Genomic DNA, 57,671 nt, shown 5'->3' with positions numbered 1-57,671 from the left:
CAAGACCATCCTTGTGATAGTAAAGTGGCTTCCCATTAAACGTTCGGTCATTGGTGATGGTGAGGTATTTAGACGTGTGAGCTCTTTGAAGAGCCATCTTGAGTTGATTTGGCATGATGAGTTCCTATGGTTTGTTATTAATCCCACAGGAACTGTAACTACCGTAATTTTTAAGCTATTTACGGCTATGGTCGAAGTTGTTCATACGTTTGCCAAAGTGCTTCGTTCTTCTCTTCGCTAGGTAGCTTAGTCGATAAAAGACAGATTGAAACACCGCCTCAAATTCCTCAGAGTTACGTAGCAAGTGATACTGCCCTTGTTTGGGGAAATGGATAGCGGATTTCTCTTTGCCTGAATAGATAGCATCCACAGAGCGCTTCCAAGCATTACGGATACGGTTAGCCAAACTTTGCTGATATTCACCAAAATCCCCTAGAGAACGAAAGACGTTCCGGTCAAAGATAAGTGCAACGTGGTAATGACTGCTCGTTGAGGTATCACACTCTTTAGCCCACACATAACGAATGGTGGTTTCACGATAGGGTTTGCCATTTAACCGAGTACTACGTCTTCGATATGCCGCTATCTGAGATTTCAGAGATCGGAAGAAACGAGTCATCACTGCTGAATCATCCCCTCTAAAGTCTGTTGGTAAGTTAAGGTCTACTCGAACGATAAAAAGTCTCGCGTATTGCTCTAGAGCTTTCTCAAGGACTGATTCTATCCCTTCTAGGTATTCAACGACTAAACCCTCCTTGTCGATGTATATCTTGTTTCCGTTGAAAGTGGATTCGTGTGTGATGGTTAGGTTTTTAGACATGATGGTGACCTATGTTTTGTTAATGACATAGGTACTGAGAGTGACGTTATTTTCTAAGTCTCTCTTTGGGTAGGGGAACCCATCCCCTACCAAGATATCGAGTGATGAGGTAGTTGGTTGAGGTGTGGGATTAGGTGAGTAGATGGGTAGGTATATATATTATTAATTACCGTTCCTCCTCGATTTACTCTCCCTCTGTTTTTAGGTGATTACTGAGTCTTCACATCAGCTAAATCTATCCAGGTAACCTTAATTTTTTATCAAAAATCATGGTTCAAGCATTTTTTCTTCTGGAGTTTACTCACATAAAAAGTGATGATGCCATATACCTACATCCCGCCAAAAGCGTCGGATTACGGATAAAATTACATACAACCAGGGTAAATGAATGACACTAACTGACAAAGACGAAGCCAATCGTTCAGAAGTACCGACCATACTGGAAACGCCAGCTATCAATCCTGACGCTGAGGTGAATATCATCAATTTGATTAACGATTTCGATACCAGAAGCAAATACTATTTCTACAACGAAAAGGAGAAAAAACTCATAGCAATGCCTCTACCATTTGGTGCCCAAAAGAGAACCAATTTCAATGAAGAGTTGCGTCGAGTTAAGACCATGGGACAATTTCGTGAGACCTATCTATGCAAGAAACACCCATCTCTAGCACGTCAAAAGTGGATTATTCTGCTACCGTACGCTCCCATTTCAAGAAGCCATATGCCGACAGAAACCTATTCCGAAAGAAACATTAATCAAACCAAAATTATCAACACATTTTGGAAAAGCGAGCTAAGCCTTCGCTATGAAGCTGCGGAAGCATCGATTCTGGTTTGCTCATTTTTAGCCAAGAATGTTGACCGCAATACCCTTGGATTAGGGATAAGCAAAACCAAGATGGCGGTCGTTTTAGGGATGAGTGTTCGCCGTGTATCCGATACTTTAAAACGCCTCAAAGAACTCGGTTATGTTAAGTTGTACACAGAGGAAACTAAAAGGGGGAATCTCAGTCTTGGCACTTTTATACAGGTAACAGAGACTTTTTCGTCACAATTTTTTGTCGCCAAAAAGCCCGAGGGAGAGTCAGAGAAAGAGCAACAAAAAAGTTCTGAACCTCAATCGCAAGACACCCCTGAAAAGCGTTATTTTCAATTTTTGGAAATATTGAGTGATCTACGGCTTGATCTAAAGAATTTCATCGTGAAAAGCAAGGACCCGATACCACCAGCCGTTTTGCAGCAAATTTTTAAGGTTTTGGAATAAACATTTGCGGGAGGAACGCCGACTTTAATGGGGCTGAACACCTTCGCTTAGCTGTATAAAGGCATTTACCATACACGTGATAGGACAGTCTTGATGACGTACCGATCTAGAACTAGATATATCAACAAGAAGTGGGGATGGTGATCAAAATTCACGTTTCTCGAATACAGCTTAAGTCCACTGATGAAGCAGCATTTAAAAAAGACACGTTTTTCATGGTAGCAATTGTATTGGTAATGATTATCATTACCACAAAAATCAAAGCAGACTCATGTTGCAAGTTTTGGTCTGAACCATAAACAAATAAGCAAAGATGAGCCACGAGGAAATCCAATAGTCATGAAATGATTTTGACAAATGCACAGAAGACTAGACAAACACGCAATTACAATGATCAATTCAGACAATAGGACGTCGGAATTAAAAAGGCCAAAAATCACATAAGTTACCCTGACACAATCCGAAGCCCTTTAAATCCAACTTCTAATTTTTCCCCTTGAGCAGCACGCTCAATTCTTTCACTCCACCAGTTCATCATCGGACGGCGTGGCTCAAAATAGTCAGTTCTATTGTACGCCCTTCTTATCTTATTTTCTTCTTCATGAGCGAGTGCGGCCTCAATAAGATCGCTATTAAAACCTTCCACATTTAAAGTAGTACTGGCAAGAGAGCGCAAGCCATGTGCAGTTGTTCTTCCTTCAAATCCCATACGCTTGAGAGCCATATTGGCTGTCTGAGGGTTACTATGATCCTTTGGCTTTCTATCTGCAGGAAAAATAAATTCTCTGTGTCCCGAGATAGGCCTAACTTCTTCGAGGATTTCGATCATTTGATCAGTCAGGGGAACAAGGTGCTCTTTCTTCATCTTCATCGTATCAGAGGGAATAACCCATACCCTATTTTCCAGATCGACTTCCGACCATCGAGCCCTAGCAGCTTCACCTGGGCGAACCATTGTATGCAGTTGCCACATAATTAAACAACGAGTTACTATCTTAGTACTACTACTCTGGATCGCTTTCACGAGTTCAGGTAGCTCTTCAGGGGTTAGTGCTGGGTTATGAACAACCTTTTTATTAGGGTAAAGTTTTGTAATATCTGAGATGGGGTTAAACTCGATTGCACCGGAAGCAACACCTAGTCGCATTATTTCATTCAGAATTATACATAAACGCTTTACTGTTTCGATTTTCCCTTCCCGAGCAATCGGATCGAGAATACCTTTCACTAGCATGGGCTTAATATCGGTTAAAGGTAGAGGATCGAGTTTATTGGACAGATACTTGGTAAGCATCTGCTTACGCTTAAAATATGTGCTTTCTAAAGTGTTTTTCTTCTTCAGTTCAAGCCAACGTTCAGATTGTTTAGCGAAAGTATTTTCAATCGCTTCAAGCTCTTGTGTTTCCGTTGTCAGTTTATAAACTTTAGGATCAATTCCATCAGCAACAAGTGCTCTGGCTTCATCTCGCTTTTTTCTTGCTTGAGCTAGGCTTACTTCAGGGTAACTACCAAAACTGATCTTAAAACGCTTTTTAGTAACCGGTACAAGATAAGTGAAAAACCATGATTTACTGCCACTTGGCCGGACTCGCAGTGATAGACCATCGCCATCATTGAGCGAATACTCTTTTTCTTTCGGCTTAGTTTGCTTTACTTGCGTATTGGTTAGTGGGATTACTTTCCTAGCCATAGTTCAGTTCCGCTCTGCACTCAGGGTTACTTGGGGTTACATAGAGGGTTACATAAAAGGCTGGATTTCACAAGATGAAGGGAGACACCTACGGACGTCACAATCGCTGAAGCCCTTGGTATGCATAACAAAAAAGGACGTCCTAGGACGTCCTTCTTCTTAAATATGGTACCGGTGGGCGGACTTGAACCGCCACGCCCGAAGGCAACGGATTTTGAATCCGTCGTGTATACCAATTTCACCACACCGGCATCTTTGGGCTCTTGCCCTTTGATGTCTGGCATTATACGTAAGCAAAGTATTCGTGCAAGTGCAAAAGACTGAATTGATTGCCGTTTGCTGATAAAATCGCCACAAATTATTAAGCTGTGCGCAAAGTCTCTTTTCAGACTCACAGTGAAGCTATATTCTGACGCCTTCTAAAATTTGGGTAAGTTATTATTATGTCGACAACAGATACCCTGCCACCAGCAGGATTGATGCGCCGCCTCGGTGCGTTATTTTATGATGCTCTGATCGTGATTGCGATTGAAATGATGGCTGCAGGCATCGTGATTGCAGTTTTGCATGCGCTGGTTGCCATGGGTGGATTTAATGCTGCTCCGTATGCAGATGTCAGCGACTTTCTCACCAATCACCCGATATGGGGACCAGTTTATACTTTGTATCTCGCCGCCGTTTGGATCTACTTCTTTGTATTCTTCTGGACTCGCGCAGGGCAAACGCTGGGCATGAGAGCATGGAAAATACAGGTTCGCGATGCTGATGGTAGCGCAATTTCTGTGACTCAGGCATTAATCCGCATCGCGACATCAGGCTTTGGGCTGGCCAACCTTACTGTCCCCATTGACCCGAAAAAACGTGGCTTCCATGATATTTGGGCCAAGACACAAGTTGTTGTCTTACCTAAAGCTCAATAAAGAAGAGGAAGGCACTGCCTTCCTCTTGTTCTATCTATATCTGATTTAATCGACTTTCAGCTCTTTAAGCATTGACTCAGGTAAAGCTAACTCGTCATTGAGGTTAACTTTGATGCCTGCGTCAATTATAGCTTGAGCAATCTGTTTAGCTTCCTCAAGAGAGTGCATCGCAGCAGTGCCACATTGATATTCGTTTAATTCAGGGATCTTGTTTTGGCTTTCAACTTTTAGCACATCTTGCATCGATGACAACCAAGACTGAGCTACCTGCTCTTCTGTTGGTGTGCCAATCAGGCTCATGTAAAAGCCAGTACGGCAGCCCATTGGCGAAATATCGATAATTTCTACGCTATCACCGTTTAAGTGACTGCGCATGAAACCTGCGTATAAGTGTTCCAGTGTGTGAATGCCTTTCTCAGAAAGAATGTCTTTGTTTGGTGCAGTAAAACGCAGGTCAAACACAGTAATGGTATCACCTTTCGGCGTGGTCATTGTCTTAGCCACTCTCACCGCTGGCGCATTCATACGAGTGTGATCCACAGTAAAGCTATCTAATAATGGCATTGTCCTTTTCTCCTTCATTCCGGGCTAGAACAGCCAGCTCCGGTTGCTTTCCAGTTCTTGTTGGCACTGTTTGAGTTGCCAACCATAATCCTTTGCCTGCTGCTCAACTTTACGAGCAACTTTGATCAATGAAGGTTTGGATTGATAAGATTTACGCTTATAACCACCACGTCCTTCATGATAGGCCAAATATTGATTGTAAGGATCCCATTTGGAGATCCCTAATTGCTTCTGGGTTTCACTGGTGTACCAACCAATAAACATCAATGAATCATCAAAGTTGGTTCTCGAACCACCATGGCCTGTCGCTTTTTGAAAATCTTCCCATGCTGGGTCTTGCGCCTGAGCGTATCCGTAAGCGCTACTGACCCTACCCCAAGGAATGATTCCCAACAAGTAATCTTTCGATGGGCGAGCGTCATGGCGAAAGCTACTTTCTTGCTTTACAAACGCCATCGCAACCTGAATAGGCGTACCCCACTCTTCCTGCATATCTGCCGCATCATCATACCAATCTTGATGCTCACGGAAGATCTCACACAAATTACTTTGATTCTTAGGTGGCGCCGTCGAACAGCCACCTATAACCATGATACTGATTAGCAGCAAAGTCCTTTTCAATATTTTTTCCTATGACTTTAAATAAGCAAAATAGTCATCTAGGAATTCATCAAAACTGAGCGTATCAGCTTGCTCTGTGTCTACTTGTGCAGCACGGGAACGTTCAACTTCTTGCTCCATCACTTGCGCACTGTACACTTGGAACGCATGGTTCAAATGTTTTTCGCGGTACTGTAAGCCGAATTCACAGCCAACTTTGCCCAGTCCACCCAAGCGCTTAGTATCTTCCAAAAGCTGGCCAGAAATTGTCAGCTCTGGGTTATTTATCCAAGTCATCAGCTTATGGCAAACCGACTGATAGGCTTCACCGCCAACTGCGACATCCATCTTCTCTGCAATCAGAGTAATCTCATCGAATACACGTTGTGCCCAATCTTGCAGAGACAAGATTTCGCCTTTACAACCAATCTGCAGCTCTAGCCCCGGCTTACGCCCCGACTCGATCACTTTATTCCAGTTTTCACGCCAACATGCTTGCTCACAGAAGTCCATCGGCTCTGATTCAGTGATCGCCGCCCAAGTCAGAAATAGGTCTAGGAAGCGAATCTGGTCTTCATCAATACCGATCGGACTATATGGGTTAACATCTAATGCTCGCACTTCGATATATTCAACACCACCACGCGATAAAGCTTCCGATGGTTTCTCACCACCTTTCGCAACGCGTTTAGGGCGAATTGGCGCATACAGTTCATTTTCAATCTGCAAGACGTTGCTGTTTAGCTGACGATATTCACCATCTACCTTAACCCCAATTTCAGCAAACTCAGCAGACGGGGTACGAATTGCTGCATTAAGGCCATCCAAGTACTCTTCCAAACTGTTGAAGCCAATTTTCAACACACTCTGAGCACTATTGGTGTAGCCCAAGTCACTCATACGTAATGAAGTCGCATGAGGAAGGTATAAGGTCTCACCGATATTTTCGAAAGGCAGCTTAGTATCTCTTCCTTGGATAAAGGAAGAACATAAAGCTGGCGAAGCACCAAAGAAATAAGGGATCAGCCAGCCAAAGCGGTAGTAGTTACGGATAAGGCCAAAGTATGCTTCAGACTTAGTCGTCTGACGCTCTTGTTCAGATTGCTGGCCGTAAAGCGCATCCCAAAATGACTCTGGAAAAGAGAAATTGAAGTGCACACCAGAGATGATTTGCATCAGGCTACCATAGCGACGCTTCAAGCCTTCTCGATACAAGGTTTTCATCTTGCCAGAGTTAGAGCTTCCATATTGCGCAAGATTGATGTCATCTTCTTGGCTGACATAACACGGCATGGAAAGCGGCCACATTTTCTCTTCACCCAATTTAGTTTGAGTAAAGTGATGAATGTCCTCTAACTGCGCAGTCAGAGTTTTGATGTCACTGGATACAGGCGTGATGAACTCCAGCAACGATTCAGAAAAGTCTGTCGTAATCCAATCATTCGCGTAAGCAGAGCCCAGCTCTTTTGGGTGAGGAGTCGTAGCCAGCCTGCCATCCTTTTTATAACGCAGAGTTTCTCTCTCTACACCACGACCAAAGGATTGAAAAACATCAGGGGTTTGTGCAACTCGCTCCAGTCGCGCAGCAAAATCAGTCAAAATGATGGTTCGCTTATAGTCCTGGCCCAACTACTTCTGGACCGTTTGAATTATCAGAGGGCAGGAACTTCCCAAAACCCTCTCTCATGCTCTAATTTATGTGTACTCTAGCGGACGATTTCAAGCTCTTCTACTGGGATTTGCAAACTTTCTAGCTGAGGCTTTAGCGATTTTGCATCTCCTACCACAATGATCTGATATGCATCAGGTCTAAACCACTTGGCTGCCATCTGATTCAAGGTATCTTTACTCACCGTATCGACAATTTCATTGCGCTGCTTGAGGTAGTCTTCGTCCAGACTGTAAGCCAGAATACTACTTAACAGCTGTGCTTTCTGTGAAGGCGTTTCATACTTCAGAGCATCTTGTTGACCGACTGCTAAGCGTAAAAATTTCATTTCCTCATCTGTCATGCCTTTTTCACTGTACTGACTCAACTCTTTTTCTATCTCTTTGATAGAAGCAATCGTTGAGTCGGCACGAACTTGAGCAGAGAAAACAATGGCGCCAACTTCTCGGTTCGCCGCGAAGTAGCCACTAGCACCGTAGGTATAGCCTTTATCTTCGCGCAAATTCTGATTTATTCGACTATTAAAGTTGCCTGCCAAATTAAAGTTCGCCAATTGCGTTAAATACACTTCGCCCGTCGCATCAAAAGGCAAGCCCTGACGTACAAAACGAACAATGCTTTGTGGTGAGCTTGGCTTGTCAATCAAGTAAATTTTCTGCGGGCCCTTTTCATTCACGAGCTGAGGTCGTAGTAGAGGCGCCTCCTGCCCTTGCCAGTTTTCCAAAAAGGCCAATTCATTCTTCACTTGGCGTTTGGTTATATCGCCGACCACGACAATCTGAGCGCCATAGGGAGTGTAATGTTGGCGATAAAACGCTTTGACGTCATCCAGAGTCAATGCTGAAACAGACTCTTTCGTTCCATCATTTGGGCGTTGGTAGATGGAACCAGAAAACAAAACTTGTCTTGTAGCTTGAGACGCCAACCAGCTTGGTTTCTGATGCTGGTAAACAATACCTTCTAGCATCTGCTGTTTATTACGTTCAAAGTCGGATTCATTAAACGCAGGTTTAAATAACACCTCTTCAACAATAGCCAAGGTTTGAGGTAAATTTTTCTCAAGACTAGAAACGGAAATGCTGGTCGTGTAGTTCGCGGCACTGATAGATACAGTACTACCCAGTTTATCGAGTCTAGCCTGCAGCTGTTCGACCGTTGAATCTAACGTCCCTTCTTCCATCATCGCTGCCGTTAGATTCGCCAGCCCTTCTTTGCCTTGCTGAACATAACGCTCACCGGCTGGGAAGCGAATTTCCAGTTGAACCGTAGGCGTTTCACTACTTTGAGTACCCAATAGCTCAGCGCCATTATCGAAGTATAGTTTGTACAGCTTAGGCATTTGCGCTTTCACGGCTTCAGCCACTTCAGGCATCACTGAACGATCAAAGTTATCGACTGGACGACGATAGGCGAGATCTTGATCTTTGATCTTCTTATGCTCAGGTAGCGTTCTTTCAGGTGTGACGAAAGTCGCGGGTTTAACGACGTAATCGAGCTTACCTTTAGGTACCACACTCAACGTCACTTTGTGATGGCCGTTAACGAAGTCTTCATAAGCTTTCATGACAGATTCTGGCGAAACCGCACGTATTTGCTCTAACTGAGTTTGCAGTCGATCAGGCTGTCCAAAGAAAGTCTGATTAGCAGCGAGCTGAGACACTTTACCTCTCACGCTTTGCAGCGCAAATACGGCACTAGCTTCCGCCATGCCAGTAATTTGATCTAGGCGAGCCTGATCTACCCCTTGGTCTTCAAACTTCTGCAACGTCTGCATCAGCTCTTCATAAAGCGGTTTCAGTTTGCCTTTCTCTCCTGATGGGGCCATCGCATACACATAGAAGTTACATGACAGCTCAGAACATTCCTGGAAAGCACCTGCATCGACGGCTTTTTGAGTTTTGACCAACTCTTGATAAAGCAGGCTATTGGCACCTTTTCCTAGCACGTTGGCTAATGCGTTCAGAGACGCTTCTGTTTTCTCACCGCGGTAAGTTGTTGGCCACCCCAGCAAAACCATAGGTTGCTGAATACGGTCTTCCAAGGTGATGTATTTATCTTCCTTCAGCACCGCTGGCTGTTTTGGTGCCTGCTTAACCTCTGGGCCTTTCGGAATGGAACCAAAGTATTTGTTCACCCACTGCAGCGTTTGTTCGACATCGATATCACCACCAATCGTCAGTACGGCATTGTTTGGCCCATACCAGCGTAAGAAGAACGCTTTGAGGTCGTTGACATCAACACGATCTAAATCTTCCACATAACCAATTGTCTGCCAAGAGTACGGGTGACCTTCTGGGTAGAGCGCTTCACCCATCCTTTCCCACATCAGGCCATATGGTCGGTTATCAAAGTTTTGTGCACGTTCGTTTTTCACCGTATCACGCTGGATCTCAAACTTACGTTGTGAAACGGCATCAAGCAGGAAGCCCATTCGATCCGACTCCAGCCACAGCATTTTTTCCAGCTGATTTGAAGGCACGGTTTCAAAATAGTTGGTTCTGTCGCGGTTCGTAGTCCCGTTAAGGGTTCCCCCAGCTTCAGTAATGATCTTGAAATGCTCCTGATCACCAACGTGTTCGCTGCCTTGGAACATCATATGCTCAAAGAAGTGGGCAAAGCCTGACTTACCAATTTCTTCACGTGCTGAACCCACATGGTAGGTCACATCCACGTGAACCAAAGGATCAGAATCATCGGGAGAAAGAATGACCGTCAGGCCATTATCAAGCTGATACTTAGAGTAAGGGATCATCGCCTTACCCGGTTCAGCTTTCACTTCCTCAATCAAAGAGACACCTTGAGGAAGCGAAGATAAATGAGAATCAGAAGAGAGTGGATTGTTTGCACAACCATAAAGAGCAACGAGAGAAAATGCACCTAGCCAGATTTTTCTCATGACATCTCCTAGAAAAAACCATAATAAAGGGCTGCTAACAGGCTGTATCGCAATGCTTTACCAATCATGATCAGCCACAAACAGGGCCAGAAGCGCATGCGTAACCAACCTGCAGCCAAACAAAGCGTGTCACCAATTACCGGCAACCAACTGAATAAAAGGGACCAATAGCCGTATTTGCTCAACCACTGTAGTGCTTTATGACCATGTTTTTCATTTTGAGTTCGATTTGGCAGCCATAAACCCAGCCAGTAGTTAGTTAAACCACCAAGGGTATTACCCACAGTAGCCACAGCGATGATAGAAAGGGTAGAAAATTGATTGAGGCTCAGAGTAGCGATCAGTCCAGCTTCTGAGCCCCCGGGTAGTAGCGTTGCACTCAGGAAACCAGAAAGAAATAAAACCCAGAGTGCAGAATCAGAAAACCACAGAGCGATACTTTCAAACGCGGCGTTAAACGCCTCTAGCATTGCATATCAAGCAAGATCTTGCCTCGCGTATGCCCTGTTTCAATTTGTTTATGCGCGTCCATCACCTGATCCATTGGGTAGATATGCTGGATCTCTGTCTTAAGCAGCCCAACACTGACCATATAAATCAACGCATCTAACTGCTCAGGGTTCGGATCAACTAGCATGCCGGTCGCTTCAAAACCAAGCAATTTGGCTTTTTCACAGATCAGCTCTGCTGTAATAGTCGGTACAGTAACCACTTTAGCACCATCTTTAAGACACTTGAGCGCATCCAGTGCAGCATCACCACCTACTAAATCAATCAGTACGTCTGCTTCCTCAACACGTTCGGAAACAGGAGAGAATTGGTAGTTCACGGCGTGAGCACCTAACGTCGCCATGTAATCAAGGTTTGCTTCACTACAAGTCGTGAAGACTTCTGCTTTAGCTGCCACCGCGACCTGAATGGCAATATGACCAACACCGCCGGCACCAGCGAGAATTAGCACTCTTTGTCCTTCCTGAACACTGGCTTTGTCCAAAGCCTGAACCGCAGTCTGCCCAGATAAAGGTAGCACTGCCGCGGCTTCTAGAGTGATCGACTCAGGCACTAAGCTAAGTTCGGCTTCCGGCACACATACGTACTGACTGTAACCGCCGCCTTGGAGTGGAAAGCCAATAAAGCCAGCCACTTTGTCACCCGCAACAAATCGCTTTGCTTGCTCTCCACATGTCACCACTTCACCAGAAATATCGTACCCCGGCACCCAAGGTAGATTATCTTTGTTCTGTGAAGCCGCCCAGCCGAGGCCCGCGCGCGTTTTAACATCGATAGGGTTAACGCCTGCAAAGGCCACTTTCACTAACACCTCACCTTGTTGAGGTTCTGGTACCGCATTAGTTTGAACGGCTAAAACGTCAGGATCACCAAATTGAGTTATCGCGATTTGTTTATTTTCCATTTCATCATTTCCCTATCGATACGAAAAAGGGATGCGAAAGCATCCCTTTGAATATATACCATTTATTGCCAGCAAGTTAACTGCCTATTCTCAAATTGACTAATAACTTACGTTAATTCACCAATGCTAAGAGAATACCCGCTGCGACGGCAGAGCCTAAAACGCCAGCAACGTTAGGCCCCATTGCATGCATTAAGAGGAAGTTTTGCGGATTCGCATCCAAGCCAACTTTGTTCACCACACGCGCCGCCATAGGTACCGCAGATACTCCAGCTGCACCGATCAGTGGGTTAATATCTTCTTTGGAGAACTTATTGAGCAGCTTAGCCATTAAGACACCGCCCGCAGTTCCAATACTGAAAGCAACTGCACCTAAGGCAAGAATGCCCAAGGTCTCAACATTGAGGAATTCTTCTGCCTGAAGCTTGGAGCCAACGCCTAAACCAAGGAAGATGGTGACAATATTGATTAACTCGTTCTGCGCTGTTTTCGATAACCTATCCACCACGCCAGCTTCACGCATCAAGTTACCAAGACAAAACATACCAACCAGCGGGGTCGCGGAAGGTAGGAACAAGATCGTCATCAACAGTACAGCAAGTGGGAAGAGAATTTTTTCAGCTTTGCCGACATGGCGCAGCTGAGCCATCTTCACCTTACGTTCCTCAGGTGTTGTCAGCGCTTTCATGATTGGTGGCTGAATGATAGGCACCAGTGCCATATAGCTGTATGCTGCTACCGCAATCGCACCGAGAAGATCCGGTGACAACTTGCTTGCTAAGAAAATAGCGGTTGGGCCATCAGCACCACCAATGATGGCAATCGAAGCCGCATCAGGCATGCTGAATTCCATACCCGGCACGTAGTTGAGCAGAATCGCGCCAAACAACGTCGCGAAGATACCAAATTGCGCAGCGGCTCCTAACCACAAGGTTTTCGGGTTAGCAATCAAAGCGCCAAAGTCGGTCATTGCTCCTACGCCCATGAAAATCAGTAACGGGAAGATCCCCGACTCAATCCCCACATAGTAGACGTAGTAAAGCAAGCCACCCTCATCAGTAAAGCCCGCATTAGGTATATTAGCCAAGATGGCACCAAAGCCAATTGGCAATAAAAGTAAGGGCTCAAAGCCTTTACGAATGGCCAAAAACAACAGGATACAACCAACCAGAATCATACATATCTGGCCAAACTCGAAATTAGCAATCCCTGTTTCTGACCATAAGGTCATTAATCCGTCCATGATACTCCCTTACGCTAGACTCAATAGCGGTGCGCCGACCGTCACTGAATCACCTTCCTTAACGTGAAGGTCTTGAACGATACCGCCACGGGCTGCGCGAACTTCAGTTTCCATCTTCATCGCTTCGAGGATCAGAAGTACTTCACCCTCTTCCACTTGAGCTCCACTTTGAACATTCACTTTGAAAATGTTCCCCGCCAACGGCGCAGGTACCATCTCTGAATTACCCGATTGAGCAGCAGGGGCTGGCGAAGCCTGTTGAGGCGTTGAGTTAGCCGGAGCAACCGATGTCAATTGACCTTGCGGGCCCACTTCTACGTCGTAAACCTGCCCGTCAACTTTAACACTGTAAGTCTCAATCCCACCCTGAGCAGCTTGAGGAGCAGGTGCTGCCACTGGCTCTTCTTTACCTGGAGCGGGCTCGAAAGCATCAGGGTTATGGCGATTCTTAAGGAACTTCAGACCAACCTGAGGGAATAGTGCGTAGGTTAAGACATCATCGACCGTATCTTCAGCCAATGAAATACCATCTTGTTTCGCTTTAGCAAGCAAATCTTCAGTGAGGGTATCCAACTCAGCTTCCAGCAGATCCGCTGGGCGACAAGTAATGGCTTCAGCACCATCCAGTACTTTTGCTTGCAGCTCTGCATTTACCTCTGCCGGAGCTGCGCCGTATTCGCCTTTTAGGACACCCGCCGTCTCTTTGGTGATGCTCTTATAACGCTCACCCGTTAGCACGTTAATCACAGCTTGCGTGCCGACAATCTGCGACGTTGGTGTCACGAGAGGAATGAAGCCCAAATCTTCGCGCACGCGCGGGATCTCGTCCAATACCTCATCAATACGATCTGCCGCACCTTGTTCTTTAAGCTGGCTTTCCATATTAGTCAGCATGCCGCCTGGCACCTGGGCGATAAGAATGCGCGAATCTACCCCTTTCAGCTGACCTTCAAATTTCGCATATTTTTTACGAACTTCGCGGAAGTAAGCAGCTATTGGTTCGATCTGGTCCAACTTAAGGTTGGTATCACGCTCTGTACCTTGGAGCATCGCAACCACAGTTTCCGTCGGAGTGTGGCCGTATGTACAGCTCATTGAGGAGATCGCAGTGTCAAGAATATCGACCCCAGCTTCGACTGCTTTGACTGCTGTTGCAGTAGAAAGGCCAGTCGTTGCGTGACAATGAAGTGCTAAAGGAATATCGGTCGATGATTTGATACGAGAGATCAGCTCTTCCGCTTCATACGGCTTAAGCAAACCTGACATATCTTTAATGCATAAAGAGTGGCAACCAAGATCTTCAAGGCGCTTCGCCAGATCAACCCAAGTGTCGGTATTGTGAACTGGGCTAGTAGTATAAGAAAGCGTACCTTGTGCGTGAGCACCAACATCGACTGCTGCCTTGACCGCTTTCTGGAAATTGCGCACATCGTTCATTGCATCAAAGATGCGGAACACATCCATGCCATTGGCGTGCGCACGTTCGACAAATTTTTCAACCACATCATCTGCGTAGTGGCGGTAACCTAGCAGGTTTTGGCCACGAAGTAGCATTTGCATGGGTGTATTGGGCATCGCTTTTTTAAGCGCGCGTAGACGTTCCCAAGGGTCTTCTCCTAGAAAACGGATACACGCATCAAAGGTGGCACCGCCCCAGGTTTCTAAAGACCAGTACCCCACTTTATCGAGCTCCGCTGCGATAGGTAACATATCTTCAAGACGCATACGAGTAGCAAACAGCGACTGATGGGCGTCACGAAGCACCACGTCGGTTAAAGCTAGTGGTTTAGACATGCTCATTAACTCCTTTTAATCCATTTAAATGCTACTTAGCAGTAGAAGTGCGATGTTGATGCACCGCAGCAGAAATCGCTGCAACTACCTTGGGGCTAATAGCAGAAGAGGTTGGTTGAATTTTATTATTTTGATTCGGTGTAGCGATCGGCTCTGGCACTTCTTCTGGCACCAGCTTAGACATTAGCCGAACGAGATAGACGAGAATAGTTAGGAATATAAATACTACGGCCATCCCTGTAAGCATCAGGGTTGCAGCATCTACTAGCAGGCTTCCAATATTTTCCATTTTAAGCATCCTTTCTTTGTCATCCTGACAAGATATTGGCCATTCAATTATTGGGACTTCGTGTCTTAAATGACCTTTTTGGCGTCAGTTCTGTGCTGACGTTTTCTTTCAGGAAAAGTAGTCAAATATCCTGATAAGAGGTCTAGGATTATCTCGATTGGTTAAACTTTGTCAATTTTGTTTAAAGCAGTCTTGATGATATTGCACATTTCTAGGGATGATTGCGTCATACAAATCACATAAATCTGCAATATGAGACGATATAAGGATAAATAACTGCCGATTTTATGACGTTATTAGATAAATCGGATGATTACTGCGATAGGGATAATGTTTCCCAAAAAAAGTTCTTAGAAAACATTAACTTGTGAAAGTAAAGTTAATAGAATGATAATAAAATGTTAACAAAAAAGCCCTGCTATTTCTAGCAGGGCTTCTATATGATGGCGCGCTCGGAAGGATTCGAACCTTCGACCGCCTGGTTCGTAGCCAGGTACTCTATCCAGCTGAGCTACGAGCGCGCAATGTTTGATATCAATATAATCAATATCAGGTCAGTGACCTTAATGAGTGGCGCGTCCTGGAGGATTCGAACCTCCGACCGCCTGGTTCGTAGCCAGGTACTCTATCCAGCTGAGCTAAGGACGCACGGGGTGTTCAACAAGTTTAAACTTACTAAACGAAGTAGTGGCGCGCTCGGAAGGATTCGAACCTTCGACCGCCTGGTTCGTAGCCAGGTACTCTATCCAGCTGAGCTACGAGCGCGCAATATTTGATATCAATATAAACAATATCAGGTCATTGACCTTAATTAGTGGCGCGTCCTGGAGGATTCGAACCTCCGACCGCCTGGTTCGTAGCCAGGTACTCTATCCAGCTGAGCTAAGGACGCACGGGGTGTTCAACAAGCTTTAAACTTACTAAACGAAATAGTGGCGCGCTCGGAAGGATTCGAACCTTCGACCGCCTGGTTCGTAGCCAGGTACTCTATCCAGCTGAGCTACGAGCGCGCAATGTTCTCTCAAAAGAGAGTTGTGAAGTATATCACACTAATTTTTCTTTAAAACAAAAAAATTGACCATAGGCCAATTAATGGCGGTGAGGGAGGGATTCGAACCCTCGATGCGGCTACAAACCGCATACTCCCTTAGCAGGGGAGCGCCTTCAGCCTCTCGGCCACCTCACCGTTTTATTCCCTGGTAAGGAAATATGGCGCGCTCGGAAGGATTCGAACCTTCGACCGCCTGGTTCGTAGCCAGGTACTCTATCCAGCTGAGCTACGAGCGCGCAATGCTTGTTTTAAAGCAACTCCGAAGAGCAATGCAAGAATGGCGGTGAGGGAGGGATTCGAACCCTCGATGCGGCTACAAACCGCATACTCCCTTAGCAGGGGAGCGCCTTCAGCCTCTCGGCCACCTCACCGTCTTGCGGAGGCACATATTACGATTTACCGAAAATATGTCAAACATTTTCTTGGCAAAATCAGCAAAAAGTTGGCCAACCGTTGGCTATTTAATCAAAGCGATGCTAATTCGCTCTTTTTGCTATAAATATGCCTATCAACAATACAAAAAAGGCTGACATAATGTCAGCCTTCTCGTGTAATTAGTAGTTGCCTGATGCAGTGTTACCATTACCTTTTTCTGCCTGAATGCGCATGTAGATTTCTTCACGGTGAACAGACACTTCTTTCGGTGCATTAACACCGATACGTACTTGGTTACCTTTCACGCCCAGTACTGTGACTGTGACTTCATCACCGATCATTAGAGTTTCGCCAACGCGGCGAGTTAAAATTAGCATTCTGTGCTCCTTGAGTAATCTCTGATTTTTCTTGCTACGAGGCTATTATCCAACAAAAGTTATATTTTCGTAAACTCTATTCTCGAGCCTAATTAACCTAAAAAGGCATGTTTTTGTTGGCAGTCGAGCGCCTCTGCAGAAGTAATGTAAGCATCATGCAGTATGTTTGCCGCTTTGTCGACGTATTCTGGAGACAACACCAACATCAACGACTGTGAATTCACTGCATAATGCATCACATCTATCCCCTGTTCAGACAACAAGGCATAAGACTGTTCAACCAATCCTTCGACCTGAAGACCTACTGCTGTGAGCAGGCTAACCTCTTCACTATTACGGATTTTGTCACCGAACACCAGTTCCAGCTTGGCATAAGCATCGTGTTTTATCACCGCACCTACCCATTCTGCATGGTCGATCACATTCCAAATCGTGACACCCAGCATCTGACACTGTTTCTCTAAGCCGCAGAATGCATCACGGTCAACCTTCAGCATTGTCAATTCACGCTGGATTGCGACCCCACAGATCGCCTTTTGGCATTCACTGCCCTTGACCAGACTGCCTGTATTGCTATCAAACGTGGAGAGAACACGCAGTGGCACATTATGTCGCCAAGCGTACTGAACCGAAGGAAGGTGGAGCACTTTCGCTCCTTTACGTGCCATTTCCTCCATGGAAGGAAAATCAATCACATCCAGCTTCTTGGCACTAGGAACCGTGCGAGGATCGCAAGTATAGATACCGTCGACGTCAGTAAAAATTTGGCACTCTTCTGCTTGCAGAGAGCCCGCTAAAGTGACGGCACTGGTATCAGAGCCCCCTCGGCCTAACGTGGTGATGTCCCCATTCTCATTCATACCCTGAAAACCCGCGACAATGACAATGTTGTCTTGCGCCAGCCATGATTCAATAGTTGAGGTATCAATGTGTTTAATCGTCGCGTCATTGTGTTGATTGTCCGTCACAATGTTCGCTTGTGCTCCGGTAAGTGAGCGTGCGGCATAACCTAATTTATTCAAAGTCATTGCCAGCAGTGCCATCGACACCTGCTCACCAGCAGAGAGCAAAACATCAAGTTCTCGGGCAGTTGGCACGCTGTCAACCTGCTTTGCCAAATCCAATAGTCGGTTTGTCTCTCCAGACATAGCAGACACAACGACTACAACTTGATTACCATCATTTTTCGCCTTAATGATGTGCTCAGCGACTTTGTGGATCCTTTCAATTGAACCCACAGAGGTTCCGCCAAACTTTTGCACGATAAGGGGCTTTTTCACCAGTCTTCACCTTCCCAAGACCAAAGTCTCATTAGGCCACATTCAATCAATTGAATATTGTTTGCAGCATTAATAACAAAAACCAAGCTGCTTAATCAGCACAGAGTAACTGAGCTATTAAACCACTTGGTTAGTAGAAAAAAATTACGCCCAATCAAACAATTGATTGAGCGTATTTATATACAAATCAGATTTTACAGGCGCTCTTCAAGCCATGGCTGTACGGACTTAATTGCGTCAGGAAGCGCTTCAACGTCTGTGCCGCCAGCCTGAGCCATGTCAGGTCGACCACCACCTTTACCGCCGACTTGCTCAGCAACCATTTTCACTAAGTCGCCCGCTTTAACTTTGCCGATAAGATCTTTTGTGACACCCGCAATCAAACCAATCTTCTCACCATTGATGTTCGCCAGCATGACGACACCACTGCCCATTTGGTTCTTGATGTCATCAACCATAGTACGCAGGTTCTTAGGATCAGCATCTTGCATCGCAGCGATAAGGACTTTAACGCCGTTGATTTCTTGAGCTTTGCCCATGATGTTTGCACTTTCCGCAGCCGCCATCTTGTCTTTCAGCTTTTGGATCTCTTTCTCAAGAGCTTTCGCTTTAGATGCCGACTCTGCAAGCTTCTCTTCATACTTAGCTTCTTGCTGCTCGATTGCGTCTAGCGCAGCTTCGCCAGTGACAGCTTCAATACGACGAATACCTGCGGCGATACCACCTTCAGATGTGATTTTGAATAGACCGATGTCGCCGGTGTTCTCTGCGTGGATGCCACCACAAAGCTCCGTTGAGAACTCCCCCATAGACAATACGCGAACTTCGTCGTCGTACTTCTCACCGAACAGTGCCATTGCGCCTTTCTGCTTGGCAGATTCAATGTCCATGATGTTGGTTTCGATGCTGTGGTTGCGACGCACTTGTGCGTTAACCAGACGCTCAACTTCTTTCAATTCAGCTGGTGTTACCGCTTCTAGATGAGAGAAATCAAAACGTAAATTTTCAGGCTTAACAAGCGAACCTTTCTGCGTTACGTGCTCACCTAGTACCTTACGCAATGCGGCGTGCAGTAAGTGCGTAGCAGAGTGGTTTAGTGAGATAGCTGCGCGACGCTCAGCGTCCACAACCGCTTCTACATCATCACCTTTCGCTAAAACACCTTCAGCAAGAACACCATGGTGTGCGATGGCGTTACCAAGTTTCTGGGTATCTTGTACGTTGAACACTCCAGATTCAGTCTTCAATACACCTGCGTCACCACACTGACCACCTGACTCGGCGTAGAATGGCGTTTCACCTAGGATAAGAATGGCTTGATCGCCTGCTGATAAAGACTCCGCTGCTTCACCTTCAACGAAGATTTCCACAACTTTACTCTTGCCTTCAGTACCCGTGTAGCCACAGAACTCAGAATCTACATCAGACTTGATGGTCGCGTTGTAGTCAGTGCCGAACTGGCCTGCTTCACGAGCGCGTTGACGCTGCTCATCCATCGCCTTCTCAAAACCCGCCTCATCGATAGTGAACTCACGTTCACGAGCCACATCGTTAGTAAGGTCTGCTGGGAAACCATAAGTATCGTACAGCTTGAAGACGGTTTCGCCATCTAGCACTTTACCGTCTAGATTATCGAGCGCTTCAGACAAAATTGTCATACCACGTTCAAGCGTACGTCCGAAGTTCTCTTCTTCGATACGTAGCACTTTTTCAACAACCGCTTGTTGCTTTTTAAGCTCTTCGCCCGCAGTGCCCATCACTTCAGCAAGTACACCAACCAGTTTGTGGAAGAATACGCCCTTCGCACCTAGCTTATTACCGTGGCGAACCGCTCGACGGATAATACGACGCAGTACGTAACCACGACCTTCGTTTGAAGGCATAACGCCGTCAACGATCAGGAATGAACATGAACGGATGTGGTCAGCAATAACGCGTAGCGATTGATTTGATAGGTCTTCGTAACCGATGGTATCTGCCGCTGCTTTGATTAGCTTTTGGAATACGTCGATTTCGTAGTTTGAATGAACACCTTGCATGATTGCAGAGATGCGCTCAATACCCATACCTGTATCAACAGCAGGTTTAGGGAGCGGTTCCATTGTGCCGTCGGCATGACGGTTGAACTGCATGAATACGTTGTTCCAGATCTCGATGAAACGGTCACCGTCTTCTTCAGGTGTGCCCGGACGGCCACCCCAAATGTGTTCACCGTGATCATAGAAAATCTCAGTACATGGACCACAAGGACCTGTGTCACCCATTGTCCAGAAGTTGTCAGACTCGAACTTCTTGCCGCCTTCTTTATCACCGATGCGGACAATTTTGTCTGCTGGAATACCGACTTTTTTGTTCCAGATATCGAATGCTTCGTCATCTGTCTCGTAAACCGTGACCAGTAGGCGATCTTTTGGCAGTTGTAGTGTTTCTGTCAGGAATTCCCAAGCGAATGCGATTGCATCTTCTTTGAAATAGTCACCAAAACTGAAGTTACCCAACATTTCGAAGAAAGTATGGTGACGAGCGGTAAAGCCAACATTTTCAAGGTCATTGTGTTTACCACCTGCACGTACACAACGCTGAGCCGTAGTTGCTCGCGTGTAGGCTCGCTTTTCGGCGCCTAAGAAGCAATCTTTGAATTGGTTCATACCTGCGTTAGTAAATAGCAGGGTTGGATCGTTATGTGGAATCAACGATGAACTGTCTACGATTTGGTGTCCTTTGCTTTCAAAGAACTTGAGGAACGAATTACGAACCTCATCAGTGCTCATGTACATGCAGCTCTTCCTGAAAATAGTCGAGTTAGAATTTTGCCGTATTGTAGATCAAGCAATCAGCCACGACTAGCTTTCTTGTAGAAAAGAGCCTTTTCAACGCGAATTTCGCAACAAATCAAAAAAATGAGCGCATAAACACTGTTTATGATCCGTCTTCATTACTCAGGGCATAGCTGATTTGTTCAAAGCTGTAGCCGCGATATTGAAGAAATCGCACCTGTTTTGCATACTCTTTCTGATCTTTCGCTTTGACGCCTTTGAACTTTTTTTCGGCAGCCTGTTTCGCCAACTCAAACCAGTCTTGAGGCTCCTCTTCAAATGCCTTTTCAATAACGGACTCACTGACACGTTTCTGATTGAGCTCCTGACGAATACGTCGTTCACCATGACCTTTGTATACATGCTGTCGGATCTGGCTTTTGGTGTAACGAAGATCGTCTAAGTAATTGTGTTCAAGACAGAAGTTAACCGCTTCTTGAATCGCCTCTTCTTCATAGCCTTTCATCGCAAGCTTATGATAAAGCTCATACTCACCATGATCACGCCGACTAAGCAGTTGAATGGCAGCTTCTTTACTGGATAAAGTGGGAGGTTTGCGTTGAAACATAAGCACTTAAAGATTATTCGGTTACGCTAAATACAACAAAGCCCCGCAAAATTGCAGGGCTTCAAAACTCTGAGCTATAAGTGCTTATAGCTCTTCTTGCTCTGGCATTTCACCTAGCTCAGCGTCGTCTGGCTGGATTTCTGCCGGTGTTAGCAACAACTCACGCAATTTCGTATCGATTTGCTGAGCCGCCGCTGGGTTTTCACGTAGGTACTTGCATGCATTTGCTTTACCTTGGCCAATCTTATCGCCATTGTAGCTATACCAAGCGCCCGCTTTTTCAACCAACTTATTCTTCACGCCCAGGTCAATCAGCTCACCTTCACGGTTAAAGCCCGCGCCGTACATGATTTGCGTTTCAGCTTGTTTAAACGGTGCTGCGATCTTGTTCTTAACCACTTTAATGCGAGTTTCGTTACCCACCACTTCGTCGCCTTCCTTGATAGAGCCTGTGCGGCGGATATCAAGACGAACAGAAGCGTAGAATTTTAGTGCATTACCACCTGTGGTCGTTTCAGGGTTACCAAACATCACACCGATCTTCATACGGATCTGGTTGATGAAGATACACATACAGTTTGACTGCTTCAGGTTACCTGTCAGCTTACGCATTGCCTGAGAAAGCATACGCGCCTGAAGACCCATGTGGCTATCGCCCATTTCGCCTTCGATTTCCGCTTTCGGTGTCAATGCAGCCACAGAGTCGACAACCATAACGTCAATCGCACCTGAGCGCGCCAGAGCGTCACAGATTTCTAACGCTTGCTCACCCGTATCCGGCTGAGAAACCAATAGTGCATCAATATCTACACCTAGCTTCTTAGCGTAGACAGGATCAAGAGCGTGTTCTGCATCAATAAAGGCACATGTTTTACCTTCACGTTGTGCAGCAGCAATCAGCTCAAGAGTTAGTGTCGTCTTACCTGATGACTCTGGGCCATACACTTCAACGATACGACCCATTGGCAGACCACCAGCACCCAATGCGATATCAAGAGAAAGTGAACCTGTTGAGATGGTTTCAACATCCATAGCGCGGTTATCACCAAGACGCATAATAGAGCCTTTACCGAATTGCTTTTCAATCTGACCGAGCGCAGCGGCGAGCGCTTTCTGTTTGTTATCGTCCATCACTTTCTCCGATTTGTTCATCAACGCATTGATGATCTTTGAATTCTTCTCTTCTTCCCCAGAGTCCTCTGAGGCAATCAATGAAAATCATTATACTGTTGATTCATACAGTGTCTATAGCTGTGTGAATTTTTTTTAGATTTAGATCATATCTCTTTAATTTTATTCACTTTTAAATTATCAGCCAGAATATGTGCTGCGTTGTTCCAACTCTTCGTACAGTACTTTCATCGCCACTTCAACGGCCTGATGGCGAACCTCAGCTCGATCACCATCAAAGTGATAAGTGGCGACTTTCAGCCAACTGTTTTCATCGGCCCAAGCAAAACAAACCGTTCCTACTGGCTTTTCAGTGCTACCACCTCCTGGCCCCGCAATACCACTGATTGAAACACCAATATTGGCACTGGAATGTTTAATCGCACCTTGCACCATTTCAATCACCGTCTCTTCGCTGACAGCACCATGAGAAACAAGCGTCGGCTCCGCTACTCCTAGCATCTCCATTTTCGCTTCATTACTGTATGTAATAAAAGCGCGGTCAAACCAGGCCGAACTGCCCGCAATATCGGTAATTGCGGCTGATACACCACCACCTGTGCAAGACTCTGCTGTGGTAAGGATTAAATTATGATGATTTAGGTGTTCACCTAGTTTTTGAGATAGTTTTTGCAATGCCTTCATATCTAAAACTCTCATTGTGACTTTTCGCCAATCAGTGATTCACGTATCCTAAGCCGCAATAGAAATAAACAAAAGATCTTAACCGTGAAAGCTGAACAAAAACACACTCCCATGATGCAGCAGTACCTCAAATTGAAGGCTGAGAATCCGGATATATTGCTGTTCTATCGAATGGGAGATTTCTATGAGCTTTTTTATGACGATGCCAAACGCGCATCTCAGTTACTTGATATCTCGCTGACCAAACGTGGTGCCTCCGCTGGTGAACCCATTCCTATGGCTGGTGTTCCGTTTCATGCGGTAGAAGGGTATCTGGCTAAGCTCGTTCAGCTCGGTGAATCAGTGGCTATCTGTGAGCAGATTGGCGACCCGGCCACCAGTAAAGGACCGGTGGAACGCCAAGTCGTTCGTATCGTGACGCCGGGTACAGTCACTGACGAAGCGCTGCTTTCAGAACGGATTGATAACCTCATCGCGGCGATTTATCACCACGATGGTAAATTTGGTTACGCCACACTGGATGTGACCTCTGGCCGCTTCCAACTGATGGAACCGGAAACCGAAGAAGCGATGGCGGCAGAACTGCAACGAACTGCCCCTCGTGAACTGCTCTTTCCAGAAGACTTCGAACCCGTAGAATTAATGGCTGCGCGTAACGGTAATCGTCGTCGCCCGGTGTGGGAGTTCGAACTGGACACCGCTAAACAACAGTTAAACCAGCAGTTTGGCACTCGTGATTTGGTTGGTTTCGGCGTGGAACAAGCACACCTCGGGCTATGCGCCGCTGGCTGTCTGATTCAGTACGTGAAAGACACTCAACGTACCGCTCTGCCTCATATCCGCTCCCTAACTTATGATCGTCAAGATCACTCCGTCATTCTCGACGCGGCCACTCGTCGTAATCTGGAGATCACTCAGAACTTAGCGGGCGGGACTGACAATACACTCGCCGAGGTCATTGATCATACTGCGACGCCTATGGGTAGCCGAATGTTGAAACGTTGGCTTCATCAGCCAATGCGTGACATCAATACGCTCAACCATCGCCTAGACGCAATCAGTGAGCTGAAAGAACTGACTCTGTTTGCTGACTTACACCCGATTCTCAAACAAATTGGCGACATCGAACGTATCTTGGCGCGTCTTGCTTTGCGCAGCGCCCGCCCTCGTGACATGGCGCGCTTACGCCATGCTATGCAGCAACTACCTGAGTTGGCAGAGACAATGGGTACGCTAGCTCATCCTTATCTCACCAAGCTAGGGCAATATGCGGCGCCACAAGAGGCCGTTTGTGAACTGCTTGAACGTGCCATTAAAGAGAACCCACCGGTGGTGATCCGAGATGGTGGTGTGATTGCTGAAGGGTACAATGCCGAGCTCGACGAATGGCGAAAGTTGGCCGATGGTGCGACTGAGTATCTGGAAAAGATGGAACAGGATGAGCGTGAGCGACACGGCATCGATACGCTCAAGGTCGGCTACAACAATGTTCACGGATTCTTCATCCAAGTCAGCCGCGGACAAAGCCACCTAGTACCTCCGCACTATGTACGCCGTCAAACGTTGAAAAATGCAGAACGCTACATCATTCCTGAGCTGAAGGAGCATGAAGACAAGGTTCTTAATTCCAAATCGAAGGCACTGGCGCTTGAAAAGCAATTGTGGGAAGAGCTGTTTGACCTTTTAATGCCCCACCTAGAAAAGCTGCAAAATTTGGCTTCAGCTATTTCCCAAATAGATGTGCTGCAAAACCTTGCAGAGCGGGCGGACAGCTTAGATTACTGCCGACCAGTGATGAGTCAGGAACCTGGTATTCACATTCAGTCAGGACGCCACCCTGTCGTCGAACAAGTAATGGATGAGCCTTTTATTGCCAATCCGATAGAGCTCAACCCACAGCGTAAGATGCTGATCATCACCGGCCCGAACATGGGCGGTAAATCGACCTACATGCGCCAAACTGCCTTGATTGCGCTAATGGCCCATATCGGTTCTTACGTACCGGCTGAATCGGCTCAAATTGGCTCCATCGATCGCATCTTTACCCGTATTGGGGCATCCGATGATCTCGCCTCTGGCCGTTCTACCTTCATGGTAGAGATGACGGAAACAGCCAACATTCTCCATAATGCGACCACCAATAGCCTAGTGCTGATGGATGAAATCGGTCGAGGCACCAGTACTTATGATGGTCTCTCACTTGCTTGGGCGAGTGCCGAATGGTTGGCAAAAGAGCTTGGTTCAATGACCTTGTTTGCCACCCACTACTTTGAGCTGACCGAACTGCCAAACCAGATTCCTCATTTAGCGAACGTTCACTTAGATGCAGTGGAACACGGCGATACCATAGCCTTCATGCACGCCGTTCAAGAAGGTGCAGCGAGCAAATCGTATGGTCTTGCTGTAGCTGGGCTGGCTGGTGTGCCAAAGAGTGTCATTAAAAATGCCCGAGCGAAGCTGACGCAGCTTGAACAACTCAGTCAGGGAGAAAGTAGCAGCGTTACCAGCAGTGCGGTCGACATTGCTAATCAACTGAGTCTTATTCCGGAGCCAAGCGAAGTGGAAGAAGCTCTCTCAGGCATCGACCCTGACGATTTAACGCCACGTCAGGCACTGGAAGAACTGTATCGATTGAAAAAGTTGCTGTGATAAACAGTAAAACGGCTGCCATTGGCAGCCGTTTTTATTTCAGATTTAGTGTTTAGAGCTTTCTTCTCAAGAGGGCTAAAGCCACTGTCAGAAAGACGATACTTGGCATCACAGCACCAAAAACTGGTGGGATACTGTAAACCAGACTGAGTGGACCAAAGAACTCACTGGAGATATAGAAGGTAAAACCCGCCACCACACCAGATAGAATACGTGCCCCCATGGTAACACTACGCAGCGGCCCAAAAATAAACGACAGCGCCATCAACATCATCACGGCAATAGAAAACGGCTGAGTCACTTTGCGCCAGAGAGCCAGCTCATAACGCGAAGCATCCTGCTCTGAAGCTTTCAAATACGTCACGTAATCATAAAGACCACTGAGTGATAACTCTTCGGGTTTCACTGTCACGACAGCGAGCTTGTCAGGCGCTAAAGAGGTCGTCCAACGATACTCAGGCAAACTGGTTTTGGTGATTTCCACTTCATCCGCCATTTCAGTCAACTGCACATCTTTCATCACCCAAGTGTTGTCAGATAAATAATCTACTTCGGCCGCATGCACCACACTTTCCAACTGTTTGTCGTCGTTGTAGCGCCACATGCTCAAACCGTATAGCTTGTCGTCTTCAACTTTACCGATGAAGATAAAGTCGTTGGCATCCCGGGCCCACACACCAGTCCGCACTGACATGATCGCACCACCAGATGTGGTGAACGCACGCAGATCACGCGCCATTTTCTGTGCCTGAGGTGCACCCCACTGACCAAGTAAAGTCACCAGAACCATCAGAGGAACCGCCGTTTTCAGAACCGACAGGCCGATATCCAACTTGGAATAGCCAGCGGCCTGCATTACCACCAGCTCTGAACTTGACGCCAGCATACCTAACCCAATCAATGCACCCAGCAAAGCGGCCATTGGGAAGAACATTTCGATATCACGAGGAATACTCAGTAGCACGTAAAACAAGGCTTGCAGCAAATCATAACTGCCCTGCCCCACTTTACGTAGCTGTTCAACGTATTTAATGATGGCAGACAGGCCAACAAAGGTCGCCAATACGAGCGACGTCGTGGCGATAATGGTTCTGCCAATATAAAGGTCGAGAATTTTAAACACGGCTTATGCTGCCTTCTTTCTTTGTCTTAGTTTGTCTTTAAAGCGTCGCATTGGAATGCTGTCCATCGAATTGATCCCTATTGCGGTCAGCAGCAAGGCCGCGTTAATCGGCCACATACCGATAAACGACGGGATAGAACCATCTTCTAGCGCCGACTTAGTGGCACTAATCGAAAGGAAGTACGCCAAATAGATGAGAATCGCTGGGCCCATTTTAGCGAAGCGTCCCTGACGTGGGTTAACTGCTGACAACGGAACGACCAACATAGTCAGAAGCGGAATACAGACAACCAGAGAAATACGCCATTGCAATTCGGCCTGAGCACGCGGATCTGGGTTAGATACCAACTGCATCGTCGGGATAGCTTCCCAGTCACGCCCTTTCGGCTTCACGTCACGCTGGCCAATTAGGCCTTCATACTGGTCAAAATCGGTCACCATGTAATCAACGCGCGTTGGCACACCTTCATAACGCGTACCATCGTACATGCGAATAACCTGACGTCCGTCACTCAGTTCTTTCACCTCACCAGATTGCGAGAAGGACACACTTGGTAGAATTGAATCACGTGGGCGCATCTGAGCTACAAACACATGCTTGAGCTGCTTGCCTTCAATATCGTCGATAAAGACCACAGAGGAACCGTCCGGAGTACCCTGGAACTGGCCTTTCTGCAATAGGTCAACACTGTTCTCCGCTTCGACTTCTTCTTGTAACTGAATCAGCTTTTCCTGACTCATTGGCGAAAATACGAATGCATTGGCTGCAGCAATCACGCCAGTGATCACCGCAAGATAGAGTGCGGCGCGGATTAGAAACTTATTTCCTATTCCGGTCGCATTCATGACAGTTATTTCACTTTCTGCATACAGTCGGCCAAAAGTCAGCAAAATACCGAGGAAAAGACTCAATGGCAGCATCAAAAGCCCCATTGACGGCATGCTCAAACTCACATAGTGCATAACCAGACTGGCAGGAATATCTCCATCCGAAGCATCCGCTAAAACTTTGATCAATTTTTGGCTTAAAAACACTAAAAACAGGATAAAAAATATCGCTAACTGGCTCTTGAGTGTCTCGCGGATCAAATATCTAACAATAATCACGCTGAAATTACCTATACAAAACTTGTTTTTTTAATTGAATCACTATAATTTCCCGTTGAACCTTTTATTTTTAAATTTTTTGGCTAACTGTTAACGCGCTTATTTAAAAGTAGTTCCGATTAAGGAATCAACAAGTAAGACGCCATTATCTAACATTTAGTTCTATTTGTCTTCAGGATGTAGGAGTACGCATGGAGTTCAGTGTAAAGAGTGGTAGCCCGGAAAAGCAACGTAGTGCATGTATCGTTGTGGGTGTATTCGAACCACGTCGCCTTTCTCCAGTTGCTGAACAGCTCGATAAAATCAGCGACGGCTATATCAGTTCACTACTTCGCCGTGGTGATCTGGAAGGTAAACCAGGGCAGATGCTACTTCTGCATCAAGTACCAGGTGTTTTGTCTGAACGTGTTTTACTTGTCGGTTGTGGCAAAGAACGCGAATTGGGCGAGCGTCAGTACAAAGAAATTATTCAGAAAACGATTAACACTCTGAATGAAACAGGTTCAATGGAAGCGGTATGTTTCCTGACTGAGCTACACGTTAAAGGCCGCGATACTTACTGGAAGGTTCGTCAAGCAGTCGAAGCAACCAAAGATGGCCTGTACACTTTTGATCAGTTCAAGAGCGTCAAGCCAGAGACTCGCCGTCCACTGCGCAAGCTGGTATTCAACGTACCAACTCGCCGTGAACTTAACCTAGGTGAAAAAGCGATCACTCATGGTCTTGCCATTGCTTCAGGGGTAAAAGCATCGAAAGATCTCGGCAACATGCCGCCAAACATCGCAAACCCTGCTTACCTTGCTTCTCAGGCTCGTCGTCTGGCTGATGACTATGACACCATCACAACCAAGATTATTGGTGAGCAAGAGATGGAAAAACTGGGTATGACTTCATACCTTGCAGTAGGCCGCGGCTCTAAGAATGAATCTATGATGTCTATCATGGAATACAATGGCAACCCAGATCCAGAAGCGAAACCAATCGTGTTGGTTGGTAAAGGTCTGACTTTTGATTCAGGCGGTATCTCACTTAAACCAGGTGAAGGTATGGATGAGATGAAGTACGACATGTGTGGTGCGGCATCTGTTTTCGGTACCATGAAATCTCTGGCGAAACTTAACCTACCAATCAACGTCATTGGTGTTCTTGCTGGATGTGAAAACATGCCAGGCAGCAATGCTTACCGTCCAGGTGACATTCTGACAACGATGTCAGGCCAAACTGTTGAAGTACTTAATACTGACGCTGAAGGCCGTTTGGTTCTTTGTGATGCACTGACTTATGTTGAGCGCTTCGAACCAGATTGTGTGGTAGACGTAGCAACGCTAACAGGCGCTTGTGTAATTGCACTGGGCCACCACATCAGCGGTGTTATCTCAAACCACAACCCACTGTCTCACGAGCTAGTGAACGCTTCTGAACAAGCAAGCGATCGTGCATGGCGTCTACCAATGGCAGACGAATACCATGAGCAGCTGAAGAGCCCATTTGCTGACATGGCAAACATCGGTGGTCGCCCTGGCGGTACAATTACAGCAGGTTGCTTCCTGTCTAAATTTGCTAAGAAATACAACTGGGCACACGTCGACATCGCAGGTACTGCGTGGAAGTCAGGCGCAGCAAAAGGCTCAACAGGCCGCCCAGTCTCAATGCTTGTCCAGTTCTTACTGAACCGCAGTGGCCAAGAGACAGAAGAGTAATTTCTGAACAAATTCTAAAGGGCCGAAAGGCCCTTTTTTATTCGGAATGATTATGCCAAACGCAACGTTTTACATCATTAAGCCCGATTCACCGCAAGCCAACCGACAAGGCTTTGAACAATACGTTTTGTTTCTTGCTGGTCACTTTGCCAAACAGGGCGCTAAGGTGTATCTCCATTGCCATGATAAGCAGCATGCTGAGCAGTTAGCGGAATGTTTCTGGCAAGTCGATGCCGAACAATATCTGGCTCATAACCTCACTGGTGAAGGGCCTAAATATGGCACAGGCATTGAAATCGGATACCAAGGTGTTAAGCCCTCATGGAACCGACAATTGGTAATAAATTTGGCTGAAAATGAGACAACCTTTGCGAACAAGTTTGCAGAGGTGGTAGACTTCGTCCCTTGCGAAGAAAAAGCCAAGCAACTGGCGCGAGAACGATATAAAATCTATCGCCAAGCGGGTTATCAGCTACAAACGATCGACATCGCACACAACTAATGGTCAATCCTTATAGCTAAGCTCTCCTTCTAGAGAGTTCACTTATAAAGATTGACTTAGAATTAAACCAGACCTATCTGCAGAATATCTATAGCTATGGAAAAGACATACAACCCAACTTCAATTGAACAAGCGTTATACCAAGCTTGGGAAGAGAAAGGCTACTTTAAGCCACACGGTGACACGACGAAAGAATCATACAGCATCATGATCCCGCCACCGAACGTCACTGGTAGCCTACACATGGGCCACGCGTTCCAAGATACAATCATGGATACTCTGATCCGTGCTGAACGTATGAAGGGCAAAAACACCCTTTGGCAGGTAGGTACTGACCACGCTGGTATCGCTACTCAGATGGTTGTTGAGCGTAAAATCGCAGCAGAAGAAGGCAAAACCAAACATGACTACGGTCGTGATGCCTTCATCGACAAGATCTGGGAATGGAAAAACGAATCTGGTGGCACAATCACTAAGCAGCTTCGTCGCCTTGGTGCATCAGTAGACTGGGACCGTGAGCGCTTCACGATGGACGATGGCCTATCTAACGCGGTTCAAGAAGTATTCGTTCGCCTGTATGAAGAAGACCTGATCTACCGTGGTAAGCGTCTAGTAAACTGGGATCCTAAACTGCACACTGCAATTTCTGATCTTGAAGTTGAAAACAAAGACAAAAAAGGCCACATGTGGCACTTCCGCTACCCGCTAGCGGATGGCGTTAAAACAGCTGAAGGTAAAGACTACATTGTTGTTGCGACAACTCGTCCGGAAACCATGCTTGGTGATACGGGTGTTGCTGTAAACCCAGAAGATCCACGTTACAAAGATCTGATCGGCAAAGAAATTCTTCTTCCTGTAGTTGATCGTCGCATCCCTATTGTGGGTGACGAGCACGCTGATATGGAGAAAGGTACTGGTTGTGTGAAGATCACTCCTGCACACGACTTCAATGACTATGAAGTCGGTAAACGTCACCAGCTACCAATGATCAACATCCTAACTTTCAACGCTGACATTCGTGATGCTGCGGAAGTATTCACCACTAACGGTGAAGCAAGTGATGTGTACTCAACTGAGCTACCAGCGAAATACCACGGCATGGAGCGCTTTGCTGCGCGTAAAGCTATCGTTGCAGAATTTGAAGAGCTAGGCCTTCTAGACGAAATCAAAGATCACGACCTAACCGTTCCTTACGGCGACCGTGGTGGCGTGGTTATCGAACCAATGCTAACTGACCAGTGGTACGTACGTGCTGCACCTCTTGCTGAGCCTGCTGTTAAAGCGGTTGAAGATGGTGAAATCCAGTTCGTGCCTAAGCAGTACGAAAACATGTACTTCTCTTGGATGCGTGACATTCAAGACTGGTGTATCTCTCGTCAGCTTTGGTGGGGTCACCGTATCCCAGCTTGGTACGACAACGACGGCAACGTCTATGTAGGTCGTACTGAAGAAGAAGTACGTACAAACAACAACCTTGCACCTGTTGTAGTTCTTCGCCAAGACGACGACGTACTTGATACATGGTTCTCTTCTGCGCTATGGACGTTCGGTACTCAAGGCTGGCCAGAGCAAACTGAAGACCTGAAGACCTTCCACCCTTCAGATGTGCTAGTAACGGGCTTCGACATCATCTTCTTCTGGGTTGCGCGTATGATCATGATGACCATGCACTTCAACAAAGATGAAAACGGTAAGTCACAAGTACCGTTCAAGACAGTTTACGTAACGGGTCTAATCCGTGACGAAAACGGCGACAAGATGTCTAAGTCTAAAGGTAACGTTCTTGACCCTATCGACATGATCGATGGTATCGACCTTGAGTCTCTAGTAGAGAAGCGTTGTGGCAACATGATGCAGCCTCAGCTAGCGAAGAAGATCGAGAAGAACACACGTAAGACTTTCGAAAACGGTATCGAACCATACGGTACTGACGCACTGCGTTTCACTCTTGCTGCTATGGCTTCTACTGGCCGTGACATCAACTGGGATATGAAGCGTCTTGAAGGTTACCGTAACTTCTGTAACAAACTATGGAACGCAAGCCGTTACGTACTAATGAATACAGAAGAGCACGATTGTGGCATGTCACTGTCTGCTGAAGAGCGCGCGAGCCTAGAGTTCTCTCTAGCGGACAAATGGATTGAATCTCAGTTTGAGCTGGCTGCAAAAGAGTTTAACGCTCACCTAGACAACTTCCGTCTAGACATGGCAGCAAACACGCTTTACGAATTCATCTGGAACCAATTCTGTGACTGGTACCTAGAGCTAACTAAACCAGTTCTTTGGAAAGGTACAGAAGCTCAGCAACAAGCGACTCGCTACATGCTGATCACTGTGTTAGAGAAGACACTACGTCTTGCTCACCCAGTGCTACCTTACATCACTGAATCTATCTGGCAGAGCGTTAAGCCGCTAGTAGACGGTGTTGAAGGCGACACCATCATGACTCAAGCACTACCTCAGTTTAACCAAGAGAACTTCAACGCTGAAATCGTAGAAGACATCGAATGGGTTAAGACCTTCATCACCGCAATCCGTAACCTACGTGCAGAATACGACATCGCACCTAGCAAAGGTCTGTCGGTAATGGTTAAGGTCGCTGATGAGAAAGATGCGGCTCGTATCGAAGCAAACAAGACAGTACTCAGCTCACTGGCTAAACTAGATGAAATCAAAGTACTGGCTGAAGGTGAAGAGACGCCAGCTTGTGCAACTAAACTGGTTGAGAAGTCTGAGCTGATGATCCCAATGGCAGGTCTGATCGACAAAGATGCTGAGCTTGCTCGTCTTGATGGCGAAATCAAGAAAACGCACGGCGAAATCAAACGTATCGAAGGTAAGCTAGGTAATGAAGGTTTCGTTGCTAAAGCGCCTGAAGCGGTTGTTGCGAAAGAGCGTGAAAAGCTAGAAGGTTACCAAGAAACCTTAATCAAGCTTGAAGAGCAGAAGACAACCATCGCGGCACTGTAAACCAGTACCATAGATAAAGAAAAGGCAGCGAATTCGCTGCCTTTTTTATCTCTGTGATTCGTTATTCGCGTGCGGCCTGGATGCGCAGCTCAAAACCAGGGTGACTACTCATCCATTCTGGCATTTCCAACCTTTCTTGTTGTCTGAACAACTCAAACATCTCTGCCATCGGTTCACTACTGCCGTATATATCCACCATCGCTTGTCGAGCATAAGCGTCAGCTTCCAGTTCAGCGTCACGAGAGTGACCATTGGAAAGGAAGAAAACCCCTAGCCCGGCCAAGTTATCCACCACTCCCGAGCTTTCACCGGTTAACACTGCAACTCCAACTGAAAGTAAACTCGAATGGACTAACCTTTTGATCATATGGCGATGATGAACATGACCTAGCTCGTGAAGGATAATGCTATCGAGCTGTTGTTCATTCTCAGCCAGAGTAACCAAATCGTCGAGTAATACGATTTTCCCACCAGGCAATGCAAATGCATTGGCGCCAAGCTCTGAGGAGCGAAACTCCACCTCAATGGGATAAGGTAACGCTTCCAACTGTGTGACATGCTGAGCCACACGTTGGCGGATCGCTTGCTGCTCTTGCGAACTCAACTCGCTCTCTTGCCAGCTGTTATCAAAGCTTTCGAGCACTTTATCGCCCAGCGCCACAGCAACGTAATCAGGGATAGCATTAGCGACCTTCTCACTGGTCCATGGCAAGACATAAAAGTAGCTACCTAATACCACTCCAATACACACTACCGCTGACAACAACCACGCTAACCAGTTGGTTTCCATCTTATCAATGGTACTGCTTTTGCGATTTCGTTCCAGCCAGTGGCTGACTTCTGCCGTTCTTTCAACCACAAATACCCAGCCATCGGGGAACTTAAAACGCACGGGTAGATTACCAACAGGGACACTAATATCGGCGTATTGCTGATCACAACTGATGATTTTCCCGTCAACACGCAAACTTAATGCATTGGCTTGAGTGACATCCAACTTGGCAGGATGACGCTCCGAGCTGCGTGGCGGAAACGCCACCCCGTCAAATAGCATTAGCTGATTCCGATACCTAGATCAAAGGCCTGTGCCACTTCATCCGATACTGCAGATTTGACATTTGAATCTTGGTCTGTCGCCTTCAGCGCACTCATATCGCCAAACACCACGGTGTTATCAGCAACATAACGGGATGTTCTGACCATAACCCAAGGTCTGGCAATACTTAGCGTCACCACCTGTAGTAAGAAGTTAGAGATCACCAACCAAGTGTACCCTCTCGCAGTCAGTGACGACTTAAAGGTGTATTGACTGTCTGACTCTTGATCCAACTTCGCCCGCAGTTGATCAAAGATGTAATTACGCAATCGCGTTGTGGTGTAGGCTGTCAGGCCGATAGTCAGTGTAATGATGGCTAGGTAAGCCACAATAAACACCGTAACCTGAGATACGCCCATCAACGAGCTGAAGTCCCCATTCTGAAGCGCGGTAAAATCGAAACCGCTAAATACCGTCAAAGACATTGCAATCAAAAGAACAATCGACGCGACAATACCTAAGCCTATCGCTTTTAGATAAGTTTTGAAAAAGAAGCCCGTTTCAAGTTCCGCACTGAACTTCCAATCTCCGTATCGATAGCCATTAGAAAAATACTTATGCGCGCCAGCCACAACCCATGCATACAACACAGCCATGAACACCAAAGACGCAATACCTAATACCGTTGCAGCGACTGCAGAAACACTGGATACCGCCACGACCACACCAATATAGATAGCCATCGCTAGCAAAGCACCTAAACCGCGCCCCATAAGCGCTACATAGGCATCTTTCAATGAAGAGTCAAAAGAGAAATGAACATTGCGGTAACTCGTCTTTGCGGCATCAAAGCGGGCATTGCTCCATAACAACCAAGGTAAAGCAATGTAAAAAACCAGTAATAGAGCCGCGCTCGCTGCTGGGAAAAAGGCGTTCGCCACGGCCCAAATCACTAGTACTGCAACAGCAACTAAACGTCCTTTGAGGATTTGCATCGGCTCAGCATGGTACTCAAAATTATCATTATCGACATAGGTATTACCGTAGAAATAACGTTTGGTTCTGACCTTCGCCCATGCTGAATAGATACCAAAAGTGATGATGGTCAGCAGAACATTGACTATCCAAATACCAAAGAATTCGCCTCCCTTTCCCTTAAACTCAACGGGATTTGTTATATGTTTTTGTTCCATTTATTACATTTCCTGACGTAGTTGACTAAAACACAAGACAAATAATTTCTTACATTTCATTTCCAGCGTCTATGTCTTAATAACAAGAAAATGCAACCAGTTGATGTACATCACAAATAATATGGAGTATTAACACAATAATTTTACATATAGTGGACATCAAAAACATTTGCCCATGAAATATCAATTGCTTATTGATTGAATCTGACCTTGTTTCACTTCGCTTTTGAGCAGTAATGATCCAATTGAGCCTGTCTCTTCTAGAATTACTTAGAGGCCACCAAATAAGGAGCCAAGATGTTGAAGAAATCCTTGTTAGTTATTCCCCTGCTTCAATGCTTGTTTGTCTTGTCAGCCTACGCCGAAAGCACACATCAAACCGTCAAGATCACAGCCGGAGATTGGCCACCGTTTATTGGTCAGAACCTTGAGGGCTATGGTGTCGTCGCACAAACCATTGAACAGGTTTTTGCGTTGCAAGGCTATGAGGTGACTTTCGCTTTTTATCCTTGGGCTAGAGCTTATGAGAAAGCTCAAAGTGGAGAGTATGATGCCACTGCGGTATGGATGTTTGATGAAGATCGGACGGAGCATTTCTATTACAGTGAACCAGTCTCGCAAGAGCAATTTGTCTTCTTTCATCACAAAGACTTAGCGTTTGATTGGTCTAAGATAGACGATCTCAAGGGATACAAGATGGGTGGAGGGTTAGGTTACAGCTATGGGGAAGCTTTGGATGCCTTAATCGATGCAAAAGAGGTCAGCATAAGCCGAGTCAACAACCCTAGCCAGAATCTGCTGCGCCTTAATCATAAACGTATCCAAATCTATCCAGAAGAACGTCAAATCGGCATGTATCATCTGAGCCAGCAACCAGAAGAGATTCGAAATAACATTACCTATCACCCGAAACCCTTTCTTAATAACGACGGTTTCGTGATGTTCTCCAAACAAAGCCCTAGAGGAAAAGAGCTATTAGAGATCTTTAACCAAGGGCTTATCAAGTGGCACCAACAACAATCTAAAGGCCACTAAACGACACGGTTTTGTTCCTGCCCTTGATGAAAGGCAGTGATGTTATCCATCAGGATGTTCGCTAATTTCTGAATCGATGAGTCACTGCCCCACGCAACATGTGGAGTCAGGAGCAAATTAGGCAGATTCATATTAGCGAGCAACGGGTTGCTGTCGTCCGCTGGCTCTTGGCTAAATACATCGACACCAGCACCAGCAATCGTGCCTCGTTTTAAGGCCTCAACCAGAGCCGCTTCATCAACCAACCCACCTCGACCAGTATTGATCAGCACACTGCCAGGCTTCATTTGAGCCAGTTCATGACGCCCAATCAAGTTATGAGTCTGTTCATTCAACGGACAATGTAGCGTCAAGACATCAGCCATCATCAACACCTGCTCAAATGGCAGGTAACCTTTTCGGCAATGATGCGCACCTTTATGTTCTGCATAAATGACTTGCATACCAATCGCCTTCGCCAGCGCGGCAGTAGCCTGACCCAAAGCTCCAGAGCCGACAACGCCCAGCGTCGAGCCTGCTACGTCACCAATTGGGTGAGTAAAGAAACAAAACTGTTTATTGCGTTGCCATTCCCCTTTGGCAATATCATTGTGGTAGCCCATCAAATTGCGCTTAAGAGCAAATATCATCCCAATCACATGCTCAGGCACCGATTGAGTGGCGTAGCCCTGCACGTTTGTGACAGCTATGTTTTGCTCACGGCAGTAATCAATGTCGATGTTGTTGAAGCCAGTAGCCGAGACAGCGATCAGCTTGAGATCCGGTAGTTGGCGCAACACTGCCGCATCTAATACGACTTTATTCGTGATGACGATATGAGCGTTTTTCAGCCGTTCTACCACCAGCTCAGGGCTGGTGAAATCATATTCAATCCATTGGTGATCAAAAGGAAGGTGAGGTAATTCGATATGAGTTGGGATCGTCGCACGATCCAAGAACACAACATTAGGCAGCGACATGGTTTCTCCTTTCGCTGCCTATAATGAAATCATGGACGCGGCAGCGTTTTATAGTCCGGCAATTCTCGCACAGGATCGAAATAGTTAAAGATCAACGCCTCCGCTTCAGGATAGAAATCACAAGGAACAAAAATACTGCGTAGACGTTCATCTTGAGGATGGTAAAAACTCAATTCAGCCGCATGCAGTTCAAGACGGCTTGAGAATTCAAAGGCTTCTCCCTGTGAATAGAACTCATCTCCGACAATCGGATGTCCTAAAGCCTGCATATGCACACGTAGCTGATGTGAACGCCCAGTTATAGGCAGTAGCCTGACGATGGTGGTCTGCTCTTCCCGCTTCGCCACCTCAAATAAGGTTTTTGATGGCTTACCCTGTTCAAAACAGACTTTCTGCTTCGGCCGATTTGGCCAATCACAAATCAGTGGAAGATCCACTTCTCCCTCTTGTTGTTCAACGCGTCCCCATACACGAGCATAGTAGACCTTATGCGTGAGGCGAAACTGAAACTGTTTTTTTAACGCCGATTCTGTGGGCTTGTTCTTGGCAAACAGCATCAAACCTGAAGTTGACATATCAAGACGATGAACCGGTTGGATGTCAGGATAGATGTCTTTCAAGCGGCTCCACATGCTGTCGTAATGCTCTTCAGCCCTGCCTGGCACAGACAAAAGACCCGACGGCTTATTCACCACAAGGATGCCTTCATCTTCAAATACTCGCTCAATCCATGGCTCGGTGGGAGGATGGTATTGCTGCATAGCCATAAAACATCTCAATCAGATTTATAACTCAGCCAGTATATCAGAGTCATGCCTGTGACAGCGTTTCCACATCCTAGTATGTTTTAGCTTTTTTCATGTAAATAATATTTAACGCCTTGGTTGCATATGATATTCATACCCGCCATTGACAAGACACAATCACTAACAACAAAAACATCAAGGAACACAAATGGAAACGATCTCCGCTTCAGAGAGCCAACCCAAATACTCTCTGTCACAACTCGTCCGTTCGCTAGGCCCAGGGATCATGATGGCCGCTGCCGCGGTAGGGGGCTCCCATCTGGTGGCTTCAACAAAAGCCGGGGCGATTTACGGATGGCAGCTAGCCGCACTCATTTTGTTAGTTAACTTTTTTAAATATCCATTTTTCCGCGCCAGTATCCAATACACAATGGGAACCGGAGAAAGTCTGGTCGAAGGTTATGCAAAGCTTGGCCGACCTTACCTATGGCTGTTTGTCGCACTCAGCGTTATTTCCGGTATCGTCAATACAGCCGCCTTACTGCTCTTCAGTGCTAGCTTGCTGGGTTACTTCATTCCCTTCGACCTCTCGACCACAAGCTTGTGCTTAATCATCTTAGCCACCTGTTTAACAATTCTATTTGCAGGTCACTACAAAGCCCTCGACTCCTTATCCAAAATCATTATGGCGGTACTGACCATTGCAACCCTGACTGCGGTCGCTATTGCCGCAGGTAACCCTGTCGAAGCGGTTCCTGCTTTTGAAGCGCCCTCACCTTGGTCCATTGCCGCTATCGGCTTTATTGTTGTAACCATGGGTTGGATGCCAGCACCGATTGAAATTTCCAGCCTGACATCAATGTGGCTTAAAAGTCAGCAACGCCACCAGAAGGTAACGGCTCGTTCTGCTTTGTTTGATTTCAATGTGGGCTACATCGGTACGGCGATTCTGGCGATTGTCTTCCTTGCATTAGGCACTTTGGTCTTACACGGCAGCAATATTGAATTATCTCAATCGGGTGTGGGCTTTTCGCATCAGCTGGTTGGGCTCTACGCGTCAACTATTGGCGAATGGTCACGTTACCTAATTGCAGCCGTTGCGTTCTTCTGTATTTTTGGCAGTACGATTACGGTGATTGATGGCTACGCTCGAGTGATTTCAGAATCTCAACGCCTACTGCGTAAGCAAAAAGAAATGAAGCCTAAAGTGACTCAGGGTTGGATGTTACTTATCTCCGCAGCAGCACTGTCGATCATCGTATTCTGGGCAGCGGCACTACTGCCGATGCTTGATTTTGCGATGATTTTGGCCTTTATGACCACACCGTTTTTTGCACTGCTTAACTATATTCTGGTTTCAAAATCTAAGTTGCCAGAACCTTTGGCGCTCAGTAATAAACTGAAATGGCTTTCTATCACTGGCCTTGTCTACCTGTTTGGTTTCTTGGCGGTATTTGTGTGGTGGAAGTGGCTGATGTAGTCAAATAGCGACCAACAAAAAAGGCCTTCAAATGAAGGCCTTTTACTGCAAGTTGCGTAAAATCAGTTGTGGGACACAACAATCATACGCAGCGAGTCCAACTGGTACTGAGCTTGAGCAATGTAGCCATTCAGCTCTTTAATCTGCGCTTCAATCGCTGCAAGCTCTTCATCACGGATGTTTGGGTTAACCGCTTTCAATGCTTGCAGTCGTTCCAGCTCCGCATTCAAGCTCGCCTGCATTTCTTGTTGTGCTTCAGCACGTACAGCTTCGACTTTTTCGACAATCAGCGCTTCACCTGCGGTGATCATTTGATGGACCTGAGCCTGAACTGACGACACCAGTTTGGTCGCCATATGACGGCCTACCGGGCTAAGCTGGCGGTTAAAACTTTCAAACTCAACCTGCTGAGATAAGTCACTGCCTTTGCTATCCAGCATCAGACGGATTGGTGTTGTCGGCAGGAAACGGCTGATGCCACTGCGTTTTGGCGCCTGAGCATCGACTTTATACACTAGCTCAAGCAGCATGGTACCTACTGGCAATGCTTTGTTCTTCAGTAAAGAAACCGCGGTTGCACCGACGCCTTCACTCATCAGTAAGTCAATACCACCCTGAATCATCGGGTGCTCCCAACTAATGAAGTTCATGTCTTCGCGAGACAACGCCGTTTCACGATCAAAAGTAATCGTCGCGCCTTCATAAGGCAGACCAGGATAACTTGGCACCATCATGTGTTCAGATGGCGTCACTACCAAGGCATTTTCCCCTTTGTCGTCCTGATTAAGGCCAATGGTATCAAACAGACTCAACGCAAAGGTCACCAGATTGGTATCACCATCGGTTGCCGCAATCTTATCGACTATCTGCTGCGCTTTTTCGCCACCATTGGAATGCATTTCCAGTAAACGGTCACGCCCTTGCTCAAGTTGAGACTTAAGCTCTTTGTTCATCGCAGCAGACTCGCTGATAACATCATCGAGTTCGGTCACGTCACCTGAAGCCAGCATTTCAATCAAACGATCAGAGAACTTGTCATACACCGCGCGACCTGTCGGGCAAGTTTCAGCAAAAGCATTTAGACCTTCATCGAACCAACGCGCCAGAATCGCCTGTGAAGTTTGCTCCAGATAAGGAACGTGAATATCAATATCACGACTCTGACCAATACGGTCCAGACGACCAATACGCTGCTCAAGTAAGTCAGGGTTGAACGGCAAATCGAACATCACCAGTTGGTTTGCAAACTGGAAGTTACGACCTTCTGAACCTATTTCACTACAGATAAGGACCTGAGCGCCACCCTCTTCCTGCGCAAAGTAAGCGGCCGCTTTATCACGCTCCAGTATCGACATACCTTCGTGGAACACGGTGGCACGGATACCTTCACGCTCACGCAGCGCCTGCTCTAGCTGTAGCGCTGTGCTAGCACGAGAAGCAATAACCAGGATCTTGTCACTGCGCTTTTGTTTAATCTTCTCAATCAGCCAATTGACACGTGAATCAAACTGCCACCAGCTAGCATCATCCCCTTCAAACTCTTGGAAGATTTCTTCTGGATATAGATTTTTCAGCGCACGTGCTTCAGGGCTGATTTTGCCACCAATCATGCCCGATACACGCATAGACGTCGTGTACTGCTGAGGGATCGGCATTGGCAATAGGTTCACGTTGCGAACCGGGAAGCCTTTGATCGCTGCACGAGTGTTACGGAACAGCACGCGTCCTGTACCATGACGGTCCATCAGGTTGTCGATCAGTTCCTGACGAGCTGCGGCTTTGGCATCTTCTTCGCTATCGCTTTCAATAATGCGGAACAGAGGCTCAACATCCTGCTCGGACAACAACTCAGTAATCTGATTTTTAGCGTTATTCTCAAGCTGTTGACCAGAGAACAGCGCACTCACCGAGTCCGCTACTGGCGCGTATTGCTCTTCTTCTTCAACAAACGCTTGGTAGTCATAGAAGCGGTCTGAATCCAACAAACGCAGACGGGCAAAGTGACTCTCACGTCCTAGTTGCTCTGGGGTTGCGGTCAGAAGAAGTACCCCTGGAGTGCGCTCTGCCAGCCCCTCAATCACCTGATATTCACGGCTTGGCTGCTCTGGGCTCCATTCTAGATGGTGCGCTTCATCGACAACCAACAGATCCCACTCACCTTCAAGTGCTTGCTCGAAACGCTTACGACTCTTACGTAAGAAATCCAGTGAACACAGTACATATTGCTGGGTATCAAACGGGTTATCTGAATCAGCAAACGCCTCAATACAGCGCTCTTCATCAAAAATCGAAAAATGCAGATTGAAGCGGCGCATCATCTCCACTAACCATTGATGCTGCAACGTTTCCGGTACCACAATCAAGATACGCTCCGCTCGGCCAGCTAACACCTGCTGGTGGATGATCATCCCAGCTTCAATGGTTTTGCCTAGACCTACTTCATCGGCTAACAAAACGCGAGGCGCATGACGACGACCGACTTCATGAGCAATGTATAGCTGGTGAGGAATCAAACCAGCACGCATACCACAAAGGCCGCGCATCGGGCTCTTATGCTGTTCATATTGGTTCATCAATGCACGATAACGGAGCACAAAGTTGTCCATGCGATCAATCTGACCGGCGAACAATTTATCTTGCGGCTTGTTAAAACGGATTTGGTTACTGAGCATAATTTCGCGCAGCATCACCTCTTGCTCTCCGCTGTCTTCGCGGGTACCGATGTAGGCAAATAGACCTTGGTCCTCGACCACTTGCTCAATCTTAAGTGACCAACCTTGCTGACTGTCAACGACATCACCAGCGTTAAAGGTTACTCGGGTAACAGGCGCATCATTACGAGCGTACACTCGGTTCTCTTCTGAAGCTGCAAACATAAGTGTCACAGTGCGAGCATCCAGTGCTACTACAGTCCCTAAACCTAAATCGCTTTCTGTATCGCTAATCCAGCGCTGGCCCAAAGCAAATGTCATGAATCGACTACCTCATCTGTTTAATTCAAAAATGGGTCTATTTATCTTAGTTGTTCTTGCGTGACTTGAAAGGCAACTGACGGGGAAGTGAATGGTCAGCAGTCACGCCAAAAAGGTCGCTCATATTACTCGAAGCTGTGATATTGGTCACGCACAAACACCTCAAAAAACAACAAATTTTTCTCTATCTTTTGCATGACATCAAAGTGTAAGAAAAGAGTGGCAAATCTAAAAAAGAGAGTTGGAAATCTGACTTATACTCACAAATGAGAATGCAGGCGACGGTGTCAATTTTTCGACTGGCACGAGAGATGCATTATTTCGGATGACGATCAACACGGGTTTGTAGCATATCAGCTAACCGACAGCGATCTCTGAGCGACTTAGCGACATGCTGCAAGCAACCGCAGGTAGGCCATCATCACAAGCGATTGTGAATGGCAAACAAGCCGCATCACGGCAAGGAGACGCTTATGGGTGACACGGATCGGAAACTTTTTGTCCTAGACACCAACATCCTTCTTCATGAACCTTTAGCCATCTATTCCTTTCAAGAACACGACGTGGTCATTCCTATGACCGTCCTCGAAGAACTCGACCGAATCAAAGACAGCAAACGCGACGTTGCCCGCGATGCCCGAGTGGCCATCCGCGCAATGGAAGCCATGTTCAAAGACGCCACACCAGATGAAATCTCTGAAGGCATTCCGATTAACCGCGATAAAGAAAACACCGGACATATCTCTATTCTCGCCGATTTTGAGCTGCAAGAAACCGTTAAGGCTTTTGCAGACAAAGCAGGTGATAATCGCATTCTTAATGCGGTGCTTTATCTGCAAAACAAACGTGCACCACGTGAAGTGGTTCTGATCACCAAAGATATTAATATGCGCTTGCGTGCCAAAGGCGCTGGCGTTCGCTTTGTTGAAGATTACCGAACTGACCAATTGATTGATGACGTTCAGTACCTAACTAAAGGCTTCCAACAAATCGAAGGCGACTTCTGGAGTAATATCGAAGAAGTCGAAAGTAAGAACCTTGGCGGTCACACGTTCCACACTCTAGACCGAGAACCTTTTGAGCCGACGTACATCAATCAGTATGTTATTGATGAAGAAAGTGACTTTGCAGGGCGAGTGGAAGAAATAACCCCGGAAAAAGTGACACTCAAAGATCTCAGCCGCGAGCGTATGATGCATCGCCGAGCGTGGGACATCACGCCGAAGAACATTTATCAAGGCATGGCGTTAGATGCCTTACTCGATCCTGATATTGATTTGGTGATTCTCACCGGGGCTGCGGGCAGTGGTAAAACGCTACTTGCTATGGCGTCCGCTTTGGAGCAAACCATTGAACACGGTATGTTTGACAAGATCATCGTCACACGTAATACGCCAGATATCGGCGAATCGATTGGCTTCTTGCCCGGCAGTGAGGAGGAAAAAATGCTGCCTTGGTTAGCGGCGGTAACGGACACACTGGAAGCGCTGCATAAGCACGACCACTGTACGGAAGGCTCACTGAAGTACATCTGCGATAAAGCCAATATACAGTTTAAGTCGATCAACTTTATGCGTGGCCGCTCAATCCAAAACGCATTTGTGTTGCTGGATGAGTGTCAGAACCTGACCGCTTCGCAAATCAAAACCATTATCACACGCTGTGGTGAAGGTACCAAGATAGTCTGCTCGGGTAACCTGGCGCAGATTGACTCACACTACCTCACCCCTGTTACATCAGGATTGACCTACATGGTTGAACGCTTCAAGAACTTCGAAGGCAGCGCTAATGTCCACCTAAATGGCGTCGTGCGCAGTCGTCTGGCCGAGTTTGCCGAAGAGAATTTATAGTCATAAAAAGCGGGATATTATTTATATCCCGCCATATTTTTAAAATAATTATTCACAAACATCACATAACTATGTTTAACTAGTCCTATTAAAATAATGAGCAATGAAGGACTGAAGCATGGCTTTCAATCTACGTAACCGAAATTTCCTTAAGCTTCTCGATTTCACCCCAAAAGAGATCCAGTTTTTACTCGATCTATCTGCGGATCTTAAGAAGGCAAAATACGCGGGCACAGAACAGAAAAAGCTCGTAGGCAAAAACATCGCCCTGATCTTTGAAAAAGCCTCGACTCGTACCCGATGCGCGTTTGAAGTCGCAGCCTTCGACCAAGGCGCACAGGTGTCTTACATCGGCCCATCCGGTTCACAGATCGGTCATAAAGAGTCGATGAAGGACACCGCGCGAGTATTAGGCAGAATGTATGACGGCATTGAATATCGAGGGTTCGGCCAAGAGATCGTAGAAGAGCTGGGGCAATACGCTGGTGTACCCGTGTGGAACGGTTTGACCGACGAATTTCACCCCACTCAAATACTGGCCGATTTTCTCACCATGCTTGAACATGGTCGCGGTAAGCTGCTCCATGAAATCAAGTTTGCTTACTTAGGCGATGCACGCAACAACATGGGTAACTCTCTATTGGTGGGGGCTGCCAAAATGGGCATGGACATTCGTTTAGTCGCCCCTAAAGCTTTCTGGCCAGAAGAGGAACTGGTGGCAAACTGCCAACTGATTGCTCTGCAAACCGGGGCAAAAATCACGCTGACTGAAAGCGTTGATGAAGGCGTTAAAGATTGCGACTTCCTTTATACTGACGTGTGGGTTTCGATGGGCGAAGCTCCAGAAGCTTGGGATGAGCGAGTTGCACAAATGAAGCCTTATCAAGTCAATATGGACACCCTAGATAAAACCGGTAACCCGCAAGTCAAGTTCATGCATTGCTTACCGGCATTTCATAATGATGAAACCACCATAGGCAAGGAAGTAGCAGACAAATACGGTATGAATGGGCTTGAAGTCACCGAGGAAGTGTTCGAATCTGACCACTCGATTGTGTTTGATGAAGCAGAGAACCGCATGCACACGATTAAAGCTGTGATGGTCGCAACACTCGGTTCATAACACCAACAAAAATTGCACCATAAAGCTTCGATGTAATCGCTTGCGTTAACAAATCTTCAGCGTATAATGCTCGGCAATTTGTCTGGAGGTAGTGACCAAATGCCACGTAAAACGTGTTCTACAAAACGATTTACATTAGGTAAGCCAAAACGCTTACTGGCTGGTCTTTTTACTATTTCCACCGATTTTTAAAGCCTCCCTATTGGGAGGCTTTTTTATTGCCTAAATTGCAGATGGGACGATGATTATGACGAACACGCTTTATAACAAGCACATTATCTCAATTCCTGAGCTTTCTCGTGAAGAGCTGGAACTGATTGTCAAAACCGCAGGTCAACTCAAAGCAGAGCCTAATCCTGAGCTGATCAAGAACAAGGTGATCGCCAGCTGCTTCTTTGAGCCTTCTACCCGTACTCGTCTGTCTTTTGAAACCGCTATCCAGCGCGTCGGTGGCAGCGTGATTGGTTTTGATAATGGCGGTAACACTTCGCTCGCCAAGAAAGGAGAAACCTTATCGGACTCGGTTCAGGTTATCTCTTCTTATGTCGATGCCTTTGTTATGCGTCATCCACAGGAAGGCGCTGCACGATTAGCTTCTGAATTCTCCAATGGTGTACCTGTCATCAACGCGGGTGACGGAGCGAACCAACACCCAACCCAAACTCTGCTCGACCTGTTCTCTATTGCCGAAACACAAGGCCGTCTCGATAACCTCAATGTTGCCTTTGTTGGTGACCTGAAATACGGCCGTACTGTTCACTCTCTAACACAGGCCCTAGCGAAGTTTAACAATGTTCGTTTCTACTTCATCGCGCCAGAGGCACTGGCGATGCCAGATTACATTTGTGAAGAGTTGGATGAAGCTGGCATTGAATACAGCATGCACACAGATATGGAAACTGTCATCCCTGAGCTAGACGTGTTGTATATGACCCGTGTTCAGAAAGAGCGCTTTGACGAGTCGGAATACGCACACATCAAATCCGCCTACATCCTTACTGCATCCCTGCTGGAAGGCGCGCGCGATAATCTAAAAGTGCTACACCCACTACCTCGTGTGGATGAAATCACTGTTGATGTCGATAAAACGCCACACGCCTATTACTTTGAACAGGCTGAAAATGGCGTCTATGCGCGTGAAGCCCTACTTGCCCTTGTTTTAAACCAATCACTGTAATCGGGAGAATAATCATGGCTAAAGAAACTCAATTGCAGGTTGAAGCAATCAAAAACGGCACCGTTATTGACCACATCCCAGCTCAGATTGGTATTAAAGTTCTCAAGCTCTTTTCAATGGATAAGTCAGAGCAGCGCGTAACTGTTGGCCTCAATTTGCCGTCTTCGGCCCTCGGCCATAAAGACCTGCTTAAGATTGAAAATGTTTTTATTAGTGAGGAGCAGGCAAGCAAGCTGGCCTTATACGCACCGCATGCCACGGTTAACCAAATTGAAAACTACGAGGTTGTGAAGAAACTGGCACTGGATTTACCAGAACAGATCAACAACGTCTTTGAATGCCCAAACAGTAACTGCATTACCCACGATGAACCGGTAGAAACCAGCTTTAAAGTGTTCGAGAAAAAAGATAACGTGCGATTAAAATGTAAGTATTGTGAGAAGGTCTTCTCACGGGAAATCGTTACTGAACGTTAATCGTCGCTTAATCATAAATTATCAATCCCTGCTCTCTGATAGCAGGGATTTTTCTTTACGCCGCTCTGCTTTCACGGCACACTGACTTCCCTTAATTACGTTAACCCTCAACAGATGGAACATAATAATGACTAAAGTACTTCATACAGAATCCGCTCCTGCTGCTATTGGCCCATATGTACAAGGTGTAGACCTAGGTAACATGGTACTGACTTCAGGTCAGATCCCAGTAAACCCTGCAACAGGTGAAGTATCAGCAGACATCGCTGAACAAGCTCGCCAGTCTCTGGATAACGTAAAAGCGGTCGTTGAAGCATCTGGCTTGTCTGTTACTGACATCGTTAAAATGACAGTTTTCGTAAAAGACCTTAATGACTTCGGTACAGTTAACGAAGTGTACGGTAAATTCTTCGATGAGCATAACGTAGCAAACTACCCTGCACGTTCATGTGTGGAAGTAGCTCGTCTACCTAAAGATGTGGGTATCGAAATTGAAGCTATTGCTGTTCGTAAGTAATTTGCAAATACCATAAAAAAAGCGAGCATTGAGCTCGCTTTTTTTATGGTCAGGAATCAATAGTACTTGTCACAACCTATATGCAGTTGTGGGTCATCCATTAATTCGCTGATGTCAGCGGCAAACTGCTGATGAGAATCACGCTCCTCTATAAGAATCGCATGGTTCTTCTTATCAACGGCCAATACTCTTCCAACACCCTGTTTGCATTCCACCAGCATACCTTTTTCGATTTCAGTAATATCCATATTCCTCTCCCCTTGTTGTTTATTTATTTACAACCTAGGGGATGAAAAGGATCAAAAAAGCCGACTCAAAGTCGGCTTTTTATAATATTAGTTTATGGCTTACTTAACGAAATCCACACCCGTTTGGATGTCGCCGTTCAGTGTTTCTAACATGCCATCAAGTGCTGATTTTTCGAATGCACTCAGTTCACCGTAGCTCAGGATCTCTTCAACGCCATCTTTACCCAGCTTCACGGGTTGTGCGAAGAACGGTGCATGCTCACCATTACCTTCAACGTAAGCGTACTCAACCACATCTTCACCTTGAAGTGCTTTCACTAGAGCAAGACCGAATCGGCAAGCCGCCTGACCCATAGACAGAGTTGCGCTACCGCCACCCGCTTTTGCCTCTACCACTTCAGTACCCGCATTCTGGATACGCTTAGTCAGTGCTTCTACTTCTTCTGCAGTGAACTCAACACCTTCTACCTGAGAAAGCAGAGGAAGGATTGTCACGCCAGAGTGACCACCGATAACCGGTACACGCACTTCACCTGGATCTTTATCTTTTAGATCCGCAACGAAAGTTTCAGAACGGATAACATCCAGAGTTGTTACACCAAACAGGCGACGCTTATCATAAACGCCCGCTTTCTTAAGAACTTCTGCCGCAATTGGCACGGTAGTGTTGACTGGGTTAGTGATGATACCGATCATCGCTTTAGGACAAACGTGAGCGATTTTCTCAGCAAGAGACTTAACGATACCAGCGTTGACGTTAAATAGGTCTGCACGATCCATACCAGGCTTACGTGCAACACCCGCTGAAATAAGAACAACATCCGCACCTTCAAGTGCTGGCGTTGGATCTTCGCCCGCATAACCTTTGATTGATACAGGCGTTGGGATGTGGCTTAGATCAGCAGCAACACCCGGAGTAACCGGAGCGATGTCGTAAAGTGCTAAATCTGAACCAGCAGGAAGACGGTTTTTTAGTAAAAGGGCTAGGGCTTGACCGATGCCTCCAGCGGCACCAATAACGGCTACTTTCATCGTAGTTCTCCTTGAGATGAATCTCTTTATAAGTCTTGGGGTGATTTGAAATCAACGCTGTCCAAAGCTATAGCAATCACATACTGATTACAATCAATTAACGTCAGCTTTGCGACCTTGCGCAACTCAGTAACAACGTGCTACACACAAGTGTTTATTATCCTTACATTTACCTTTATTGACAAAGAGTTAAGTAATTAAAAATTGCAATCTTACATCTCCGTTTACAGTGACACGTTAGACAGATTTTAGGGATAGCATTGGCACAATTTGCATAGCTATGCGAGAATATTCACTTGATTTTTATAAAACTACGGTTGAGAGAGAACCATGCGTCATTCAGAAAAACAAGATAACCTCGTCCGTGCCTTCAAAGCGCTATTGAAAGAGGAACGTTTTGGCTCCCAGGGGGATATTGTTGAGGCTCTGAAAAATGAAGGCTTCGAAAACATCAACCAGTCTAAAGTTTCCCGTATGTTGACTAAATTCGGGGCAGTGCGTACTCGCAACGCTAAGATGGAGATGGTCTACTGCTTACCTGCAGAATTGGGTGTACCAACAGTATCCAGTTCTTTGCGTGAACTGGTACTGGATATTGACCGAAACAATGCTTTAGTGGTTATCCATACTGGACCGGGCGCTGCTCAGCTTATCGCTCGCTTGCTGGACTCGTTAGGTAAAGCAGAAGGCATTTTAGGTGTAGTGGCTGGTGACGATACTATCTTCATCACTCCGACACTGAATATGACCACGGAACAATTATTCAATTCAGTCTGCGAACTATTTGAATATACTGGATAAGTTTCAGATATAACCCCTTATTATTGAGTCACTCGATGGCATTCTTCTTGTGACTCAAATCACATCTTAGATAAATCTCTTCTTCTAAATACACACTAAGCTAAATCCTTGATTCACCAGTGGTTTAACCTGCTAATTCAGGTTAAATTTTCGCGCAAAAACCAGCCAATTTCGCTATATTTTTTAACAATCGTGTAATTATGTGCCAATTTTTTGGTATTATTCAGCCACTTTTTCAACATACGGATTGAAAAAGATGCCGTTTCCATAATAGGAAACTCCCGTAGCGACTACACTTGCTATGGGGTTAATAATGAATAAAGGAAGGGAAATTCATGGCATTGAACAAACTTATTAAAGTTGGTGCTATTGCAGCTGCTGTAATGGGTGCTGGCGCGGTTAACGCTCAAGAATTCATCACTATTGGTACAGGTTCTGTAACTGGTGTTTACTACCCAACTGGTGGTGCAATTTGTAAGCTAGTTAACAAAGGCCGTAAAGATCACAACATTCGTTGTTCTGTAGAATCGACAGGTGGTTCGATCTACAACGTCAACACTATCCGTGCGGGCGAGCTGGACTTCGGTATCGTTCAGTCTGACTGGCAGTACCATGGTTACAACGGTACAAGTAAGTTTGCTGAACAAGGCCCGTACAAAGAGCTACGTGCAATGTTCTCTCTACACACAGAACCATTCAACATCATTGCTCGTTCTGACTCTGGTATCGAAAACGTTGCAGACCTGAAAGGCAAGCGCGTAAACATCGGTAACCCAGGTTCTGGTGACCGTGCGACTATGGGTGTAGTAATGGAAGCAATGGGCTGGACTAACGACAGCTTCAAGCTTGCATCTGAGCTAAAAGGTTCTGAGCGTTCACAAGCCTTGTGTGACAACAAAATCGACGCGTTCGTTTATGTTGTTGGCCATCCAAACGGATCAATCAAAGAAGCAACCACTTCATGTGATGCGAAGCTAGTATCAGCGACTGGCGCGAAAATCGATGAAATCGTTGCCGACAACCCATACTACGCATTCAGTACAGTTCCAGCGGGCATGTACCGTGGTACAGATAAAGACGTAAACAGCTTTGGTGTTGCCGCTACTATGGTAACTACAACAAACGTTTCTGACGAAGTTGCTTACAACGTTGCAAAATCTGTATTCGAGAACTTCGATACCTTTAAGCGTCTGCACCCTGCGTTTGCAAACCTTAAGAAAGAAGACATGGTGAAAGCTGGTCTTTCTATCCCTCTACACCCAGGTGCTGAGAAATACTACAAAGAAGTAGGTCTACTTAAGTAACCTCTCTTTGTTCACCAGGGAGGTCACTACCTCCTTGGTGCAGCAAGCTCTAAGGTATTGAGCAATATCGTATTATTTGGAGTTTCACATTTTTGAAACTCCTCTTTATTTCTATCTATCAAAAACTTACAACCGAGCAATATTTCATCTTTTCACTAAACTGAAAGATGCAAAATCAGGTTCTGACAATCATAAAAAGACAGGCCATTTATAATAAGGATTAAGTACATGTCGAAGACAACATCTCCGTCTCAAGACGTGCAAGAAATGGTAGCTCAAGCCGACACAGGTGCCCGTGCCCCGTTGGGGATTCCTGGCCGCATCTTATGGTTTGTGCCGCTATGTTGGTCATTATTCCAACTTTGGTACGCATCCCCTCTGCCGTTCATATTTAATTTTGGCGTACTCAACGACACTGAAGCACGTTCGATACATTTGATGTTTGCCGTGTTCCTAGCGTTTACCGCTTACCCTGCTCTGAAAACTTCTCCTCGTGATCGAATCCCTGCTCTGGATTGGCTACTGGCGTTAGCCGGCAGTTTCTCCGCTGCTTATATCTATATTTTCTACACCGAGCTGGCTGGCCGCTCAGGTGCTCCAACAACATTTGACATTGTGGTTGCAGTCATAGGAATGGTGCTGCTACTGGAAGCTACACGTCGTGCACTGGGTCCACCACTGATGGTTGTTGCTGCAGTCTTCTTGCTGTACACCTTTGGCGGTCCGTACATGCCGGATGTTATCGCGCACAAAGGAGCAAGTCTGAACAAAGCCATGTCGCACCTATGGCTAACAACGGAAGGTGTATTTGGTGTTGCATTAGGCGTTTCGACATCATTCGTATTCCTGTTTGTACTGTTTGGTGCAATGCTAGAACGTGCTGGTGCAGGCGCGTACTTCATTAAAGTCGCTTTCTCTCTACTCGGCCATATGAAAGGCGGCCCAGCGAAAGCGGCTGTTGTGGCATCAGGTTTGTCAGGTCTAGTTTCAGGCTCTTCAATTGCTAACGTTGTGACCACTGGTACCTTCACTATCCCACTAATGAAACGTGTCGGTTTCCCAGGAACAAAAGCAGGTGCAGTAGAAGTTGCCGCTTCAACCAACGGTCAGTTAACGCCACCTATCATGGGCGCAGCAGCCTTCCTTATGGTTGAATATGTCGGTATCTCATATGTAGAAGTGATTAAAGCCGCGATTCTTCCAGCTCTAATCTCATACATCGCTTTGATCTACATTGTTCACCTAGAAGCGTGTAAAGCGGGTATGACTGGCCTTCCGCGTCGTCACAATCCGACGCTAATCGCGAGCTTGCTGTCATTTACTGGCACCATCCTCGGCTTGTGTGTCATCAGTGCCGCGGTGTACTACGGTATTGGTTGGACGAAAGACGTCTTCGGTGATGCTGCTACACCAATCGTCACCGTTGCGCTACTTCTATCTTACGTCGGTTTAGTCAATATCTCGGCCAAATATGCCAAAGAAGGGGCGATTGAGATTGATGCCGAACTGACTGAAGTACCAGATCCAGGCCCAACAATTAAGTCTGGCTTACACTACCTGCTACCAATCGTTGTGCTGGTGTGGTGTTTAACCGTCGAACGTTTTTCTCCTGGTTTATCTGCGTTCTGGGCAACAGTATTCATGATCTTTATCCTGATTACTCAACGTCCTCTCATGGCCGTACTTTCTAAACAAGGATCGATTGCTGAGCAAACCAAAGAAGGCTTTATTGACTTACTTGAGAGCCTAGTGTCTGGTGCTCGTAATATGATCGGTATCGGTGTTGCGACTGCAGCCGCGGGGACGGTTGTCGGTGTGGTGACTCTAACGGGTATCGGTCTGGTTATGACGGACTTTGTTGAGTTTATCTCTGGCGGTAACATCATCCTGATGTTGCTGTTTACCGCAGTCATCAGTCTTATCTTGGGTATGGGCCTGCCAACAACAGCAAACTACATCGTGGTATCTACGCTGATGGCACCCGTTATTGTAACGCTAGGTGCACAAAGCGGCCTGATTATCCCTCTAATCGCCGTTCACTTGTTTGTGTTCTACTTCGGTATTCTGGCAGACGATACACCTCCGGTTGGTTTGGCTGCCTTTGCAGCAGCGGCGATCGCGAAGTCGGATCCGATTCGAACAGGTATTCAAGGCTTCACCTACGATATTCGTACTGCCATCTTGCCATTTATGTTCATCTTCAATACTCAGCTTCTTTTGATGGGTATTGATAGTTGGTGGCATTTGTTGCTCACGATCATATCTTCCGTCATCGCAATGCTGATATTCTCTGCAGCAACACAAGGCTGGTGGTTTACGAAGAACAAGTGGTGGGAAACGGTTCTGCTCTTGGTTCTGACGTTTACTTTCTTCCGCCCTGGTTTCTGGTGGGATCAAATTTACCCAGCCAAAGTACTTCACCCAGGTACAGAGATCGCGCAAATCACTGAACAGCTACCAGTTGGTCAAGAGATTGAGCTTCTTGTTGCGGGTGAGAACCTTGAAGGCGATTTCATCTCGAAGACCGTCCGACTGCCATTCGAGGACAGCGCAAAGTCCGCTGAAGATCGTATCTCATCTATGGGTCTGATGTTAAATAACAGCAATGGCCGTATGTTGGTAGATATGGTCGAGTTCGGTAGCCCAGCAGAAGCAGCTGGTGTTGATTTCGACTGGGAAATTCGCTCGGTTGTAGTGGATGCAGATCGACCAATGAAAGAGTGGGTCTTCGTTCCTGCACTGCTACTGCTCATCGGTCTAGGTATGAACCAGAGAAGACGAGCTCGTAAGGATGAACTGAGCGCGTAACTTAGTTAGCCTCGCTCCATAGAAGGAAGTGAGGCTACACTTATACTAAACCACTTAAACCTAGTGGATTTGGTATTAACTAAGGATGCACATCTCAGCCATTTCCATGGTTGTGACTGAATAGAGAGCTATCGATGTATAAGCAAATTCTTGTTCCTGTCGATCTGAACGACAAAGGCTTTTCTGATAAAGCACTTGAGCTGGCTGTCTGGCACGCCAAGCACTCCAATGCTCAAGTTCATCTTCTAAACGTATTACCAGGTATTCACATGTCAATGGTTGCGACCTACTTTCCAAAGGATGCCGCAGCAAAAATGAAAAATGACGTTGAGAATCAGCTGAAACAGTTCGCTGTCCAGCACATTCCTGAAGAAGTCGTATATAAAGCGCACGTAGCCGAAGGCAAAGCGTACGCGACTATTCTCGACTATGCGGAAAAGCTTGGTGCCGACCTGATTGTGATGCCAAGCCATAAACGTTCTAAACTGGATAAAGTGGTATTAGGTTCCGTCGCCAGTAAAGTGGTTCAGAACTCACCCATCAATGTCTTGGTGGTAAAACCGCAAGGTTAAGTGGATTGAATAAAGACAAAAGGCGCTCAATTGAGCGCCTTTTTTAATAGTTACTAACGATTGATATTATAGTTTCAATCGAATTTAACTAATGATAATAATTATCAATAATGATCCTATTAACACCAAAGACTGGATCACATCATGAAAAAGACACTAACCTTTGCTGCTATTCACTTCACAATCGCGTTCACGGTCGCGTATCTATTAACGGGTGATATCTTGATCGGCAGTCTGATTGCCATGATCGAACCTATGGTGAACACCGTTGCATTTTATTTTCATGAACGAGTGTGGCAAGCCTCACCCCAGTTGAAAAAACGTGAGAACGCTACAGCACTGAAAACCACTAGCTTTGCCGTTGTACACTTTAGTGTGGCGTTCAGTGTGGCTTATCTTTTGACAGGGAGCTGGTTAGTCGGTGGCGTTATGGCCGCGATTGAACCAAGTATCAATACTCTCGCCTACTATTTCCATGAGCGAGTGTGGCAGCGTAAACAAAGCCCGCTATTTCCACAGCAAGCTGCTCACGTTTGAAAACCACTACACCGGGAAATGGGTCACGCAGAGATCTTCACTCAGCCCGATATTAAATTTCTGCGTTTGACCATCCAACATCACTTCTAGCTGATACAGATCATTAGGATCAGGCTGACTAGCATCGAAATAGATCGGCGCTTCGACCTGGAATAGAGCGCTCGCATGATCATTTCGTACATCAATAGGCAGGTGATACGTCATTCCATTAAACTTAACTGAAGCAGAAATCAGCCCAGGTGAGTATGTTTTGTAGTGAAGATCGACCATAAACTCACAACCACCGCCGTGATGCCAGATCTGCTCGGTTACAACATGATCTAAACGCACATGGCGAATAAACTGTAAGTAAGGCTCTTTCCAGATACCCACTCGTGAGTCAAACTTCTGATGAGGTTGTTCACCTAAAGGACAAATATCCAGCCTGTCTTCTTCAAATAGAAGTTCTTCTTCCTCTTCAAGAAATAGGATCTCAAAACGATTTCGACCTAACTGCATGTAAGGGCGAATGTCCTTTTTGTATTCCACCTGTGAGCCATCACAATCAAACAACGCGATACCATTAAGTCGTACTTCAGCATGGTAATCTACGCCACCGAGCACCAAGTCAACGGCTGGGAACGCCAGCATAGCCTCGTCAACTTCAATATCGTGCATCAAGTGCCACTCTTGCTCCGCAATCTCTTGTTCGGACAATGTATCAGGTAAGCGCGCGCTCAACGCTGCAGGGAAAGTAATGTCATCCTGAGGAACAGAAAGGTCAGTAAGCGGAGAGATCTGCCATAAGCCTGCGAGTGATAGCTGCATGTTTCCCTTATTAAAATTGCGCTAGATCAAGTTTGGGTGATTATAAAGAATCGTCTGAATGAAAGATACTTATCCCTCGACGAATTACAGCGACAAAAAAACCAGCCTTTGGGCTGGTTTCTTCAACAACTCTTTACTCTTCGTCGTCATCTTCTTCTGGGTACAGCGCATCTTCGCCTTCGTAGTAGGTACCCCATCCGTCGTAGATGATGTCGTATTTCTCTGCAAGGTGAATCAGCTTCTCTACTTGAGCATCAATCGCTTCTGCATCAAGAGCGGATTCCATTGTGGCGTCACAACACAACAGTTTGTTGCCATCTTCATCTTCTGTTTCTTCAGCTTCCAATACTTCAAAGCCCATTTTAAACGCTTCAACAACGGCTTTTTCCAGCGTATCAAAATCTTCTGCAAACAGGTGATGTTCAATTTCATACAACGCATCTGGATCACTGCCATCTTCTCGTAAGGCTTGGATGATCTCGCGAGTCTCTTCCTTTTGAATCTCAATTAATTCTTCAACTGATAGATATTCGTCTTCATGAGACATAAGTCGGCTCCAGATAGTGACAACATTGATCGATTTTTACCGCAACGGAATATCGCATGGATCCAGCGAAATTACTACCCGCAATCCATTCGGATCGTCATCTTTATTGAGGCAATCATTAACGATCTCACCGGATCCAGCTCACAACATCGGAAACTTAACATTTTTTTATCATCAGTGTGATTCAGAATTATCTGTGGTCGTCGATCACAGTTTCCTACCCTTAGTTATGCGTTTTTATTTTTCATCACTGCATATCTTAGGAAAAATGAGATCTGCATAGAAATATACCTTTCTGCCACCAGCTAGCAAAGTTATGAATAGCTATGCTGAATTCAATTTTAATTTGTCAAAATTCTTCTTATAGCGTGGCGAATAGAGTCGCAAAGTCAGCGCACATATTTTACAGTTGAATTTTTAGTTAAAAAGCTCACAAAAAGCCAGTACAAAAGAATTAAAAACCACGAATTTAATAAAAACTAGTTTTTGAACCCAACATTACTGCTTGCATCTTGATAACAACCTTGTCATAAATACGCACTGGATATTATTGTAAGGACGCAAAATGAGTAAGTTGTACGTAGGCTCAGAAGTAGGCCAGTTAAGACGTGTATTGTTAGCCCGCCCAGAGCGAGCGTTAACCCACCTCACCCCTTCGAACTGCCATGAGCTACTGTTTGACGATGTTCTTGCTGTGGAAGCAGCAGGTGAAGAACATGATCAGTTTGCACAAACTCTGACAAATCAGGGCGTCGAAGTATTACTACTTCACGACCTCCTAGTAGAGACCTTGGCAGTGAAAGAAGCCAAGGAGTGGTTACTGGATACTCAGATTTCTGACTTCCGCTACGGACCGACGTTTGCTCGCGACCTACGTCATTACTTATCGGATATGGATAATGAGCATTTAGCAACAATCTTGCTCGGTGGCCTAGCTTATTCAGAGCTGCCA

The 57,671-nt window shown here is 46.2% G+C and carries 48 protein-coding genes and 9 tRNA genes (2 of these 57 only partly in view); 19 read left to right on the top strand and 38 right to left on the bottom strand.

Annotated elements, in window-relative coordinates:
* A protein-coding gene (locus tag FIU99_RS02140; protein ID WP_152471955.1) for an inovirus Gp2 family protein crosses the window boundary here: on the bottom strand, positions 1 to 115 show its beginning. The gene continues 569 nt to the left of window position 1, outside the view; the window shows 115 of its 684 coding nt (coding positions 1-115); it begins with the start codon at positions 113 to 115; the stop codon falls past the left edge of the window.
* A gap of 60 nt (positions 116 to 175) precedes the next feature.
* Positions 176 to 820: an inovirus Gp2 family protein gene (locus tag FIU99_RS02135; protein WP_152471954.1), complete on the bottom strand. Its 645-nt coding sequence runs from the start codon at positions 818 to 820 to the stop codon at positions 176 to 178.
* Positions 821 to 1,208: 388 nt separating this feature from the next.
* On the opposite strand from FIU99_RS02135, the gene FIU99_RS02130 reads away from it, so the two are divergent.
* Positions 1,209 to 2,087, top strand: a complete 879-nt coding sequence (locus tag FIU99_RS02130; protein WP_152471953.1) for a winged helix-turn-helix domain-containing protein — start codon at positions 1,209 to 1,211, stop codon at positions 2,085 to 2,087.
* A 445-nt stretch (positions 2,088 to 2,532) separates the two neighbouring features.
* On the opposite strand, the gene FIU99_RS02125 is transcribed toward FIU99_RS02130, so the two are convergent.
* Both FIU99_RS02125 and FIU99_RS02120 read right to left on the bottom strand, forming a co-directional pair.
* On the bottom strand, positions 2,533 to 3,777 hold the full coding sequence (locus tag FIU99_RS02125; protein ID WP_152471952.1) for a tyrosine-type recombinase/integrase: 1,245 nt from the start codon (positions 3,775 to 3,777) through the stop codon (positions 2,533 to 2,535).
* Positions 3,778 to 3,943: 166 nt separating this feature from the next.
* Positions 3,944 to 4,028 (bottom strand) — tRNA-Leu (locus FIU99_RS02120).
* Between the two features lie 192 nt (positions 4,029 to 4,220).
* Here FIU99_RS02120 and FIU99_RS02115 point away from each other — a divergent pair.
* Positions 4,221 to 4,697 (top strand): RDD family protein, encoded by a 477-nt coding sequence (locus FIU99_RS02115; protein ID WP_006957090.1) that lies wholly within the window; start codon positions 4,221 to 4,223, stop codon positions 4,695 to 4,697.
* Positions 4,698 to 4,742: 45 nt separating this feature from the next.
* Here the strand turns inward: FIU99_RS02115 and luxS are convergent, their stop codons facing one another.
* The 23 genes from luxS to pncC all read right to left on the bottom strand — a co-directional run bounded on the left by luxS (position 4,743) and on the right by pncC (position 23,448).
* Complete coding sequence (luxS, locus tag FIU99_RS02110; RefSeq protein WP_006957088.1) at positions 4,743 to 5,261, bottom strand: S-ribosylhomocysteine lyase; 519 nt, start codon at positions 5,259 to 5,261, stop codon at positions 4,743 to 4,745.
* Positions 5,262 to 5,285: 24 nt separating this feature from the next.
* The gene (locus FIU99_RS02105; protein WP_269078187.1) at positions 5,286 to 5,885 is read right to left on the bottom strand and encodes a hypothetical protein; all 600 of its coding nucleotides are present in this window, start codon (positions 5,883 to 5,885) and stop codon (positions 5,286 to 5,288) included.
* A gap of 6 nt (positions 5,886 to 5,891) precedes the next feature.
* Positions 5,892 to 7,460 (bottom strand): glutamate--cysteine ligase, encoded by a 1,569-nt coding sequence (gshA, locus tag FIU99_RS02100; RefSeq protein WP_006957083.1) that lies wholly within the window; start codon positions 7,458 to 7,460, stop codon positions 5,892 to 5,894.
* 107 nt (positions 7,461 to 7,567) lie between these two features.
* Positions 7,568 to 10,426: a pitrilysin family protein gene (locus FIU99_RS02095; protein ID WP_006957080.1), complete on the bottom strand. Its 2,859-nt coding sequence runs from the start codon at positions 10,424 to 10,426 to the stop codon at positions 7,568 to 7,570.
* Positions 10,427 to 10,434: 8 nt separating this feature from the next.
* Positions 10,435 to 10,896 carry a YqaA family protein gene (locus FIU99_RS02090; RefSeq protein ID WP_006957079.1) on the bottom strand — a complete coding sequence of 154 codons (462 nt, stop codon included), beginning with the start codon at positions 10,894 to 10,896 and terminating at the stop codon, positions 10,435 to 10,437.
* Positions 10,890 to 11,840, bottom strand: a complete 951-nt coding sequence (locus FIU99_RS02085) for an NADP-dependent oxidoreductase (RefSeq protein WP_006957076.1) — start codon at positions 11,838 to 11,840, stop codon at positions 10,890 to 10,892. Before FIU99_RS02085 ends, FIU99_RS02090 begins: the two co-directional genes overlap by 7 nt.
* 112 nt (positions 11,841 to 11,952) lie before the next feature.
* Positions 11,953 to 13,083: a sodium ion-translocating decarboxylase subunit beta gene (locus FIU99_RS02080; RefSeq protein ID WP_006957074.1), complete on the bottom strand. Its 1,131-nt coding sequence runs from the start codon at positions 13,081 to 13,083 to the stop codon at positions 11,953 to 11,955.
* A 9-nt stretch (positions 13,084 to 13,092) separates the two neighbouring features.
* On the bottom strand, positions 13,093 to 14,877 hold the full coding sequence (gene oadA / locus FIU99_RS02075; RefSeq protein ID WP_006957072.1) for a sodium-extruding oxaloacetate decarboxylase subunit alpha: 1,785 nt from the start codon (positions 14,875 to 14,877) through the stop codon (positions 13,093 to 13,095).
* Between the two features lie 31 nt (positions 14,878 to 14,908).
* Positions 14,909 to 15,166, bottom strand: a complete 258-nt coding sequence (locus FIU99_RS02070) for an oxaloacetate decarboxylase subunit gamma (RefSeq protein WP_006957070.1) — start codon at positions 15,164 to 15,166, stop codon at positions 14,909 to 14,911.
* 444 nt (positions 15,167 to 15,610) lie between these two features.
* Positions 15,611 to 15,687 (bottom strand) — tRNA-Arg (locus tag FIU99_RS02065).
* A 50-nt stretch (positions 15,688 to 15,737) separates the two neighbouring features.
* Positions 15,738 to 15,814 (bottom strand) — tRNA-Arg (locus FIU99_RS02060).
* 40 nt (positions 15,815 to 15,854) lie between these two features.
* Positions 15,855 to 15,931 (bottom strand) — tRNA-Arg (locus FIU99_RS02055).
* 50 nt (positions 15,932 to 15,981) lie between these two features.
* A tRNA-Arg gene (locus tag FIU99_RS02050) sits at positions 15,982 to 16,058 on the bottom strand.
* A 41-nt stretch (positions 16,059 to 16,099) separates the two neighbouring features.
* Positions 16,100 to 16,176, bottom strand: a tRNA-Arg gene (locus FIU99_RS02045).
* 83 nt (positions 16,177 to 16,259) lie between these two features.
* Positions 16,260 to 16,352: transfer RNA gene (locus FIU99_RS02040), tRNA-Ser, on the bottom strand.
* A gap of 24 nt (positions 16,353 to 16,376) precedes the next feature.
* Positions 16,377 to 16,453 (bottom strand) — tRNA-Arg (locus tag FIU99_RS02035).
* Between the two features lie 42 nt (positions 16,454 to 16,495).
* Positions 16,496 to 16,588 (bottom strand) — tRNA-Ser (locus FIU99_RS02030).
* A gap of 183 nt (positions 16,589 to 16,771) precedes the next feature.
* A complete protein-coding gene (gene csrA, locus FIU99_RS02025) occupies positions 16,772 to 16,969 on the bottom strand; it encodes a carbon storage regulator CsrA (RefSeq protein WP_006963114.1) in 198 nt (65 codons plus the stop codon).
* Between the two features lie 92 nt (positions 16,970 to 17,061).
* Positions 17,062 to 18,249 carry an aspartate kinase gene (locus tag FIU99_RS02020; RefSeq protein WP_006963115.1) on the bottom strand — a complete coding sequence of 396 codons (1,188 nt, stop codon included), beginning with the start codon at positions 18,247 to 18,249 and terminating at the stop codon, positions 17,062 to 17,064.
* Positions 18,250 to 18,443: 194 nt separating this feature from the next.
* A complete protein-coding gene (gene alaS / locus FIU99_RS02015) occupies positions 18,444 to 21,026 on the bottom strand; it encodes an alanine--tRNA ligase (protein ID WP_152471951.1) in 2,583 nt (860 codons plus the stop codon).
* A 142-nt stretch (positions 21,027 to 21,168) separates the two neighbouring features.
* Positions 21,169 to 21,633 (bottom strand): recombination regulator RecX, encoded by a 465-nt coding sequence (gene recX, locus FIU99_RS02010; protein ID WP_006963116.1) that lies wholly within the window; start codon positions 21,631 to 21,633, stop codon positions 21,169 to 21,171.
* Positions 21,634 to 21,717: 84 nt separating this feature from the next.
* Positions 21,718 to 22,764: a recombinase RecA gene (recA, locus tag FIU99_RS02005; protein ID WP_031343405.1), complete on the bottom strand. Its 1,047-nt coding sequence runs from the start codon at positions 22,762 to 22,764 to the stop codon at positions 21,718 to 21,720.
* 180 nt (positions 22,765 to 22,944) lie between these two features.
* Positions 22,945 to 23,448 (bottom strand): nicotinamide-nucleotide amidase, encoded by a 504-nt coding sequence (gene pncC / locus FIU99_RS02000; protein WP_006963118.1) that lies wholly within the window; start codon positions 23,446 to 23,448, stop codon positions 22,945 to 22,947.
* Positions 23,449 to 23,532: 84 nt separating this feature from the next.
* On the opposite strand from pncC, the gene mutS reads away from it, so the two are divergent.
* The gene (gene mutS, locus FIU99_RS01995) at positions 23,533 to 26,097 is read left to right on the top strand and encodes a DNA mismatch repair protein MutS (protein WP_006963119.1); all 2,565 of its coding nucleotides are present in this window, start codon (positions 23,533 to 23,535) and stop codon (positions 26,095 to 26,097) included.
* Between the two features lie 52 nt (positions 26,098 to 26,149).
* Here mutS and lptG read toward each other — a convergent pair whose 3' ends face one another.
* On the bottom strand, positions 26,150 to 27,220 hold the full coding sequence (lptG, locus tag FIU99_RS01990; RefSeq protein WP_006963120.1) for an LPS export ABC transporter permease LptG: 1,071 nt from the start codon (positions 27,218 to 27,220) through the stop codon (positions 26,150 to 26,152).
* Positions 27,221 to 27,223: 3 nt separating this feature from the next.
* Complete coding sequence (lptF, locus tag FIU99_RS01985) at positions 27,224 to 28,327, bottom strand: LPS export ABC transporter permease LptF (RefSeq protein ID WP_006963121.1); 1,104 nt, start codon at positions 28,325 to 28,327, stop codon at positions 27,224 to 27,226.
* 191 nt (positions 28,328 to 28,518) lie between these two features.
* Here lptF and pepA point away from each other — a divergent pair, with 191 nt between their 5' ends.
* The 3 genes from pepA (at position 28,519) to FIU99_RS01970 (ending at position 33,499) form a co-directional block, all read left to right on the top strand.
* Complete coding sequence (pepA, locus tag FIU99_RS01980) at positions 28,519 to 30,027, top strand: leucyl aminopeptidase (RefSeq protein ID WP_006963122.1); 1,509 nt, start codon at positions 28,519 to 28,521, stop codon at positions 30,025 to 30,027.
* 52 nt (positions 30,028 to 30,079) lie between these two features.
* Positions 30,080 to 30,529 carry a DNA polymerase III subunit chi gene (locus tag FIU99_RS01975; RefSeq protein ID WP_006963123.1) on the top strand — a complete coding sequence of 150 codons (450 nt, stop codon included), beginning with the start codon at positions 30,080 to 30,082 and terminating at the stop codon, positions 30,527 to 30,529.
* A 96-nt stretch (positions 30,530 to 30,625) separates the two neighbouring features.
* On the top strand, positions 30,626 to 33,499 hold the full coding sequence (locus tag FIU99_RS01970; RefSeq protein ID WP_006963124.1) for a valine--tRNA ligase: 2,874 nt from the start codon (positions 30,626 to 30,628) through the stop codon (positions 33,497 to 33,499).
* A 61-nt stretch (positions 33,500 to 33,560) separates the two neighbouring features.
* On the opposite strand, the gene FIU99_RS01965 is transcribed toward FIU99_RS01970, so the two are convergent.
* Both FIU99_RS01965 and FIU99_RS01960 read right to left on the bottom strand, forming a co-directional pair.
* Positions 33,561 to 34,553 (bottom strand): M48 family metallopeptidase, encoded by a 993-nt coding sequence (locus FIU99_RS01965; protein WP_006963125.1) that lies wholly within the window; start codon positions 34,551 to 34,553, stop codon positions 33,561 to 33,563.
* Positions 34,553 to 35,728 carry a YjgN family protein gene (locus FIU99_RS01960; protein WP_006963126.1) on the bottom strand — a complete coding sequence of 392 codons (1,176 nt, stop codon included), beginning with the start codon at positions 35,726 to 35,728 and terminating at the stop codon, positions 34,553 to 34,555. Before FIU99_RS01960 ends, FIU99_RS01965 begins: the two co-directional genes overlap by 1 nt.
* A gap of 297 nt (positions 35,729 to 36,025) precedes the next feature.
* On the opposite strand from FIU99_RS01960, the gene FIU99_RS01955 reads away from it, so the two are divergent.
* Positions 36,026 to 36,763 (top strand): ABC transporter substrate-binding protein, encoded by a 738-nt coding sequence (locus FIU99_RS01955; protein WP_006963127.1) that lies wholly within the window; start codon positions 36,026 to 36,028, stop codon positions 36,761 to 36,763.
* On the opposite strand, the gene FIU99_RS01950 is transcribed toward FIU99_RS01955, so the two are convergent.
* Together FIU99_RS01950 and FIU99_RS01945 are read right to left on the bottom strand one after the other, a co-directional pair.
* A complete protein-coding gene (locus FIU99_RS01950; RefSeq protein WP_006963128.1) occupies positions 36,760 to 37,722 on the bottom strand; it encodes a D-2-hydroxyacid dehydrogenase in 963 nt (320 codons plus the stop codon). The two genes, FIU99_RS01955 and FIU99_RS01950, sit on opposite strands and share 4 nt — an antisense overlap.
* 29 nt (positions 37,723 to 37,751) lie before the next feature.
* A complete protein-coding gene (locus tag FIU99_RS01945) occupies positions 37,752 to 38,489 on the bottom strand; it encodes a pseudouridine synthase (protein ID WP_006963129.1) in 738 nt (245 codons plus the stop codon).
* Between the two features lie 187 nt (positions 38,490 to 38,676).
* On the opposite strand from FIU99_RS01945, the gene FIU99_RS01940 reads away from it, so the two are divergent.
* On the top strand, positions 38,677 to 39,948 hold the full coding sequence (locus FIU99_RS01940) for an NRAMP family divalent metal transporter (RefSeq protein ID WP_006963130.1): 1,272 nt from the start codon (positions 38,677 to 38,679) through the stop codon (positions 39,946 to 39,948).
* Positions 39,949 to 40,010: 62 nt separating this feature from the next.
* On the opposite strand, the gene rapA is transcribed toward FIU99_RS01940, so the two are convergent.
* The gene (gene rapA / locus FIU99_RS01935; protein WP_006963131.1) at positions 40,011 to 42,920 is read right to left on the bottom strand and encodes an RNA polymerase-associated protein RapA; all 2,910 of its coding nucleotides are present in this window, start codon (positions 42,918 to 42,920) and stop codon (positions 40,011 to 40,013) included.
* Positions 42,921 to 43,393: 473 nt separating this feature from the next.
* Between rapA and FIU99_RS01930 the strand changes: the two genes are divergently transcribed.
* From FIU99_RS01930 to FIU99_RS01910, 5 genes are all read left to right on the top strand, one after another.
* Positions 43,394 to 44,770 (top strand): PhoH family protein, encoded by a 1,377-nt coding sequence (locus tag FIU99_RS01930; RefSeq protein ID WP_006963132.1) that lies wholly within the window; start codon positions 43,394 to 43,396, stop codon positions 44,768 to 44,770.
* A 118-nt stretch (positions 44,771 to 44,888) separates the two neighbouring features.
* Entirely contained in the window at positions 44,889 to 45,893 is a 1,005-nt protein-coding gene (locus FIU99_RS01925) for an ornithine carbamoyltransferase (protein ID WP_006963133.1), read from the top strand.
* A gap of 247 nt (positions 45,894 to 46,140) precedes the next feature.
* A complete protein-coding gene (gene pyrB / locus FIU99_RS01920) occupies positions 46,141 to 47,070 on the top strand; it encodes an aspartate carbamoyltransferase (RefSeq protein ID WP_006963134.1) in 930 nt (309 codons plus the stop codon).
* 14 nt (positions 47,071 to 47,084) lie between these two features.
* Complete coding sequence (gene pyrI, locus FIU99_RS01915) at positions 47,085 to 47,546, top strand: aspartate carbamoyltransferase regulatory subunit (RefSeq protein ID WP_006963135.1); 462 nt, start codon at positions 47,085 to 47,087, stop codon at positions 47,544 to 47,546.
* A gap of 127 nt (positions 47,547 to 47,673) precedes the next feature.
* Complete coding sequence (locus FIU99_RS01910; RefSeq protein ID WP_004747250.1) at positions 47,674 to 48,063, top strand: RidA family protein; 390 nt, start codon at positions 47,674 to 47,676, stop codon at positions 48,061 to 48,063.
* Positions 48,064 to 48,119: 56 nt separating this feature from the next.
* Here FIU99_RS01910 and FIU99_RS01905 read toward each other — a convergent pair whose 3' ends face one another.
* Both FIU99_RS01905 and mdh read right to left on the bottom strand, forming a co-directional pair.
* Positions 48,120 to 48,311: a hypothetical protein gene (locus FIU99_RS01905; RefSeq protein WP_006963136.1), complete on the bottom strand. Its 192-nt coding sequence runs from the start codon at positions 48,309 to 48,311 to the stop codon at positions 48,120 to 48,122.
* 99 nt (positions 48,312 to 48,410) lie between these two features.
* Positions 48,411 to 49,343 (bottom strand): malate dehydrogenase, encoded by a 933-nt coding sequence (mdh, locus tag FIU99_RS01900; protein ID WP_006963137.1) that lies wholly within the window; start codon positions 49,341 to 49,343, stop codon positions 48,411 to 48,413.
* A gap of 330 nt (positions 49,344 to 49,673) precedes the next feature.
* On the opposite strand from mdh, the gene argR reads away from it, so the two are divergent.
* The 5 genes from argR to FIU99_RS01870 all read left to right on the top strand — a co-directional run bounded on the left by argR (position 49,674) and on the right by FIU99_RS01870 (position 55,365).
* Positions 49,674 to 50,144 (top strand): transcriptional regulator ArgR, encoded by a 471-nt coding sequence (gene argR, locus FIU99_RS01895; RefSeq protein WP_006963138.1) that lies wholly within the window; start codon positions 49,674 to 49,676, stop codon positions 50,142 to 50,144.
* 335 nt (positions 50,145 to 50,479) lie between these two features.
* Positions 50,480 to 51,448 carry a TAXI family TRAP transporter solute-binding subunit gene (locus FIU99_RS01885; protein WP_006963140.1) on the top strand — a complete coding sequence of 323 codons (969 nt, stop codon included), beginning with the start codon at positions 50,480 to 50,482 and terminating at the stop codon, positions 51,446 to 51,448.
* Between the two features lie 228 nt (positions 51,449 to 51,676).
* Positions 51,677 to 54,256, top strand: a complete 2,580-nt coding sequence (locus tag FIU99_RS01880; protein ID WP_039952674.1) for a TRAP transporter permease — start codon at positions 51,677 to 51,679, stop codon at positions 54,254 to 54,256.
* 134 nt (positions 54,257 to 54,390) lie between these two features.
* Complete coding sequence (locus tag FIU99_RS01875) at positions 54,391 to 54,828, top strand: universal stress protein (protein WP_006963142.1); 438 nt, start codon at positions 54,391 to 54,393, stop codon at positions 54,826 to 54,828.
* 144 nt (positions 54,829 to 54,972) lie between these two features.
* The gene (locus tag FIU99_RS01870; protein WP_006963143.1) at positions 54,973 to 55,365 is read left to right on the top strand and encodes a DUF2061 domain-containing protein; all 393 of its coding nucleotides are present in this window, start codon (positions 54,973 to 54,975) and stop codon (positions 55,363 to 55,365) included.
* 6 nt (positions 55,366 to 55,371) lie between these two features.
* Here the strand turns inward: FIU99_RS01870 and FIU99_RS01865 are convergent, their stop codons facing one another.
* Together FIU99_RS01865 and rraB are read right to left on the bottom strand one after the other, a co-directional pair.
* Positions 55,372 to 56,172 carry a hypothetical protein gene (locus FIU99_RS01865; RefSeq protein ID WP_006963144.1) on the bottom strand — a complete coding sequence of 267 codons (801 nt, stop codon included), beginning with the start codon at positions 56,170 to 56,172 and terminating at the stop codon, positions 55,372 to 55,374.
* Positions 56,173 to 56,305: 133 nt separating this feature from the next.
* Complete coding sequence (gene rraB / locus FIU99_RS01860; RefSeq protein ID WP_006963145.1) at positions 56,306 to 56,719, bottom strand: ribonuclease E inhibitor RraB; 414 nt, start codon at positions 56,717 to 56,719, stop codon at positions 56,306 to 56,308.
* Positions 56,720 to 57,284: 565 nt separating this feature from the next.
* On the opposite strand from rraB, the gene arcA reads away from it, so the two are divergent.
* Positions 57,285 to 57,671: the start of an arginine deiminase gene (gene arcA / locus FIU99_RS01855; protein ID WP_038513651.1), read on the top strand. It continues 843 nt past the right edge of the window; the window shows 387 of its 1,230 coding nt (coding positions 1-387); it begins with the start codon at positions 57,285 to 57,287; its stop codon lies off the right edge, out of view.

Origin of the sequence: Vibrio sp. THAF64 (genome assembly GCF_009363455.1) — a bacterium.
GTDB lineage: Bacteria > Pseudomonadota > Gammaproteobacteria > Enterobacterales > Vibrionaceae > Vibrio > Vibrio coralliilyticus.
The sequence above is the reverse complement of the archived record's forward strand: the minus strand, read 5'-3'. Positions and strand labels throughout refer to the sequence as shown.

Coding starts and splice junctions, on each gene's coding strand:
- FIU99_RS02135 (WP_152471954.1), bottom strand. CDS start 820: ATGTCTAAAAACCTAACCATCACACACGAATCCACTTTCAACGGAAAC.
- FIU99_RS02130 (WP_152471953.1), top strand. CDS start 1,209: ATGACACTAACTGACAAAGACGAAGCCAATCGTTCAGAAGTACCGACC.
- FIU99_RS02125 (WP_152471952.1), bottom strand. CDS start 3,777: ATGGCTAGGAAAGTAATCCCACTAACCAATACGCAAGTAAAGCAAACT.
- FIU99_RS02115 (WP_006957090.1), top strand. CDS start 4,221: ATGTCGACAACAGATACCCTGCCACCAGCAGGATTGATGCGCCGCCTC.
- luxS (WP_006957088.1), bottom strand. CDS start 5,261: ATGCCATTATTAGATAGCTTTACTGTGGATCACACTCGTATGAATGCG.
- FIU99_RS02095 (WP_006957080.1), bottom strand. CDS start 10,426: ATGAGAAAAATCTGGCTAGGTGCATTTTCTCTCGTTGCTCTTTATGGT.
- FIU99_RS02090 (WP_006957079.1), bottom strand. CDS start 10,896: ATGCTAGAGGCGTTTAACGCCGCGTTTGAAAGTATCGCTCTGTGGTTT.
- FIU99_RS02085 (WP_006957076.1), bottom strand. CDS start 11,840: ATGGAAAATAAACAAATCGCGATAACTCAATTTGGTGATCCTGACGTT.
- FIU99_RS02080 (WP_006957074.1), bottom strand. CDS start 13,083: ATGGACGGATTAATGACCTTATGGTCAGAAACAGGGATTGCTAATTTC.
- oadA (WP_006957072.1), bottom strand. CDS start 14,877: ATGTCTAAACCACTAGCTTTAACCGACGTGGTGCTTCGTGACGCCCAT.
- FIU99_RS02070 (WP_006957070.1), bottom strand. CDS start 15,166: ATGGAAAATATTGGAAGCCTGCTAGTAGATGCTGCAACCCTGATGCTT.
- csrA (WP_006963114.1), bottom strand. CDS start 16,969: ATGCTAATTTTAACTCGCCGCGTTGGCGAAACTCTAATGATCGGTGAT.
- alaS (WP_152471951.1), bottom strand. CDS start 21,026: ATGTACATGAGCACTGATGAGGTTCGTAATTCGTTCCTCAAGTTCTTT.
- recX (WP_006963116.1), bottom strand. CDS start 21,633: ATGTTTCAACGCAAACCTCCCACTTTATCCAGTAAAGAAGCTGCCATT.
- recA (WP_031343405.1), bottom strand. CDS start 22,764: ATGGACGATAACAAACAGAAAGCGCTCGCCGCTGCGCTCGGTCAGATT.
- pncC (WP_006963118.1), bottom strand. CDS start 23,448: ATGAAGGCATTGCAAAAACTATCTCAAAAACTAGGTGAACACCTAAAT.
- pepA (WP_006963122.1), top strand. CDS start 28,519: ATGGAGTTCAGTGTAAAGAGTGGTAGCCCGGAAAAGCAACGTAGTGCA.
- FIU99_RS01975 (WP_006963123.1), top strand. CDS start 30,080: ATGCCAAACGCAACGTTTTACATCATTAAGCCCGATTCACCGCAAGCC.
- FIU99_RS01970 (WP_006963124.1), top strand. CDS start 30,626: ATGGAAAAGACATACAACCCAACTTCAATTGAACAAGCGTTATACCAA.
- FIU99_RS01965 (WP_006963125.1), bottom strand. CDS start 34,553: ATGCTATTTGACGGGGTGGCGTTTCCGCCACGCAGCTCGGAGCGTCAT.
- FIU99_RS01960 (WP_006963126.1), bottom strand. CDS start 35,728: ATGGAACAAAAACATATAACAAATCCCGTTGAGTTTAAGGGAAAGGGA.
- FIU99_RS01955 (WP_006963127.1), top strand. CDS start 36,026: ATGTTGAAGAAATCCTTGTTAGTTATTCCCCTGCTTCAATGCTTGTTT.
- FIU99_RS01950 (WP_006963128.1), bottom strand. CDS start 37,722: ATGTCGCTGCCTAATGTTGTGTTCTTGGATCGTGCGACGATCCCAACT.
- FIU99_RS01945 (WP_006963129.1), bottom strand. CDS start 38,489: ATGGCTATGCAGCAATACCATCCTCCCACCGAGCCATGGATTGAGCGA.
- FIU99_RS01940 (WP_006963130.1), top strand. CDS start 38,677: ATGGAAACGATCTCCGCTTCAGAGAGCCAACCCAAATACTCTCTGTCA.
- rapA (WP_006963131.1), bottom strand. CDS start 42,920: ATGACATTTGCTTTGGGCCAGCGCTGGATTAGCGATACAGAAAGCGAT.
- FIU99_RS01930 (WP_006963132.1), top strand. CDS start 43,394: ATGGGTGACACGGATCGGAAACTTTTTGTCCTAGACACCAACATCCTT.
- FIU99_RS01925 (WP_006963133.1), top strand. CDS start 44,889: ATGGCTTTCAATCTACGTAACCGAAATTTCCTTAAGCTTCTCGATTTC.
- pyrB (WP_006963134.1), top strand. CDS start 46,141: ATGACGAACACGCTTTATAACAAGCACATTATCTCAATTCCTGAGCTT.
- pyrI (WP_006963135.1), top strand. CDS start 47,085: ATGGCTAAAGAAACTCAATTGCAGGTTGAAGCAATCAAAAACGGCACC.
- FIU99_RS01910 (WP_004747250.1), top strand. CDS start 47,674: ATGACTAAAGTACTTCATACAGAATCCGCTCCTGCTGCTATTGGCCCA.
- FIU99_RS01905 (WP_006963136.1), bottom strand. CDS start 48,311: ATGGATATTACTGAAATCGAAAAAGGTATGCTGGTGGAATGCAAACAG.
- mdh (WP_006963137.1), bottom strand. CDS start 49,343: ATGAAAGTAGCCGTTATTGGTGCCGCTGGAGGCATCGGTCAAGCCCTA.
- argR (WP_006963138.1), top strand. CDS start 49,674: ATGCGTCATTCAGAAAAACAAGATAACCTCGTCCGTGCCTTCAAAGCG.
- FIU99_RS01885 (WP_006963140.1), top strand. CDS start 50,480: ATGGCATTGAACAAACTTATTAAAGTTGGTGCTATTGCAGCTGCTGTA.
- FIU99_RS01880 (WP_039952674.1), top strand. CDS start 51,677: ATGTCGAAGACAACATCTCCGTCTCAAGACGTGCAAGAAATGGTAGCT.
- FIU99_RS01875 (WP_006963142.1), top strand. CDS start 54,391: ATGTATAAGCAAATTCTTGTTCCTGTCGATCTGAACGACAAAGGCTTT.
- FIU99_RS01870 (WP_006963143.1), top strand. CDS start 54,973: ATGAAAAAGACACTAACCTTTGCTGCTATTCACTTCACAATCGCGTTC.
- FIU99_RS01865 (WP_006963144.1), bottom strand. CDS start 56,172: ATGCAGCTATCACTCGCAGGCTTATGGCAGATCTCTCCGCTTACTGAC.
- rraB (WP_006963145.1), bottom strand. CDS start 56,719: ATGTCTCATGAAGACGAATATCTATCAGTTGAAGAATTAATTGAGATT.